Genomic DNA, 52,657 nt, shown 5'->3' on the forward strand with positions numbered 1-52,657 from the left:
CGCCGTCGTCTACCGCGGCGCAGCAGTCCTACGCGCCATCACCCTCTGGCTACCCCATTTGTCAGACACGCCCTAGCTCCCCAATCGCATCAGAGCAGTCCGTTCAGGTTGCTGCCGACGGTCCACGCCGCGGTCGCGACCAGCCCGGTGATCGCCAGGATCACCGCCACCCAGACCAGCACCATGCGCCGGTTGTGCTGGCGCGCCCACACGAATTCGCCGATCGGGATGCCCGCGAATTCGCCTGTGACGGCCTCATATTCGTAATCGTCCTCGGGTTCGTTGTTTTGCACGGGACCTTTCGACTCCGGCCAGTCCTGCGGCCCGCGGGTCATCTGGCGGGTGGGCTGACGTACCGGCGCCGGCTCGGGAGCCCGGGGTTGTTGCGCGATGGGCGGCCGCTGGCTCGCCCGGCTGTGCTGCAGCGCTGCCGAACGGTGTTGCGCGGAGTTGCGTGGCGCCGGCACCCGGAAGTCCGGCAGCGCAAGCTCGTCGGCGATGGCGTCGAGGTCGGCTCGCATCTCGATCGCGTCGGCGTAGCGGTCGGCGGGGTCGCGGGCCGTGGCCCGCTGCACGAATTCGTCGAACTGCGCGGGCACACCGTCGATGACCCCGCTGGGGTGTGGCACGTCGGTGTCCAGCCGCTGATAGGCCAGCGACAACGCCGAGTCGCCGGTGAACGGTGTGCGTCCGGTCAACAGCTCGAAGGTCATGATCCCAGCGGCGTAGACGTCGCTGCGCGGACTGGCGGTTCCGTCACGCACCTGTTCGGGCGACAGGTAGGCCGCGGTGCCCAAAATGACGCTGGCGGAAGTGATTCCGGCGGCGGCGACGGCCCGCACCAACCCGAAGTCGGCGATCTTCACCTCGCCGTCATCGGAGATCAGCACGTTCTCGGGCTTGACGTCACGATGCACCAGCCCGGCCCGGTGCGCGGCGGCCAGCCCGCCCAGCACCGGACGAAGGACCGCGGCCACGGCGTACGGCGGCATGGGTCCGCGTTCACCCAGCAGTTCGCGCAGCGTGCCGCCCTCGATGAGCTCCATCACCAGGAACGGGTGCCGGGCGTCCAAGCCCTGGTCGTAGACCGCGACCAGCCCGGGGTCCTTCAGCCGGGCGACGGTTTGGGCCTCCCGCTGGAAGCGGGTCAAAAACTGCTCGTCGCCGGCGTAGCGGGAATCCATCACCTTCACCGCGACGGGCCGGTCCAGCCGGGTGTCCAGGCCGCGGTACACCGTCGATGTGCCGCCGCTGGCGATCCTGGACTGAACCAGGTAGCGGCCGTCCAGCAAGGCGTTGTCCAACGGATCGGCCGAGCCGGTTGCGGGTCGGCGACCGTGCGGGCCGGCCCGGCCCGAGGCGGGGCCGGGCGGTTGCGCTTGGGCCACGGGGCCATCGTAGGTGCGCGGCACCGATTGGCTGGTAGAACACGGGCTCAAGGTTGCTATCTAGGCCTACACTTGCCGGGATGAGCAGTATTCCTGCCGGCGAGGATGTGCTAGAGCCCGACGAGCCGATCTATGACCTCAAGCGGGTCGCCGAATTGATGGGGGTGCCGGTCACCAAGGTGCATCAGCAACTTCGGGAGGGCCACCTGGTTGCGGTTCGCCGCGGCGAGGGTCTGGTGGTGCCGCAGGTGTTCTTCACCAAGTCCGGTGAGGTGGTCAAGAGCCTGCCGGGATTGCTGACCATCCTGCACGACGGCGGCTACCACGACACCGAAATCGTGCGCTGGTTGTTCACCCGGGACCCCTCGTTGACGGTCACCCGCGACGGCAGCCGCGATGCGCTCAACAACGCCCGTCCCGTCGACGCCCTGCATGCCCATCAGGCGCGGGAGGTCGTGCGCCGGGCGCAAGCGATGGCCTACTGAGCCCGTTCGCTCCATCTCCCGCGACGCCGGCGGCCTCGGCGTGCCGCGCGGGAGCCCGGTACAGGCTGTAGGCGGCGATCAGCGCGCAGGCCGTGGCCAGCGAAAAGTGCAGCCACGAGTACATGCCATGCGAGCCATCGGGTTTGAAGATCACCATCACCCAGGTCGACAAGCCGCCGATGACCGCGACCGCCCGGCGGGACTGCGCCAGCGGGGCCACGACCGCCAGCGGCCACGAGTAATACCAGGGCAGCGCGGCCGGCACGAACAGCACCACGATCAGCATCGACCACGCGATGCCGGTGAGCGCGGCCCGGTCGTCGCGGCGAAACCGCCACCACAACAGCGGCAGCGAGATCGCGATGATTGCGATGCCGACCAGCCGGGTGACGCGAAGGATCGGGTAGAAGCTTACCGGGAAGAACCCGCCGCCGATCGCGTGGATCAGGTTGGCGGCCGCGGTCGGCACGGTCAGCCAGTTGATGATCTTCACCGATCCGGCCAGCGCGGTCAGCCAGCCCAGGCCGACGCCGGCCACCGCGGACAAGACCGCGAACACCACCACGAAGATCAGCAGCGATGACGTCGTGGCCGCGAAAAACGCTGTCGCCGGCCGATATCCCCGTCGAGCACGCAGCTGCCGCATCCACACCCACACCAGAAAGGGCAGCGCGATGCCAGCGGTGGCTTTGACCGCGATGGCGACGGTGATCAGCGTGATGCCGGCGACGGGGCGGCCGCCGAACGTCAACGCGATGCCGGCGGCCATCAGACCCACCATCAGCATCTCGTTGTGCACGCCGCCCATCAGATGGATGAGCACCAGGGGGTTGAGCACGCAGATCCACAGCGCCGTGGCGCCATTGGCGCCCAGCTGGCGCGCGATGCGGGGGGTCGCCCAGATCAACAGCACCAGACCGGGCAGCATGCACAGGCGCAGCAACGCGGTGCCGGCCACCACGTTGTCGCCGACGACGATGGTGATGATCTTGGCCACCAGGATGAACACCGGGCCATAGGGTGCGGTGGTGATCGACCAGATGGGACTCACGTTGTCCAGCAAGCTGTTCGGGTTGGCGACCGGGCCGACGGCGTACGGGTCCAGCCCGTCGCGCAGCAGGGCTCCCTGCGCCAGATAGGAATAGGTGTCCCTGCTGAAGACGGGCACCGACACCAGCAACGGCGCCAGCCAGAACGCGGTGGTGGCCTTCATGACGAACTCGGTCGCCTCGCCGGCCAGCACCCGGCGGCCCAGGGCCAGCCACGCGAGCAGCATCAAACCAACGCCGGTCCACAACACGATCGACGACAGCACCAGGCCGTGGCCAAAACGCAACCAGGACATGTGCATCGACTCGAGCAGCGGGTCGTGTTGACGGGTGCTGCCCGCGCCCAGCCCACCGAGGGTGATCAGCACCGCGCCGAGCATGCCCAGTTTCGCCGGCCGGGAATCGCCGGCGGCGACGAAGACCTTGAGCCGCGAAACCCATTCCCCACGTGTGGGTTCGGCCGCCGATGAGTCGGCCGCCGAGGTCTCGGTTGGGGTCGTCATCGATCAGGCGGACCGGTTGGTGGCCAGCTTGGCCAACTCGGACAGGCCCGCTTTGGCCGCGGTGTTGATGGGCGCGGCCGCCAGTGTGGCCAACGCCCGCTGGGTGAGCGCGGCGATCCGTTGTTCGGCCGCGGCGAGCGCGCCGACCGACTCGATGACGTCACGCAGCCGATCCACCTGTGCGTCGGTCAGCCGCGCTCCGAGTGACGTGCGTAACAGGTTGGCCGCCAACGGGTCTGACTGCTCCGCCAACTCCACCGCCTCGGCCAGCAGCACGGTGCGCTTGCCCGAGCGCAGATCGTCCCCGGACGGCTTGCCCGTCACCGCGGGGTCACCGAAAACCCCCAGCACGTCGTCGCGCAGCTGAAAGGCCACCCCCAGGTCGGTGCCGAACTGGCTGAAGACATCGTGGACGTCGGGCCGGTCGGCGGCGGCGGCCGCACCGAGCTGCAACGGCCGGGACACGGTGTAGCAGGCGGTTTTAAAGGTGTCGACGTTCATCGCCGAGGCGATCGAGGCGGCCGCGCTGGCCTCGGCGACGATGTCGAGGTACTGCCCGCCGAGCACCTCGGTGCGAATATTGGCCCAAACTCGCCGCACCCGCCGCGCCGCCTGCGGCGTCAACTCGACACCGAACGCGATGTCGTCGGCCCAGGCCAGCGCGAGATCGCCGAGCAGGATGGCGGCCGACATGCCGAACCGCTCCGGCGAGCCCTGCCAGTGTCGCTCACGATGCAGCGCCGCGAACTGGACGTGCGTGGTGGGCCGACCGCGGCGGGTGGAGGAGTCGTCGATCACGTCGTCGTGCACCAGCGCGCACGCGTGCAACAGCTCGAGTGCGGAAAACAGCAGCAGCGCTTGCTCATCGGGCGCTTCGGTGGTCACGGCGCGCCAGCCCCAATAGGCGAAGGCGGGCCGTAGCCGCTTGCCGCCGCCCAGCACGAAGTCTTCCAGCGCGGCGATCAGACCGCTGTAATCGTCTCCGATGTATGCGGTCTCGGTGCGCCGGTCGTGCATGTACCCGCGCAATTGGTCGGTAATGGCGCCGGTCAACTCGACGGTTGCCGCCGCTGCTGTGGCTCCTAGGCTCAGCGCGGCGCCCCTTTCTGCTCGGCTGGCTGGGTGTTGCAGCCCCGACCAGTGTATTCGCCGCGCCTCCCCGGCCGCTCACCCATGACAGCGGGCGGGCGACCCAGTTGCTTCGCGTGGCTCACTAACCCGCCCCTATGCTGGCGGGTGCGCCGGGGCCCGCGAATACGCGCGGCCACAAGACGCCCCGGGCCAATCGCCGTCGGATGGAGAGAAGCCGCGTGACCCTCAACACCATTGCGCTCGAGCTGGTGCCGCCGAACGCCGACGACGGTCGCGAGCGGGCAACCGAAGAGGCGCGCAAAGTGGTGCGGAATTCGGCCGAGGCGGGCCTGGACGGCCGGATCCGGCACGTGATGATTCCGGGGATCATCGCCGAGGACGACGACCGTCCCATTCAGATGAAGCCCAAGCTCGATGTGCTCGAATTCTGGTCGATCGTCAAGCCGGAACTGCCCGGGATCAACGGCCTGTGCACGCAGGTCACCGCGTTCATGGACGAGGCGTCGCTGCGCGCGCGGCTGACCGAGCTGACCTCGACGGGCATGGAGGGCGTGGTCTTCGTCGGCGTGCCGCGCACCATGAACGACGGCGAAGGCTCCGGCGTCGCCCCCACCGACGCCCTGTCGATCTACCGCGAGCTGGTGACCAACCGCGGCGTCATCTTGATCCCCACCCGGGACGGCGAACAGGGCCGGTTCAAGTTCAAGTGCGACCAGGGCGCCACCTACGGCATGACCCAGCTGCTGTACTCCGATGCGATCGTGGGCTTCCTGAGCGAGTTCGCCAGGCAGACCGATCACCGGCCGGAGATCCTGCTGTCGTTCGGCTTCGTGCCGAAGATGGAGAGTCGGGTCGGACTGATCAACTGGCTCATCCAGGACCCGGGCAATCCCGCGGTGGCCGCCGAGCAAGAGTTCGTCAGGAAGCTGGCCGCCGGTGAACCGGCCCAGAAGCGCCGGCAGATGCTCGACCTGTACAAGCGGGTCATCGACGGGGTAGCCGAGTTGGGCTTTCCGCTGAGCATTCACCTCGAGGCGACCTACGGCAATTCAGGGCCGGCGTTCCAGACGTTCGCGGAGATGCTCGCCTACTGGTCACCGGGCCAGCAGAGCTAGCCGGCGAAGCTAGCTGGGCGGCGGCTGGTCGCGCGGAGCGGTCAATCGCGGTGACCGGTCCCGGCTGACCCAGGCCAGCAGCCCCACCACGCCGGCGGCCGCGAACGACGCGATGCACAACCACACCACCGCTCCGGTGAAGGAACGGGTGTTGGGATCGGTGTAGCGGGCCTGGGCGGTCATCGTGGTCACCACCCCGGGCTTGAGCTTCCACGACACCACGTCGGGTTCGACCCGGTCACCGTTGGTGGAGGTCACCACGCCGGGGAAGGCGACCGTCAGCTCGACGTCGGCCTCGGGATCGGTCAGCGAGGTCAGATCCGCCCGGCCCTCGAGGATCACCAGGTTGCCGTTGCGGCGCAGCGTCAGGTTGACCCCGGAGGCGTCGGAGTTCATGTTGGCCAGCTGCGGCAACTCGGCGAAGGTCAGGTCGGAGAACACCGCCTGCGAGCCGACGTAGCCGTCGCTGTCGTAGTTCGACACCGCCACCTTCTGACTGAACGGCAGGTTGTTGCTGTCCAGCTGGGGGCCGGTGTCTTTGGGGGTCTTGGGTTTCGCGGCCGCGACGATCTCGCCGGACACCAAGTCGTCGGGGGAGATGGTGAGCGAGGCCCGGACCCGCAGGCAGCCGGTGGCCAGCGGCACGACCAGCAGCAACATCGCGATGGCCGTCAGGCGGCGCCGTCGAGCTCGAAGCGCTCGGGATCCTCGGCTGCGGGGCGGGGGAGAGCTGGCTCGCACCAGGTCATCGTGCCAGATCCGTTGCGCCGTTTGAATGAGGCGGCGTTTCTCAACGTGTGCCGGTCGCGGCCGGTTCGGGGCTATAGCGGTAGTGTGCGGCCCAGGATCGCAAACGCCCGCGGGTCCCCGGCGAAGTGGTAGCCGCGGATGATGTCGGTGAAGCCCAGGCGCCGATACAGCCGCCAGGCGCGGTTGGGCTCGCCGTTGGTTTCCGGCGTCGACAGCAGCACATTCTGCTCGGCGCGGCCCGCGAGCAGCCGCCGGGCCAACGCCTCGCCCAGCCCGCGACCCTGGGCGCAAGGGTGGATGTGCAGCTCGGTCAACTCGAAGTAGCTGTTCATCAGCCGGGAGATCTCCTGCGGCGGTGAGCCGCCGCGCTGCATGCCCAATACCACCTGCTGTTGCCACCATTGCCCGGGTGCGCCGGGGTAGCCATAGGCCACCCCGAGCAACCGGGCGCCGGCCAGGGCCTCGGCCGAGGGCGGTTGCGCGCCTGCGTCTTCGGCCTCTTCGGTTTCGACGACGCCTGCCCCCTGCCACCCCCGCCGGCGGATGTGTTCCAGCCACATCGCGGCGCGCTGCTGCTCGGTGCCGCGCGGGTAGCGCATCGCATCGACGTACACCGCCAAGGCGTCATCGAGGCGGCGCTCCATGTCGCGGGGCAGCAGATCGATGAGAAATATCGCCAACTCGCGGTCTCCTCCTCATCGATTCGCGGGCGGGTGCGGTGCGCCGGCGGCTTGTGGTGCGGTGGACCGGGCCGCTATCGCCCATTATCGGACTCGCGTGCGACTGCCGGACGAGCGGTCGTGACACCGGACCGACGGACCGCCACGGTTGGCGCAAGCCGGTTGCAGCGCACCGCCGTTCCGGTCTGCGGGGGCGTCGCCAGGCGGCCGCGATAGAATCGGCGCCGAACCAGTGGTACGGGGCAGATTGACCTCGTATCATTCAATTAGTTGCCCCGGCAACGGGCATCCGCGTGCTAGCGATAGTCACGTGCCAACCAGTCGGCAAGGAGGGACGAATGCCACTCTCCGATCATGAGCAGCGGATGCTCGATCAGATCGAGAGCGCTCTCTACGCCGAGGACCCCAAATTCGCGTCAAGTGTCCGTGGCGGAGGGTTTCGCGCACCGACCGCCCGCCGTCGACTGCAGGGCGTGGCACTGTTCGTCATCGGGCTGGCGATGCTGGTGTCCGGGGTGGCGTTCAAGGCGACGATGATCGGAAACTTCCCGATCCTCAGCGTGTTCGGGTTCATCGTCATGTTTGGCGGGGTGATCTTCGCGATCACCGGCCCCCGGTTGTCCGGCAGGCCCGACCATTCCGGCCCGGCCGTCACGTCGCTGCGCCAGCGCCGCAAGGCCGGGGGCTCGTTCACCAGCCGCATGGAGGACCGGTTCCGCCGTCGCTTCGACGACTGACCGCATCCACAACACTCTCGGGGCAGCCACCGGCTGCCCCGATTCGTGTTTTAAGGGGCCGCTGACCGTCGGCCGTGCGTCGCAGATCCGCGCAACCGTCGATGCCGTTTTGCGGCTCAATCGAGCCCTAACCGCCACGCGTCGCGCAAATTGAGCCCCACCACGCCCCACTAGAGTCCCCCACAACGCCCCACTCTCCGTATTTCACCAGGTAAGCGGGCTGTGCTCCGGACCCGGGAAGACGGCCGGGCCGGCTTCCGACACACCCCGGAGGCGGCTTTGGCGGCGTCCTGACGACGGATAACGCTGAAATCGCCACGGCGACACTCCGAGAATGGGGCGTAGTGGGGGATTGTGGGGTATGGTGGCTGCAGTGTTTGGGTGACCCCATAGGGGAGGTGAGCTGGTGTTTCTCGGCACCTACACGCCCAAACTCGACGACAAGGGGCGGCTCACGCTGCCCGCCAAGTTCCGCGACGCACTGGCAGGGGGGTTGATGGTCACCAAGAGCCAAGACCACAGCCTCGCCGTCTATCCGCGGGCGGAATTCGAGCAACTGGCCCGCCGCGCGAGCAAGGCCTCGCGGAGCAACCCCGAGGCGCGGGCGTTTCTCCGCAATCTCGCCGCGGGCACCGACGAACAGCATCCCGACGCGCAGGGCCGGATCACGTTGTCGGCCGATCACCGGCGCTACGCCAACCTTTCCAAGGACTGCGTGGTGATCGGCGCGATCGACAACCTCGAGATCTGGGATGCGCAGGCTTGGCAGGACTACCAGCAGACCCACGAAGAGAACTTCTCCGCGGCCAGCGATGAAGCACTCGGCGACATCATCTGAGGCGCTTGCCCGTGCACCGTGGCCTCTGCCCGAACCGACCCTGGCGTACTTCCCCAACGCCAGGTTCGCGACTTCGGTCAGAGACCTCGGTGCAGGGGCGTCTCGCACGATCCCCGGAGGTGTTGCGGTGGTTGACGAACCGCACGATTACGGGCATGTCCCCGTCCTGCTGGAACGCTGCGTCGAACTGCTCACGCCCGCGCTGACCCGCCACCAACCCGACGGGTCGGGGGCGACCCTGGTCGATGCCACGCTCGGTGCGGGCGGGCACGCGGAACGGTTCCTCGCCGACCTGCCGGGCCTGCGGCTGATCGGATTCGACCGCGATCCCACCGCGCTCGACATCGCCCGGGCGCGGTTGGCGCGCTTCGCCGACCGGGTCACGTTGGTGCACACCCGCTACGACGATATCGCCGTTGCGCTCGACGAATCCGGTTATAGCTCAATCGAATCGGTGGACGGAATGCTGTTCGACCTCGGGGTGTCGTCCATGCAGCTCGATCGCGCCGAGCGCGGCTTCGCCTATGCCCAGGACGCGCCGCTGGACATGCGGATGGATCCCTCGTCGCCGCAGACCGCGGCCGACATCGTCAACACCTACGACGAGGCCGAGCTGGCAAGAATCTTGCACCGCTACGGCGAGGAGCGGTTCGCGCGTCGCATCGCCGCGCACATCGTGCGCCGCCGTGCCCGCGAACCTTTCCGATCGACCGCGGACCTGGTGGCCCTGCTCTACGAAGCGATCCCGGCCGCGGCCCGGCGCACCGGCGGGCACCCGGCCAAGCGCACCTTTCAGGCGCTGCGGGTCGCGGTCAACGACGAGCTGGACACGCTGCGCAATGCCCTGCCCGCCGCCCTGGACGCCTTGGCCGTCGGCGGGCGCATCGTGGTGATGGCTTACCAGTCGCTGGAGGACCGAATCGTCAAGCGGCTCTTCGCCCAGGCGGTCGCGTCGCGCAGCCCGGTGGACCTGCCCGTTGAACTTCCCGGCCACGAGCCGCGATTCCGTTCCCTGACACACGGTGCCGATCGGGCTGACGCCACCGAGATCGAACGCAATCCACGCAGTGCCGCAGTGCGATTGCGGGCGCTGCAACGAATGCAGTCACAGCAGACCGGCGGGAGAGGCGAGGCATGAGAGCAGAGCGCGAGACGTCGAAGCGGCGCGGCGGCAGCGACCGCCGGGGTGGGCGCGACGGCGCTGCCCGGCGGACCCGCCGTCCCGCGGCCGAAGCCGGATCGGCGCGGCGCACCCGAAGCGGCCGGACCTCGGCGCCGGCCCGCGAGGTCCGCGCGCCCAAGTCGGCACCGCAGACCAGCCCTGTCGCCCGGCCGGTACCACGGCCGGCCCGGCCCAAGAGCACCAGCCAGGCCAAGGCTCGTGCCAAGGCGCGTAAAGCCAAGGCGCCAAAGGTTATTCGCCCCCGCCTCACCGAGCGGCTGGCCGTCCGGCTGGCGTCGATCGACCTGCGGCCGCGGACCCTGGCCAGCAAGGTTCCCTTCGTGGTGCTGATCATCGGCGCGCTGGGCATCGGGTTGGGGCTCACGCTGTGGCTGTCCACCGACTCCGCAGAGCGCTCGTACAAGTTGAGCCACGCCCGGGAGCGCACCCGGCTGCTGCAGCAGCAGAAGGAGGCGCTGGAGCGCGACGTGCGCGAGGCGGAGTCCGCCCCGGCGCTGGCGGAGGCGGCCCGCAAGCAAGGCATGATCCCCAGCCGGGACACCGCGCACCTGGTGCAGGATCCGTCCGGGAACTGGGTGGTGGTGGGCACGCCCAAGCCGGCCGACGGCGTTCCGCCGCCCCCGCTGAACACCAAGCTGCCCGACGAAATGCCGCAGCCCCCGAAGCCGCCGGCCGCTCCTCCCGAGGTCTCGATCCGGATGGAACCGGCCCCCGGCGGCCCCGTCCCGGCCAGGTCCGGGCCCGAAGCGCTGCTGCGCACCCCCGACGGCGCGTCGACGGTGGGCGGTCAGCACCTGGCCCCGGCGGTGCCCCCGGTGCCCGGCGCGCCTGCCGCGCCCGGTGTGCCGGTCCCGGGTACGCTGCCCGGCATGCCAGGCGGACCGGCGACGGGTGCATTGCCCGGCATGCCCGCGGGCCCGGCCACCGGACGCGCACCGGGCGTGCCGCCGACCATGCCGACGCCGGGGCTGCCCATGCCGGCCGGGCCGGCGACCGCTCCAGCACCCCCCGAGGTGTCGATTCCCTTGGGCGGGTTGCCGATTCCGCCTCCTGGCCAGATGCCCGCTCCGTTGCCCGCCGAGATTCCGGTCCCGATGCAGTTGGGGCGCCCGGCGGCGCCGGTTGAACCGGTGGTCCCCGCCGCCCCGGCCAACAGCCTGCCCGGGCCCGCGGCCGCCGCGGCGCCAGGTGTCCCCAGGTGAGCCGCGGTGAATCCCCGCGGGCCCGCCGGTCGCAGTCGGCGCGCCGGACGCGTGGTCCCCGTAAGGATCTGGCGGGCAAGGGCGTCCGGCAACCCAAGCGCCGCCTGAAACGGCAGCAGGCCGACGTCGGCCGCGACGTTCGGCAGTCGAAGCGATTCCGCAAAGCCAAGCAGGCCAAGGGCGCCGGGGTTGCCCAGCGGTCGGAGACGGTGGCGTTCGGGCACTCGGCGCGGGAGCGCCGCACCCGTCAAATCGTGCAATTGACCAGCCGCGGCGGGTCCTTCGTCTTCCGGCATCGGGCGGGCAACGTGGTCATCCTGGTGCTGATGCTGGTGGCCGCCGCCCAGCTGTTCGCCTTGCAGGTGACCAACGCCCCGTCGCTGCGGGCCCAGGCCGCCGGCCAGCTCAAGGTCACCGATGTGGAAAAGGCGGTGCGCGGCAGCATCATCGACCGTCGCAAAGACCAGCTCGCCTTCACCATCGAGTCGCGCGCGCTGACGTTTCAGCCGAAACGGATTCGCAAGCAACTCGAGGAAGCCAGAGCCAAGAACTCGACGGCCTCCGATCCGCAGCAGCGATTGCGCGACATCGCCAAGGAGGTTTCCAGCCGCCTGGGCAACAAGCCGGACGCGGCGACCGTCCTGAAGAAGCTGCAAACCGACGACAATTTCGTCTACCTGGCGCGCGCCGTCGATCCCGCTGTCGCCAGCGCGATCTCGGACAAGTACCCCGAGGTCGGTTCCGAACGACAGGATCTGCGCCAGTATCCGGGTGGATCGCTGGCGGCCAACATCGTCGGGGGCATCGACTGGGACGGGCACGGCCTGCTGGGGCTGGAGGAGGCCATGGATTCGGTGCTGTCGGGGACCGACGGTGCGGTCACCTATGACCGCGGATCCGACGGCGTGGTCATCCCGGGCAGCTACCGCAACCGGCATCGCGCGGTCAACGGCTCGATGGTCCAGCTGACCCTCGACGACGACATTCAGTTCTACGTGCAGCAGCAGGTTCAGCAGGCCAAGAATGTCTCTGGCGCGCACAATGTTTCGGCCGTCGTGCTGGACGCCAAGACCGGCGAAGTGCTGGCGATGGCCAACGACAACACGTTCGACCCCTCGCAGGACATCGGGCGGCAGGCCGACAAACAGCTGGGCAACCTGGCGGTGTCCTCGCCGTTCGAGCCCGGCTCGGTGAACAAGGTGATCACGGCGTCGTCGGTCATCGAGTACGGCCTGTCCAATCCCGATGAGGTTCTGCAGGTCCCCGGCACGATCCAGATGGGCGGGGTGTCCATCCACGACGCGTGGGATCACGGCGTGATGCCCTACACCACCACCGGTGTGTTCGGAAAGTCTTCCAACGTCGGCACTTTGATGCTCGCGCAGCGGGTCGGTCCGGAGCGTTTCTACGACATGGTCCGCAAATTCGGTCTGGGCCAACGCACCAACGTGGGCCTACCGGGCGAGAGCGCCGGGCTGGTGCCGCCGATCGACCAATGGTCGGGCAGCACCTTCTCGAACCTTCCCATCGGCCAAGGCCTTTCGATGACGCTGCTGCAGATGACCGGCATGTATCAGGCGATCGCCAACGACGGGCTGCGGATACCGCCGCGAATCGTCAAGGCCACCATCGCCCCGGACGGCACGCGCACCGAGGAGCCGCGGCCGGATGGCGTGCGGGTGGTCTCGCCGCAGACGGCGCAGACCGTGCGCAACATGCTGCGCGCCGTCGTGCAAAAGGACCCGATGGGCTATCAGCAGGGCACCGGCGCCGCCGGCGCGGTGACGGGTTACCAGATGGCCGGCAAGACGGGAACCGCGCAGCAGATCAACCCGGCCTGCGGTTGCTACTTCGACAACGTCTACTGGATCACGTTCGCGGGGATGGCCACCGTCGACAACCCCCGGTACGTCATCGGCATCATGATGGACAACCCGGAGCGCAACGCCGACGGGACGCCGGGCCACTCGGCGGCCCCGCTGTTCCACAACATCGCCGGCTGGCTCATGCAGCGCGAGAACGTGCCGCTGTCGCCCGACCCCGGGCCGCCGCTGACGCTGCAGGCCACTTAGCCCTACCCCCGGGACCTCGCCGGGCCGAGCCAGACCTTGCCGTCGCCGCGCATAACCTCGTGGCCGGTTGCGGCTAGGTAGGGTGTCATGGCCGATCATGACGAACGGGAGGTGGTGAGCAGTGTCGGTGCCCGCCGGGTTGCGTCCGGACGCCGTCGCGGGCGTTCCGTTGTCGGCCCTGGCGGCGCAGGTCGAAGCGGCGCCGGCCGACGGCGGCGTGAGCCTGCCCGACGTGACCATCACCGGCGTGACGCTGCGCGCGCAGGACGTGCTGCCCGGTGACCTGTTCGCCGCACTGCCCGGCCTGACGACGCATGGGGCCCGCTATGCCGTCGAGGCGATCGAACGCGGCGCGGTCGCGGTGCTCACCGACGCCGCCGGGGCCGCCGAGATGAGCGCGGCCGGCGCCCCGCCGGTGCCGACGCTGGTGCATCCCGACCCCCGCGGCGTGCTCGGCGGCCTGGCCGCCACGGTGTACGGGAACCCGTCGCAGCGGTTGGCCGTCGTCGGCATCACCGGCACCTCCGGCAAGACCACCACCACCTACCTGGTCGAATCCGGTCTGCGCGCCGCCGGCCGCACCTGCGGGCTGATCGGCACGATCGGCATTCGCATCGACGGCGCCGACATTCCCAGCGCGCTGACCACCCCGGAGGCGCCCGCACTGCAGGCGATGCTGGCGGCCATGGCCGAACAAGGCGTCGACACCGTCGTCATGGAGGTCTCCAGCCACGCGCTCGCGCTGGGCCGGGTGGACGGAACCGGCTTCGCGGTGGGCGGTTTCACCAACCTGTCCCGCGATCACCTCGACTTCCACCCGACCATGGCGCATTACTTCGGCACCAAGGCAATGCTTTTCGACCCGAACTCGCCGCTGCGGGCGCGCCGCGTGGTGGTGTGCGTCGACGACGAGGCCGGGCGAGCCATGGCGGATCGAGCCGGCGACGCCGTCACCGTCAGCGCCGAGGGCCGGCCCGCGCATTGGCGCGCCGTCGACGTGGCCCCGCTGGGCGCCGGGGGGCAGCAGTTCACCGTCATCGACCCCACCGGCGCGCGGCACCGGGTCGGCGTCCCGTTGCCAGGCCACTACAACGTCGCCAATTGCCTTGTCGCGCTGGCCCTTTTGGACGCGGTCGGGGTGTCACCGGAGGGGGCGGCGCCGGGGCTGCGGCAGACCCGCGTGCCGGGACGCATGGAACAGGTCGACGCGGGCCAGGACTTTCTGGCGCTGGTCGACTACGCCCACAAGCCGGGCGCCCTGCGCGCAGTGCTGAGCACGCTGATGCGCCCGGGTCGCCGGGTGGCGGTGGTCTTCGGCGCCGGTGGCGAGCGCGACCCGGGCAAACGGGCGCCGATGGGCGCGACGGCCGCCGAGCTGGCCGATCTCGTCGTCGTCACCGACGACAATCCGCGCGGTGAAGACCCGTCGGCGATTCGCCGGGAGATCCTGGCCGGGGTGAACGAAAGCGGTTGCGCGACAGAGGTTGTCGAGATCGCCGACCGGCGCGCGGCGATCCGGCACGCGGTCGCCTGGGCGAGGCCCGGCGACGTGGTGCTGATCGCCGGCAAGGGCCACGAAACCGGTCAGCGCACCGGCGGGCACACCCGCCCGTTCGACGACCGGGTGGAGCTGGCCCAGGCGCTGCGCGACCTCGACGGGGCGCAGCGATGATCGACCTGACCGTCGCGCAGATCGCCGACATCGTCGGGGGCGCCCTGTCCGACATCTCGGCCCAGGACGCCGCGCACCGCCACGTCACCGGGACGGTCGAGTTCGATTCGCGCGCCGTCGGTCCCGGCGGGCTGTTCCTAGCGCTGCCGGGCGCCCGGACCGACGGACACGACCATGCCTCCGCCGCGATCGCCGCTGGTGCCGTCGCCGTCCTGGCGGCGCGACCGGTCGGGGTTCCGGCCATCGTGGTGCCCCCGCAACCACCGCCGGGGCAACACGGGCTGGCCGGGGTGCTCGAGCACGACGCCGACGGATCCGGCGCGGCGGTCCTGGCCGCGCTCGCCAGGCTGGCCCGGGCGGTGGCCGCCGAACTGGTCGCCGGCGGGCTGAGGATCGTCGGCATCACCGGATCGTCGGGAAAGACCTCGACCAAGGACCTGGTGGCCGCGGTGCTGGCGCCGCTGGGTCAGGTGGTGGCCCCGCCCGGTTCGTTCAACAACGAGCTCGGTCACCCCTGGACGGTGTTGCGCGCGACCGCCGACACCGACTACCTGGTTCTCGAGATGTCGGCCCGCCATCCCGGCAACATCGCCGCGCTGGCCGACATCGCCACACCATCGATCGGGGTGGTGCTCAACGTGGGCACCGCTCACCTGGGCGAGTTCGGCTCGCGCGAAGCCATCGCCCAAACGAAATCCGAACTGCCGCAATCCGTTCCAGCTTCGGGTGTGGTGATCCTCAATGCCGACGATCCGGCGGTGGCGGCCATGGCCGACGTGACCGCGGCCAGGGTCGTCCGGGTCAGCCGCACCGAGCGAACCAACGCGGGCCCCAGCGACCTGTGGGCCGGGCCGGTGTCGCTCGACGAGCTCGCCAGACCGCGGTTCACGCTGCACCGGCGCGACGCCTCCGGGGTGAAGCGGGTGCAGGTACAGCTCGGCGTCTACGGCGATCACCAGGTCGGCAACGCGCTGTGCGCCGCCGCGGTCGCCCTGGAATGCGGCGCCGACCTCGACCACATCGCGGCCGCGTTCGCCGGGGCGGGCCCGGTGTCGCGGCACCGGATGCAGGTCACCACCCGCCCCGACGGGGTTACCGTGATCGACGATGCCTACAACGCCAACCCCGATTCGATGCGGGCCGGGTTGCAGGCGCTGGCCTGGATCGCCCACGGCGGAGGCGAGGGCGGCAGCCCCGCCGAAAAGCGCCGGAGCTGGGCGGTGCTCGGCGAGATGGCCGAGCTCGGTGAGGACGCCGTCCTCGAGCACGATCGCATCGGCCGGCTGGCCGTGCGCTTAGATGTGTCTCGACTCGTTGTCGTGGGAAGTGGGAGGTCGATGAGCGCCATGCACCACGGAGCGGTCATGGAGGGTGCCTGGGGCGCCGCCGAAAAGGGGGCCGTCAACGTCGCCGACAGCCACGCCGCCCTGGAATTGCTGCGGGCAGAGGTGCAACCCGGCGACGTCGTGCTGGTCAAGGCATCCAACGCGGCTGGCCTGGGCGCGCTGGCCGACGCCCTGGCCCGTGACGATCGCGAGGGCGGCGAAGCCGGGCGAAGCGGGTCGTCACCGTCGGGCGCCGACGATCGCGAGGGCGGCGAAGCCGGGCGAAGCGGGTCGTCACCGTCGGGCGCCGACGATCGCGAGGGCGGCGAAGCCGGGCGAAGCGGGTCGTCACCGTCGGGCGCCGACGATCGCGAGGGCGGCGAAGCCGGGCGAAGCGGGTCGTCACCGTCGGGCGCCGACGATCGCGAGGGCGGCGAAGCCGGGCGAAGCGGGTCGTCACCGTCGGGCGCCGACGATCGCGAGGGCGGCGACGACCGCGGGGCGCGCGCATGAGGCAGATCCTGATCGCCGTCGCGGTCGCGCTGACGATATCGATCCTGTTGACCCCGGCCCTGATCCGGTTGTTCACCCGGCAGGGCTTCGGCCACCACACCCGTGAGGACGGCCCGCCGACCCACCACGCCAAGCGGGGCACGCCGTCGATGGGCGGCGTGGCCATCCTGGCCGGCATCTGGGCGGGCTACCTGGGCACTCACCTGGCCGGGCTGGCCTTCGACGGCGAGGGCATCACCGTGTCGGGCCTGCTGGTGCTGGGCCTGGCCACCGTGCTCGGCATCGTCGGATTCCTCGACGACCTGATCAAGATCCGTAGGTCGCGCAACCTGGGCCTGAACAAGACGGCCAAGACGATCGGGCAGGTCGCCGCCGCGGTGCTGTTCGGGGTGCTGGCGCTGCGGTTCCGCAACAACCATGGCCTGACACCGGCCAGCGCGGATCTGTCCTACGTGCGCGAGATCGCCACCGTCACACTGGCGCCGGGGCTCTTCGTGTTGTTCTGCGTGATCGTCGTCAGCGCGTGGTCCAACGCGGCGAACTTCACCGACGGCCTGGACGGGTTGGCCGCCGGGAGCATGGCGATGGTCACCGCCGCATACGTGCTGATCACCTTTTGGCAGTACCGCAACGCCTGCGTCACCGCGCCAGGGCTGGGCTGCTACAACGTGCGCGATCCGCTGGACCTGGCGCTGGTCGCGGCCGCCACCGCGGGCGCCTGCATCGGGTTTCTGTGGTGGAACGCCGCGCCCGCCAAAATCTTCATGGGCGACACCGGATCGCTGGCCTTGGGCGGCATCATCGCGGGCATCTCGGTCACCAGCCGCACCGAGATCCTCGCCGTCGTGCTGGGTTCGCTGTTCGTCGCCGAGGTCAGCTCGGTGGTGTTGCAGATCTTGACGTTTCGGACCACCGGACGCCGGGTGTTCCGGATGGCGCCCTTTCATCACCATTTCGAATTGGCCGGCTGGGCCGAGACCACGGTCATCATCCGTTTCTGGCTGCTCACCGCGATCGCCTGCGGCCTGGGTGTGGCCCTTTTCTACGGTGAGTGGTTGGGCGCGATCGGTGCCTGATGAGCGGCTCCGATCCAGCATCAGACCCCGTACCGGGCGCGCCGGTGCTGGTCGCGGGCGGCGGGGTAACGGGTAAGGCCGCGCTGGCGGCGCTGAGGAGATTCGGCGCGGTGCCCACGCTGTGCGACGACGACCCCGCCACGCTGCGCGGCTATGCCGATGCCGGAGTGGCGACCGCGTCCACCGCGACGGCCGCCGAGCAGATATCCCGATTCGCGCTGGTGGTCGCCAGTCCCGGCTTTTCGCCGACGGCGCCGCTGTTGGTGGCCGCCGCGGCGGCCGGGGTGCCGATCTGGGGCGACGTGGAGCTGGCCTGGCGACTCGACGCCGCTGGCCGGTACGGGCCGCCGCGGCGCTGGCTGGTGGTCACCGGGACGAACGGCAAGACGACCACGACCTCGATGCTGCACGCCATGCTGACCGCCGGCGGCCGGCGCAGCCTGCTGTGTGGCAACATCGGCGACCCGGTTCTCGACGTCCTGGACCAACCCGCCGAATTGCTGGCCGTCGAGCTGTCCAGCTTCCAATTGCATTGGGCGCCTTCGCTCAAACCCGAGGCCGGTGCGGTGCTCAACATCGCCGAGGACCACCTCGACTGGCACGGCAGCATGGCCGCCTACGCCGCCGCGAAGGCGCGGGTGCTCGACGGCCGGGTCGCGGTGGTGGGCCTGGACGACCGCCGGGCGGCGGCGCTGCTGGACACCGCCGCGGCGCCGGTGCGCGTCGGCTTCCGGCTGGGCGAACCGGCCGCGGGGGAGCTCGGCGTGCGCGACGGCCACCTGGTGGACCGCGCCTTCGCCGACGACCTGGTGCTGGCGCCGGTCGACTCCATCCCGGTGCCGGGGCCGGTCGGGGTGCTCGACGCACTGGCCGCCGCGGCGCTGGCGCGCAGCGTCGACGTGCCGGCCGAGGCGATCGCTACCGCGATCGCCTCGTTCCGGGTCGGCAGGCACCGAGCCGAGGTGGTAGCCGTCGCCGGCGGAATCACCTACGTCGACGACTCCAAGGCCACCAACCCGCACGCCGCCGAGGCTTCCGTGCTCGCTTATCCCCGGGTCGTGTGGATCGCCGGCGGCCTGCTCAAGGGCGCATCGGTCGACGCGGAGGTCGCCAGGATGGCGTCCCGGCTGGTCGGGGCCGTGCTGATCGGCCGGGATCGGCAACAGGTTGCGGAGGCGTTATCGCGACACGCGCCGGATGTCCCCGTCCTGCACGTTGTGACAGGCGAGGATGCTGGTATGGATGCGACTGCTGTGATTTCTGGGGCAGATGTGACAGAAGTGAAACAATCCGGCGGCAATGTGGGTACGGCGGTCATGAACGCGGCGGTCGCCGCGGCTCGGACCGTGGCGAAGCCTGGCGACACCGTCCTACTGGCTCCGGCGGGCGCATCGTTCGACCAATTCGTGGGTTACGCCGACCGTGGCGACGCCTTCGCGGCCGCCGTGCGCGCGGCGCTCCGGTAGGGCGGGCGTGGGTAACGCACTGACCCGGCGACTGCGTCGGGGGAAAGACACTACCGAGACGGGCACCGCCGAGCCCGGGCCAGCGGGCGACGCCGCGGAGGCCGCCCCCGTAGCAACCGACACCGACACCGCCGAGGCCGACGAGAAGGTCCACAAGCCCCAGAAGGACGAGAAGGTCCACAAGCCCCAGAAGAAGGACAAGCCCGCCAACGGCGGTACGCACGGCAGGTTCGGCGCCTGGCTGGGCCGGCCCATGACGTCGTTTCACCTGATCATCGCTGTGGCCGGGCTGCTGACGACGCTCGGGCTGATCATGGTGCTCTCGGCGTCGGGCGTGCGGTCCTACGACGCCGACGGGTCGGCCTGGGTGATCTTCGGCAAGCAGGTGCTGTGGACGGTGATCGGGCTCATCGCCTGCTACGCCTCCCTGCGGATGTCGGTGCGGTTCATCCGGCGGGTCGCATTCACCGGCTACGTCGTCACGGTCATCCTGCTGGTGTTGGTGCTCGTTCCGGGTATCGGCAACCTGGCCAACGGGTCTCGCAAGTGGTTCGTGGTCGCGGGCTTCTCGATGCAGCCGTCCGAGCTGGCCAAAATCGCCTTCGCCGTCTGGGGCGCCCACATGCTGGCCGCACGCCGCCTGGAGCGGGCAAGCTTGCGGGAATTGCTGATTCCCCTGGTGCCGGCGGCGGTGATCGCGCTGGCGCTGATCGTGGCGCAGCCCGACCTCGGGCAGACGGTGTCGCTGGGCATCATCCTGCTGGCCCTGCTGTGGTACGCGGGCCTGCCGCTGCGCGTGTTCGTCACCTCGTTGCTGGCCGTCTTCGTGGCCGGCGCGATCCTGGCCATGTCGGCCGGATACCGCTCGGAACGGGTGCGGTCCTGGATCAACCCCGAGAACGACCCCCAGGACACCGGGTATCAGGCGCGTCAGGCGAAGTTCGCGCTCGCGCACGGCGGTATCTTCGGCGACGGCCTGGGCCAGGGCGTGGCCAAGTGGAACTACCTGCCCAACGCCCACAACGACTTCATCTTCGCGATCATCGGTGAGGAGCTCGGCTTCATCGGGGCCTTCGCGCTGCTGGTGCTGTTCGGGCTGTTCGCCTACACCGGGATGAGGATCGCCCGCCGCTCGGCCGACCCATTCCTGCGGCTGCTCACCGCCACCACGACCATGTGGGTGCTGGGCCAGGCGTTCATCAACATCGGCTACGTCATCGGCATCCTGCCGGTGACCGGTATCCAGCTGCCACTCATTTCCGCCGGTGGAACATCCACCGCGGCAACACTTTTCATGATCGGCATCATGGCCAACGCGGCTCGTCATGAACCGGAGGCGGTGGCCGCCCTGCGAGCCGGCCGCGACGACAAGGTGAACCGGATCCTGCGGCTGCCGCTGCCCGAGCCCTACTCGCCGACGCGCCTGGAGGCGTTCCGGGACCGCAAGCGCGCTCGCCCGAAGGCCGCCGACGCGCCACGCAAGGGCGCCGGCGCGCCCGGCCGCAAGCCCGCTCGCAAGGCCCCCCACACGGCTTCCCATAAGGCAGATGGGTCGCAGCGGCCCGCGCTGCCGCGAACGGCCGCACGGCCGGCTCGCCAGACTGGGGGTACCGCTCGATCACGGGCGAGGCATCATGGATCTGGCCAGCGCCGCGTCAGCGGGGCGGCCGGCCAGCGTCAGCCACGACGCGCACGAGCACTGGAAGGCCAGCGTTACGGGTGAACGACACGGTCAACAAGCCGACCGGCGGGCGGGGGGCAAACCCCTTGCCCGCCGGTGCCGCGTTGCCCTCTTTTAAGCCGGTTAAGGCCCCGTCGGTCGTGCTGGCCGGTGGGGGAACGGCCGGTCACGTCGAACCGGCGATGGCAGTCGCCGACGCGCTCAGCGCTCTGGATCCGCAGGCCCGCATCACCGCGTTGGGCACCGCGCGCGGGCTGGAGACCAGGCTGGTGCCCGCGCGCGGCTATGACCTCGAGCTGATCACGCCGGTGCCGTTGCCGCGCAAGCCCAGCGGCGACCTGGCCCGGCTGCCCTCGCGGGTGTGGCGGGCGGTCCGCGAGACCCGCGCCGTGCTCAGGGCGGTCGACGCCGACGTCGTGGTCGGCTTCGGGGGATATGTGGCGCTGCCGGCCTATCTGGCCGCCCGCGGGGTATCGCCGGGCAAACCCCGGGTCCCGGTGTTGATCCATGAGGCCAATGCCAGCGCCGGGCTGGCCAACCGGGTCGGCGCCCGCAGCGCCGAGCGGGTGCTTTCCGCGGTGGCCGATTGCGGCCTGCCGCGCGCCGAGGTGGTCGGGGTGCCGGTGCGCGAGGCCATCACCTCGCTGGACCGCGCGGCGCTGCGCGCCGGGGCGCGCAGGCACTTCGGCTTCGCCGACGATGCCCGGGTGTTGCTGGTGTTCGGCGGCTCGCAGGGCGCGGCCTCGCTGAACCGGGCCGTCTCCGGGGCGGCCGCCGAGCTCGCCGCCGCCGGCGTGGCCGTTCTGCATGCGCACGGCCCCAAGAACACGCTGGAGTTGCGCCAACCCAACCCGGGCGACCCGCCGTACGTGGCGGTGCCCTACCTCGACCGGATGGATTTGGCCTACTCGGCCGCCGACCTGGTGATCTGCCGGTCCGGCGCCATGACCGTCGCCGAGGTGTCGGCGGTGGGCCTGCCCGCCATCTACGTGCCCCTGCCGATCGGCAACGGCGAGCAGCGGCTCAACGCGTTGCCCGTGGTCAACGCCGGTGGCGGCATGATCGTCGCCGACGCCGACCTGACGCCCGAGCTGGTGGCCCGGGAGGTCGCGGGGCTCTTGGGCGACCCGCCGCGGCTGGCGGCCATGACCACCGCCGCCGCGCTGGTGGGGCACCCCGACGCGGCGCGGCGGGTGGCCCAGGCGGCGCTGGACATCGCCCGGAAGGCGCAGCTCGCCCGCGCGAGCGGCCGCCGGGCCGGGAGGACCCGGTGAACACCCCACAGCTGCCGCCCGAGCTGCAGCGCGTGCACATGGTGGGCATCGGCGGAGCCGGCATGTCGGGCATCGCCCGCATCCTGCTCGACCGCGGTGGGCTGGTGTCCGGGTCGGATGCCAAGGAGTCGCGCGGCATCCATGCGCTGCGTGCGCGCGGCGCGCAGATCAACATCGGTCACGACGCCTCCGCGCTGGACCTGTTGCCCGGGGGCGCCACCGCGGTCATCACCACCCACGCCGCCATCCCGAAGACCAACCCCGAGCTCGTCGAGGCCCGCCGGCGCGGCATTCCGGTGATCCTGCGGCCCGCCGTGCTGGCCAAGCTGATGGACGGCCGCACCACGCTGATGGTCACCGGCACGCACGGCAAGACGACCACGACGTCGATGCTGATCGTGGCGCTGCAGCACTGCGGACGCGACCCGTCCTTCGCGGTCGGCGGCGAGATGGGTGAGGCCGGCACCAACGCCCACCACGGCAGCGGCGACTGCTTCGTCGCCGAGGCCGACGAGAGCGATGGCTCGCTACTCGAATACACGCCCAACGTCGCCGTGGTCACCAACATCGAGACCGATCACCTAGATTTCTACGGCAGCGCCGACGCCTATGTCGCCGTGTTCGACGCCTTCGTGGAGCGGCTGGCGCCCGGCGGGGCGCTGGTGGTGTGCGTCGACGATCCGGGGGCCGACGCGCTGGCCAGGCGCACGGCCGAACTGGGCATCCGGGTGCTGCGGTACGGATCCGCGCCGCACGACGGGTCGCCGCGGCCCGGCGACGAGCTGGCCGCGACGTTGCTCTCGTGGCAGCAGCAGGGCACCGAGGCCGTCGCGCAGATCCGGCTGGCCACCGAGCTGGACCCGGAGCAGCGCCCGCGGGTGATGCGGTTGTCGGTGCCCGGGCGTCACATGGCGCTCAACGCGATGGGCGCGCTACTGGCGGCGCTCGAGATCGGCGCCCCGGCCGAGCCCGTGTTGGACGGCCTGGCCGGCTTCGAGGGTGTGCGCCGCCGGTTCGAACTGGTGGGCAGCGCGGCCTCGGTGCGGGTGTTCGACGACTATGCCCACCATCCGACCGAGATCGTTGCCACCCTGGCGGCGGTGCGCACCCTGCTCGAGCAGAGCGGTGACGGCCGCAGCATCGCGGTGTTCCAACCCCATCTGTATTCGCGGACAAAGGCTTTCGCCGAGGAGTTCGGGCAGGCGCTGGACGCGGCGGACCAGGTTTTCGTTCTGGATGTCTATGGCGCGCGCGAGCAACCGCTGGCCGGCGTCAGCGGGGCCAGCGTCGCCGAGCACGTCAGCGTGCCGGTGCACTACCTGCCGAATTTCTCCGCGGCCGCCGAGCAGGTGGCCGCGGTGGCCGCGCCCGGCGACGTCATCGTCACCATGGGAGCCGGCGACGTGACCCTGCTGGGGCCCGAGATCGTGACGGCGCTGCGGGTGCGGGCCAACCGCGGCGCTCCCGGGGCGTTGCGATGACGGAGCCGGACGACCCGGTTCCGACCGACGCGGCCGGCGAACGGGCCGCCGGTCAGCGCTGCGACGCCGACGGCACCGCGGTCACCGAACCGCTCGTCACCCAGGCCCGCGCGCAGCGGCCGGCGGCCGATGCGGGCGGCGGCCCCGAGCCCGGTCAGGGGGCCGATCCGACCGAGGTCGAGGGACCGCGCCGGCGCGCCCGTCGGGAGCGGGCCGAACGCCGCGCCGCGCAGGCCCGCGCCATGGCCATCGAAGAGGCGCGCCGCGAGGCGAAGCGACGGGCCAGCGGACGGCTGGTCGCCGAGCCCAAACCCGTTGCGCGCGGCGTCGTTCGGGGCCTGAAGATGCTGCTGGCGACCATCCTGCTGGTGATTGTCGGCATCGGGCTCGCCCTAATCCTCTATTTCACGCCGGCGATGTCGGCCCGCAACGTCGTCGTCGTCGGCACCGGCGTGGTCACCCGGGAAGAGGTCCTGGATGCGGCGCAGGTGCGGCCCGGAACGCCGCTGCTGCAGATCAACACCAGCCAGGTGGCCGACCGGGTGGCGGCGATCCGGCGGGTGGCCAGCGCGCGGGTGCAACGCCAGTATCCATCGGCGCTGCGGATCACCATCGTGGAGCGAGTTCCGGTGGCGGTCAAGGACTTTGCCGATGGCCCTCACCTCTTCGACCGGGACGGCGTGGACTTTGCGACTGGCCCGCCGCCCCCGGCCCTGCCGTACCTCGATGTCGCCAACCCGGGGCCGAACGACCCGGCCACCAAGGCCGCCCTGCAGGTGCTGACCGCGCTGCGGCCCGAGGTCGAGGGGCAGGTCGGCCGGATCGCGGCGCCGTCGGTGGCCTCGATCACCCTGACGCTCGGCGACGGCCGGGTGGTGATCTGGGGGACCACCGATCGCACCGACGAGAAGGCCGAGAAGCTGGCCGCGCTGTTGACCCAGCCCGGCAAGACCTACGACGTGTCCAGCCCGGACCTGCCGACGGTCAAGTAAGCGATCTTCGTCACGTCGTCCGCCGCCATCCGCCGTCGAGCAGCGCTCACGGCGCCCCGACGCGGGAAAAATGCCCAAAATTTGCGGTGCGCGTGTCGGCGCGCCTGCGGGGCTAGGGCGCGCCCTACCCATACCGTTCTGGTTGCGCGTTACTACTTGACATAACTCTAACTCTATGGTTGAGGTTGAGGGTTTGCCAGGACAGGGACCGCCACGTCCGGAGGAGCCCACCGCCGGGAGAGCTGAGCCAAGCCCATCAGGGAGGAAGACGAATGATGACCCCCCCGCATAACTACCTGGCCGTCATCAAGGTCGTGGGTATCGGTGGCGGCGGCGTCAACGCCGTCAACCGGATGATCGAACAAGGCCTCAAGGGCGTGGAGTTCATCGCGATCAACACCGACGCGCAGGCGCTGTTGATGAGCGATGCCGACGTCAAACTCGACGTCGGGCGCGAGTCCACGCGTGGCCTGGGTGCCGGGGCGGACCCGGAGGTCGGTCGCAAGGCCGCCGAGGACGCCAAGGATGAGATCGAGGAGCTGCTGCGCGGCGCGGACATGGTCTTCGTCACCGCCGGGGAGGGTGGCGGGACCGGCACCGGCGGCGCCCCCGTCGTCGCCAGCATCGCGCGCAAACTGGGCGCGTTGACCGTCGGCGTGGTCACCCGGCCGTTCTCGTTCGAGGGCAAGCGGCGCGGCAACCAGGCCGAGAGCGGCATCGCGGCGCTGCGCGAAAGCTGCGACACCCTGATCGTGATCCCCAACGACCGGCTGCTGCAGATGGGTGACGCCGCGGTATCGCTGATGGACGCCTTCCGCAGCGCCGACGAGGTGCTGCTCAACGGTGTGCAGGGCATCACCGACCTGATCACCACGCCGGGCCTGATCAACGTCGACTTCGCCGACGTCAAGGGCATCATGTCCGGCGCCGGCACGGCCCTGATGGGTATCGGATCCGCACGCGGGGAGGGCCGCTCGCTCAAGGCCGCCGAGATCGCCATCAATTCACCGCTGCTGGAAGCCTCGATGGAGGGCGCCCATGGCGTGCTGATGTCCATCGCCGGCGGCAGCGACCTGGGTCTGTTCGAGATCAACGAGGCGGCCTCGCTGGTGCAGGACGCCGCCCACCAGGACGCCAACATCATCTTCGGCACCGTGATCGACGACTCGCTGGGCGACGAGGTGCGCGTGACCGTCATCGCCGCGGGCTTCGACGCCGCCGGTGCCGGCCGCAAACCCGTCATCGGTGGCAGCGCCGACAAGGAAGAAAAGGGCGGTGCCCACCGGATCGAGTCGGCGAAGGCGGGCAAGCTCACCTCGACGCTGTTCGAACCGGTCGACGCGGTCAGCGTGCCGGTGCACACCAACGGCTCGACCTTGAATATCGGCGGCGACGAAGACGACGTCGACGTGCCGCCCTTCATGCGCCGCTGATTTTGATCGCGAGCGTGCGTGTTTGTACACGACACACCGACCATATGCGTACATCCGTGCACCCTCGGCGCAAGCGGCGCCATGCGGATACTGGTCCCGTGAGCGTTCGCATTCGGCGGGTGACCACCAGCCGCGCGGGTGGTGTCTCTAAGCCGCCCTTCGACACCTTCAACCTGGGCGACCACGTCGGCGACGACCCCGCGGCCGTTGCCGACAACCGGGCCCGGCTAGCCGCCGCCATCGGCCTGCGCGGCGGTCGCGTGGTGTGGATGAATCAGGTCCACGGGGATCGGGTCGAGGTGGTCGACGGGGCGCGCGACACCGCGGTCGATGACACCGACGCATTGGTGACTCGCACGGCGCGACTCGCGCTGGCGGTGGTGACCGCCGACTGCGTTCCGGTGTTGCTGGCCGACGCGCGTGCCGGGGTAGCCGCGGCGGTGCACGCCGGCCGGGTTGGTGCCCAGCGCGGGGTGGTGGCCCGCACGGTGGAGGCGATGTCAAAACTCGGCGCGCGGCCCGAAGACATTTCGGCCCTGTTGGGCCCGGCGGTCAGCGGCCGCAATTACGAAGTGCCCGCGGCGATGGCCGACGAGGTCGAGGCGGCGTTGCCGGGCAGTCGGACCACCACCGCGGCCGGCACGCCCGGACTGGATCTACGTGCCGGAATCGCCTGCCAGCTCAGGGGTCTGGGCGTGACGGCAATCGACATCGATCCACGCTGCACCGTGGAAGACCCGGCTTTGTTCAGCCATCGCCGGGACGCGCTGACCGGACGGCTGGCCTCACTGGTCTGGATGGAGTGACTGCGATGGCGGCCCCGGACAGTCGAAGCGACCGCGATTCCGAGTTGACCCACGCACTGGCGTCGTTGCGCTCGCGCCTTGCCGCGGCGGCAGAAGCGGCGGGCCGCAATGTCGGCGAAATCGAAGTTCTGCCGGTGACCAAATACTTTCCAGCAACCGATGTCGTGACTTTGTCCCGATTGGGTTGTCGCGCCGTTGGCGAATCGCGGGACCAGGAAGCGACGGCCAAAGTGGCCGAAGTCACCCGACTGCTGGCGGCGTCCGCCAGGGCGGATGTGGGAAATCCGCGCTGGCACATGGTCGGTCATATCCAGCGGAATAAGGCTCGGTCGGTGGCGCGCTGGGCGCACACCGCCCACTCGGTCGACAGCGCGCCCCTGGTGACCGCGCTCGACAAGGGGGTGGCCGCGGCGCTTTCCGACGGCCGTCGCACCGAACCGATGCGGATCTACGTCCAGGTCAGCCTCGACGGCGACGAGTCCCGCGGCGGCGTCGACATAGCCCGACCGGGAGCCGTCGATCAGGTGTGCGACCAGGTCGAGCAGTGCAAGAACCTGGACCTGGTCGGGCTGATGGGGATTCCGCCGCTGGACTCCGACCCCGAAGAAGCCTTTGACCGGCTCCGATCCGAGCATCGGCGGGTTCTCGAATCTCACCGCAACGCTGTCGGGCTGTCCGCCGGCATGTCGAACGACTTCGAAATCGCCGTCAAACACGGTTCGACATGTGTGCGTGTCGGTACCGCGCTATTGGGCCCTCGGCGGTTACCGTCACCGTAAGTAGTCACTGCAGTCACAGCTTTATCACTAACACCAGTACTCCCAGGGGCTAGAAGGGTCAACGCAATGAGCACACTGCACAAAGTCAAGGCCTATTTCGGAATGGCCCCAATGGACGACTACGAGGACGAGTATTACGACGACCACGCGCCGTCCCGCGGTTTCCCACGCCCGCGATTCGACGACGGATACGGGCGTTACGAGCAAGACGACTACGACGATCCCCGCCACGAGCCCGCCGACTACCCGCCGCCCGCCGGCTATCGCGGCGGCTACGGAGACGAGCCGCGCTACGGTACCGTCCACCCCCGTGAATTCGACCGCGCCGAGCGGGGCGGCGGCCCGCGCTTCGGGTCGTGGTTGCGCAACTCCACCCGCGGCGCGCTGGCGATGGACCCGCGCCGGATGGCGATGATGTTCGAAGAGGGCCACCCGCTGTCGAAGATCACCACGCTGCGGCCCAAGGACTACAGCGAGGCCCGCACCATCGGCGAGCGTTTCCGCGACGGCACCCCGGTGATCATGGACCTGGTGTCGATGGACAACGCCGACGCCAAGCGGCTCGTCGACTTCGCGGCCGGCCTGGCCTTCGCCCTGCGCGGCTCGTTCGACAAGGTCGCGACGAAGGTGTTCCTGCTGTCGCCCGCCGACGTCGACGTGTCCCCGGAGGAGCGCCGCCGGATCGCCGAAACCGGTTTCTACGCTTACCAATAGGCGCGTCCGCGCCCCATTTGCGGCGGTGATGCGGCCACCCGGGGGCCGCAGTGGCCACGTGAGATGAGGGCTCTTACTCGGAGTCGGTAGGCTGGCAGGCGCCGCGCTGGTCCGCGGCGCTTGGCATCTCTTGGCTTCTCACGGGTAAGGTCGGGGCACTTCAGTTGGTGTTGTTCTTTCAGATCCTCGGGTTTGCGCTGTTCATCTTCTGGCTGCTGCTCATCGCTCGGGTCGTCGTCGAGTTCATCCGCTCGTTCAGCCGGGACTGGCATCCCACCGGCATCACCGTCGTGGTGCTGGAGATCATCCTGTCGATCACCGATCCGCCGGTGAAATTGCTTCGCCGGCTCATCCCGCAACTCACCATCGGCGCGGTCCGCTTCGACCTGTCGATCATGGTGCTGTTGCTCGTCGCGTTCATCGGCATGCAGTTGGCCTTCGGCGCCGCGGCGTAAGCCACGGGGGCCCGCCGGGGGCCGGCCCGTCGGCGTGAACCAATCCGCTTCGGAGACAGTTCGGACACGTTTTAGCGTCGGTTTGGGTTCCGCGATTTAAAAATTCTAAGGGTTCGGATTTTATTGCCCTCAATGTTTGAAATTGGCTCTTATTTATTGGGCTAATCAGCAACGGTCGCGCCTGGTGTGACAGGATGGACGGCAGTTGCACTACGGCTACCACTGCGTTCTACACTTTCCAGAACGTTCGAGAAGGAACTTGAGGGGACGAAACAATGCCGCTTACACCAGCCGACGTCCACAATGTGGCGTTCAGTAAGCCACCTATCGGCAAGCGGGGCTACAACGAAGACGAGGTGGATGCCTTCCTCGATCTAGTGGAAGCCGAGCTGACGCGGCTCATCGAAGAGAACAGCGATCTGCGCCAACGAATCGAAGAGCTGGACCACGAGCTGGCCTCCGGTGGTGGCTCGGCCGCTCCGGCTGCCGCCGCCCCCACCCAGGCCATTCCCGTACGCGAGCCCGTCCCTGAACCGGAACCGGTCAAGCCGGCGCCGGCCGCAGCCTCGGCCGCCGCGGCCAACAACGAGGAACAGGCCATGAAGGCCGCTCGGGTGCTGACGCTCGCGCAGGACACCGCCGACCGCCTGACCACGACGGCCAAGACCGAGTCGGAAAAGATGCTGGCCGACGCCCGGGCCAACGCCGACCAGATCCTCAGCGAGGCGCGCAACACCGCCGAGACCACCGTCGCCGAGGCCCGCCAGCGCGCCGACGCGATGCTCGCGGATGCGCAGACCCGTTCGGAAGCCCAGTTGCGGCAGGCCCAAGAGAAGGCCGACGCCCTGCAGGCCGACGCCGAGCGCAAGCATTCCGAGATCATGGGCACCATCAACCAGCAGCGCACCGTCCTGGAAGGCCGTCTCGAGCAGCTGCGTACGTTCGAACGGGAATACCGGACCCGGCTCAAGACCTACCTGGAGTCCCAGCTGGAAGAGCTCGGGCAGCGCGGTTCCGCGGCACCGGTCGACTCCAGCGCCGACGCGGGCAGCTTCGACCAGTTCAACCGGGGCAACAACTAGCCGTTCGAGCGTGCCGTCGCTCGCCGAGCTTCGGGGTTGGCACACTAGGTCATGAACGCGGTCCCGCTCGTCGCTTGGAGGATGACTGATGCTCATCATTGCGCTGGTATTGGCCCTGATCGGGCTCGTCGCGTTGGTGTTCGCGGTCGTCACCAGCAACGAGCTGGTGGCCTGGGTCTGCATCGGCGCCAGCGTGGTGGGCGTGGTGCTGTTGATCCTCGACGCGCTGCGGGAACGCCAACGGCGTGAGCTGGGCGGCGACGAAGCCCAGGACGCCGACGAGAGCCAGGTCGATGAGGAAGGCTATGTCGACTATCCCGAGGCCGACTACCCCGAGGAAGTCCCGGGCGAAGGCGAACCGGCGGCGACGGGGGATACCGCGAAGACCGAGGAGTCCAGGGTCCCGGCCGACGACCACGGCGACGAGCGCGCCAAGTAATTCTTTGCTTCGACGATCGGCGCTCAGCCGGCCGGCGTGCCCAGGAGCTCGCGCACCTCGTCGTCGCTGATCTGGTGAAAGTCGTCGTAGACCTGCCCGACCGCTTCGAATCCGGGTGGCATGGTCAGGCACACCACGTCGTCGGCCTCGCACGCGAGTTCGCGGCAGGTCGACTCCGGTCCCACCGGGACGGCGACCACGATCGATTTCGGGCCGACCGCCCGGATGGCGCGCACGGCGGCGAGCATGCTTGCGCCCGTTGCGATTCCGTCGTCGACCAGGACGACGATCCTGTCGCGCAGGTCGGCCGCCGGGCGACCACCGCGGTAGGCGTGCTCGCGCCGCAGCAGCTCGGCCGTCTCGCTGTCGATCACCTGGCGCACCTGCTCGTCGGTGATGTGCAGGCTGGCCACCACCTCGTCGTTCATCACCACGCCACCACCGCTGGCCAAGGCGCCCATCGCCAGCTCCGACCATTGCGGCACCCCGAGCTTGCGGACCAGAAAGACGTCGAGCGGAGCGCGCAGGGCCGCGGCGATCTCCCAGGCCACCGGCACGCCGCCCCGCGCCAGCCCGAAGACCAGCACATCATCCCGTCCGCGGTAGGCCGCCAGCTCCCGCCCCAGCGCCCGTCCCGCTTCGCGTCGGTCGACGAACGTCTTGTGCGATGTCCGCCGGATAAAGCCACTCGATCGGTTCATGCGTTCACACTCCCGGCTACTGGGCCTACATCCAGGCTACGTGCGGTGGCAATGGGGAGGATGCGCGAGATGGGACCGCCGCCGACGCGGCATAAGTAGGTACGGGTGTGATCGCGGCTTCGCCGCTCAACACGCTCCATCGGCTCGGAAGTGAATGCGAGCATCCACTTCGGTCGCCTCAGTCGCGTGTCCGAGGGGGGACTTGAACCCCCACGCCCATTAGTAGGGCACTAGCACCTCAAGCTAGCGCGTCTGCCATTCCGCCACTCGGACAAGGCCAACCAGCATGGGTTGGCAGCTAAGGCTATCGGATCGGCCGCCGCGAACCCAATCCAGCTCCTCGAGACGTGTCGATGATCGGCGTCGAGCCGTCCGGCCTGGACAATGGTAGGAAAGGTGGTTGTGACCATTCAGAGCGGGGCGACCGAGGTACCAACCAACCCGAGCGACGACGTGGTCGAAGTTGTCAGCACGTTGATCCGGTTCGACACCACCAACACCGGCGAACCGGAGACGACCAAGGGGGAGGCCGACTGCGCGCAGTGGGTCGCCGAGCAGCTCGCCGAAGTCGGCTATGCGCCGCACTACGTCGAATCCGGCGCTCCGGGCCGCGGTAACGTGTTCGCTCGGCTGCCGGGCGCGGACACCTCGCGTGGCGCGCTGCTGATTCACGGGCATCTGGACGTGGTCCCGGCCGAACCGACCGAATGGAGCGTGCACCCGTTCTCCGGCGCGGTCAAAGACGGCTTCGTCTGGGGTCGCGGCGCGGTCGACATGAAGGACATGGTCGGCATGATGATCGTGGTGGCCCGCCACCTGAAGCGGGCGGGCATCGTGCCGCCGCGCGACCTGGTCTTCGCGTTCATCGCCGACGAAGAACACGGCGGAACCTTTGGCGCGCAGTGGCTGGTCGACAATCGCCCGGAGCTCTTCACGGGCATCACCGAGGCGATCGGTGAGGTGGGCGGGTTCTCGCTGACGGTGCCGCGCCGGGACGGCGGCGAACGTCGGCTCTACCTGATCGAGACGGCCGAGAAGGGGCTGTCCTGGATGAGACTGACCGCCCGCGGCCCGGCCGGACACGGGTCGATGGTGCACGACCAGAACGCCGTCACCGCCGTTTCCGAGGCCGTCGCCCGCCTGGGCCGCCACGAGTTCCCGTTCGTGCTGACCGACGCCGTCGCGCAGTTTCTCGCCGCGGTCGGCGAGGAGACCGGACTCACCTTCGACACCGAATCGGGGGACCTGCCCGGAGCGATCGACAAGCTGGGGCCGATGGCCCGCATGCTCAAGGCCGTGTTGCACGACACCGCGAACCCCACCATGCTCAAGGCGGGGTATAAGGCCAACGTCGTCCCGGCCATCGCCGAGGCCGTGGTGGACTGCAGGATTCTGCCGGGCCGCAGGGAGGCGTTCGAGGCCGAAGTCGGCGAGCTGCTCGGGCCGGACGTGACGCGCGAGTGGATCAAGGATTTCTCGTCCTATGAGACCAGCTTCGACGGCGACCTCGTCGACGCCATGAACGCCGCCGTGCTGACGTACGATCCGGACGCCCGCACCGTGCCGTATATGCTTTCCGGCGGCACCGATGCAAAATCGTTTGCGCGCTTGGGTATTCGTTGTTTCGGCTTCAGCCCGCTGCGGTTGCCGCCGGACCTGGATTTCACCGCGTTGTTCCATGGCGTCGATGAGCGGGTACCCATCGATGCGCTGCGGTTCGGCACCGACGTGCTGGCCCACTTCCTGACCCACTGCTAGATGACAGACGCAAGCCGATCACACGAGAGGACCGCCATGAGCACTGCTCCTGACCCGTACGCATCGCTGCCCAAGCTGCCGACCTTCACGCTGACCTCGCAATCCGTCAGCGACGGCCAGCCGTTGGCCAAGCCGCAAGTCAGCGGAATCATGGGCGCGGGCGGCGAAGACGTCAGCCCCCAGCTGAGCTGGTCGGGCTTCCCGGAGGAGACCCGCAGCTTCGCCGTCACCGTCTATGACCCCGACGCCCCGACGGCCTCCGGATTCTGGCACTGGGCGGTGGCCAACCTGCCGGCCGACGTCACCGAGCTGCCCGCGGGCGCCGGCGATGGCAGCAACCTGCCCGGCGATGCGCTGACGCTGGTGAACGACGCCGGGCAGCGCCGCTACATCGGGGCCGCGCCGCCGGCGGGCCATGGCCCACACCGCTACTACATCGCCGTGCACGCCGTGGACACCGAGAAGCTGGATCTGCCCGAGGACGCCAGCCCGGCCTTCCTCGGGTTCAACCTGTTCCAGCACGCCATCGCGCGGGCGGTCATCCACGCCACCTACGAACAGAAGTAGGGCTCTCGGCGGTTTCACCGGCGTCCGGTGGCCGGGGCGAGGTGCGCCATCCCGCGAAGAACCCACGGTGCCCGCGCCGCGATCAGCTCCACGGCGCGGTCCGAGCGGCGCATCGCGGTCCGACGGCCGGGAGTGGGCGTCGACACCAGTTGCGCCTCAGGCGATCCCGCCCGCGGTCCGTGGCGATCGACCGCCAGTAATTGCCAACGGCCGGGCACGCCACGCAACTCGACGCTGCCGCGGTCCTCGAAGCCTGTGCCCGACCCGACGACCAGGTCGCACACGGTGCGGGACACGAGAATGTCGCCCGCCCCGGCGTGCCCGAGGATCCGCGCCGCGATGTGTACCGCGATTCCGCCGATGTCGTTGTCCAGTAGTTCGCATTCTCCGGTGTGAATGCCGATGCGGATCTGGACGCCCAGGATCTCGGCGTCACCGCGCAACGCCTCGGCGCAGCGGATCGCCTGCGTCGGGCCGTCGAAGGTGGTAAGGTGTCCGTCGCCGGTGCTCTTGACCACCGTGCCGCCGAACCGTTGGGTGAGTTCGGCGGTGATCTCACCGAAGCGGTGCAACACCGCGCGCCACCGCTCATCGCCCGCCGCCGCGGCATGTTGAGTCGAGGCGACCATGTCGGTGAACAACACGGTGCGCAGGGCGCGATGTGACTGTGCGGGTGCGGCATGGCTGCCGGTGAGGAACTCCTCGATCCCGGCCAGGATTTTGTCGGGGTCGGTCAAGAAGGGTGCGTGATCCACACCCTCGACCTCGAGGTACCGTGCGCCGGCGATGTGGTCGGCGACATAGCGGCCGAACTGCACCGGAACCGCGGGGTCCGCGCGGGCATGGATGACCAAAGTCGGCGCGCTGATCGTGGGCAGGATCGGGCGCACGTCAGTGAGAAAGGCCGCTTCGAACGACGCCCGCGCCATTCCCGGGCTCGCGCTCATGCGCTCCAACATTGCGAGCTGGCGTATCGACCGGACCGACGGCGCGCTGATGCTGGCCGCCGCACCGCTGCCCCACCGCGAGCGCACGGCACGGCCGCCTTCCAGCCAGCGGGCGAGCTGTTCAACCGATGGCGTGTAGTCCTCACCCAACTCGGAAAGGTAGCGCGCCCGCAGCTCGGCCGGGTCACGATCCATGTCATCCCACCCGCACGGGTGAAACGAGTATGTGGCGCAAAGGATCAGCGCCCGCACTCGCTCCGGCCGGGCTGCCGCGAACATCATGGACGCCGGTCCACCGTCGCTCAGACCGGAGATGACGGCGCGTCCGAAGCCGACGGCGTCCATGACGGCCTCGATCTCGGCCACCCGATCATCCAGCGTCCGCACTTTCGGCACCGGGTCTGAGAGCCCGATCCCGGCCTTGTCGAACACAAGGACGCGACAGAACGTGGCCAGCTGCTCCATGAACGCTTTGAATTGGGGCAGGGTCCAAGCCAGCTCGATGTGGCTGACGAACGGCCCGACGACGACGAGCTCGACGGGCCCGTCGCCGAAGACCTGATACGCCAGGCTGAGATCGCCACACGCTGCGTATGACGTTTCCGGCACTGGTTGAGCGTACTGCCGATCTCACCGCCCGGCGGGGCGCCGGCCGCTGTCGGCCAAATCGACTCCCCGCACTGATCGCCCAGGCATCATCAACTGTCACGGCGGGACTCTCGAGGCAAGGGGTACGGCGTAGCTCAATCAGGCAGTCCCGGCGCATGCGCTGCTGAGCCGACGGCATCGCTGAGTGAGGCGAAGCCGCCGTCATGCAGCCGCCGCGCAATGCCGTCGTGAATCTGCTTGGCCCACAAGCCCCCTCCGTAGATGAAGCCGGTATAGCCCTGCAACAGCGATGCGCCCGCGGTAATCCGCTCCCAGGCGTCGTCCGCTGTTTCGATGCCCCCGACACCGATCAGCACCAGCCGATCGCCGACCCGGCGGTAAAGCCGGCGCAGCACCTCGACCGAACGGCGAGCCACCGGCGGCCCGGAGATGCCTCCGGGACCCAGCTCGTCGACCCGCGGCGTCCGCAGACCTTGCCGCGACACCGTGGTGTTGGTGGCGACGATGCCGGCCAGACCCAATTCGACTGCCAACTCCGCGATCTCGTCCACGTCGGAATCGGAGAGGTCCGGCGCGATCTTCACCAGCACCGGTGTGGACGTCTCGGCGAGCACCGCCGACAGGATGGGCCGCAGCGACTCGACCGCCTGCAGATCCCGCAGCCCGGGGGTGTTCGGCGAGCTGACGTTGACCACCAGATATGACGCCAGCGGGCCGACCAGCCGGGCGTTCGCCCGGTAATCGTCGACGGCCTCGTCGGCGGGCGTCGCCTTGGTCTTGCCGATGTTCACCCCGATCGGCACCTCGGGCCGGTGCCGCGCAAGCCGCAACGCCAGCGCGCCCGCACCGAGATTGTTGAAGCCCATTCGGTTCAGCAGGGCCCGGTCGGCCGGCAACCGGAACATGCGGGGTGCCGGATTGCCCGGTTGCGGGTTGGCGGTGACCGTCCCCACCTCTGCATGCCCGAACCCCAGCGCACCCCAGGTGAGCAGCCCCAGGCCGTCCTTATCGAAGCCGGCCGCCAGCCCGAGTGGCCCCGGAAAACGCACTCCGAACACCGTGCTGGCCAGCGCCGGATCCGTCGGGGCCAGCCATCGGTTCAGCAACCGACGCGTCCAGGCGACCGCGGTGACGCCACGCAGCAAGGCGAACACCAGGGTGTGAATCCGCTCGGGCGGAATCATGAAAAACAGCTGTCGCAGCAGGCCGTACATCCGGTGTCCGCCCTCGCGTGGCCGGGCGGCAGTCACAGTTCCGGCTGGTCGGGCCGTCGCCCCTCGGAGGCGGCGCCCTCCATGCGAGACTTCTTGCGGCGCAACAACACTCGTCTGCTGCCGTCGTTGTAAAGCCGCACCCGGGTCAACTCCCAGCCGCGGTATTCGGCCTCGATGGACAGTCGGGTGGACGCGCTGACCCGGGTCACTTCCGGCGGCAAACGCAGCGGCGCCCATTCGTAGTCGTCAGACATCTCGGTGTCCCAGCCCGCGGGCAGCCGGCTCCGCCGCGCCGCGGTCAACGCGTGCCCGCCGCGTGCTCGATGACCTGAACCCCGGCACCGGAACCCGACACCACGTACAGGGTGCCTGACGCTTCGTCGAAGGCCAGCGAGTTCGGTTGCTGCACGGTCGGGTAACGCACCTTTTCGACGGGAATTCCGGTGGACAGATCGTAACCAATGACCATATTGGAAACGGTCTGCGACACCCAGGCTAACGCGCGGGAGCCGGCCAGGCCGTACGGCGCCGCCGGAACCGGGTAGGCCTGGCGCAGGATCAGCGGATCCACGCCGTAGACCAGCAGCTGGCCACCGCGGGTGTCGGCGACCAGCACCCGGCCCGCCGGATCGGCGGACATGGTGGTGGCGCCCCGGCCCGCGCGCAGCGCCTGCTGGGCATGACCGTCGGCGCCCAGCGTCGTCACCGACGTCTGTCCACGGTCCAGCACCACCGTCGTATCACCTTGTGCGGCAAGAGCATCGACGCGGGCAAAGATCTTGCTGCGGTTGGCCACGGTCGCGCTGGTGACGGTGGCCGGTGCCTGGGAGGCAAGGGTGTAGACGGCGCCGTCGGCGCTGCCCAGCACCAGCTTGCCGTCGGCGCGCCGGGCCACCGCGGTGAACTCGGTTTGGGCCGCGTCGGCGACGGCCACCTGGGTAACGCGGCCCGTGGACAGTTCGACGGCGAAGTAGCCGCCCCGGGCCGCCAGGTAGGCGGTTCCGCGGCCGTCATCGGCCAGCGCGGTCGCGGGTCCGGGCAACTCGACCACGCGGGGCGTGACCTGCGCATTACCGAAGACGGTGATGCTGGCGGGCGCGGTCGGGTCGGCGCCCGGCGTCAGGACCGCCAGCTGATGCGTGCCGGCGTCGAAGACCGCCGCGGCGGCGTGACCGGCCAGCGGCCGCACCGCGCCGGTCGGCCGCTGCGAAGCGGGCGGTGACACGGCGGCGCGTGCCGGTTCGATGGTGCGCGGAGCGCCACCGAGCGGATTGGATGAACATCCGGCCGTCACCCACAGCAAAATCGCGAGAGTCGTCAAACCGCCCCGAGCCGCCCGTTTCCGGCGCGGCGGTGGTGGCAGCAATTCATTTCCCTCGTGGTGTGGCGGCGGGATCCAACCGGGATCCAAGCGGAACACCGATTCTAGGGAACGCTTTCGCATCCACTAACGCCGTGCCGCCTGCATCCCGCCCTACCGGCGAGGTATGGTCAGCTCATGGCCGTCACCGCTGACCGTCATATGACGCAGAACGAGTTTGCTGTCGAGGACATGTCAACAGGCATCTCCGCTAGCGGATACGGACAAGTCGGTGATGGGCGAAGCTTTTCGTTCCACATCGAAAACCGATCCCTGGTCGTCGAGGTTTACCGGCCGCGCTTGGCGGGGCCCGTCCCGCAGGCCGAAGAGGTGGTCGCCAGGGCGGTCCGCGACGTGGTCGACATCGACCTGACCGACGAGCGCAGCCTGAGCGCTGCGGTGCGCGACTCCATCACGCACGCGTTGCCCGTTTCGCGCTAGTCATCTCCGGTCACCGACCCGCCCAGCGGGTACCGTCGTGGTCGACATGACCGTCATCCTGTTGCGGCACGGCCGCTCGACTTCCAACACGGCGGGCGTTCTCGCCGGTCGCTCGGAGGGCGTCGACCTCGATGACAAGGGCCGCGAGCAGGCGGACGGCCTGATCGATCGGATCGGCGATTTGCCGATCCAGGCGCTGATCAGTTCGCCGTTGTTGCGCTGCCAACGCACCCTGGAACCGTTGGCCGACGCGTTGTGCCTGACGCCGCTCGTCGACGATCGGCTTGCCGAGGTGGATTACGGCGAATGGACGGGCCGCAAGATCGGCGACCTGGTCGGCGAGCCGCTGTGGAAGGTCGTGCAGGCGCATCCCAGCGCGGCGGTGTTCCCCGGCGGCGAGGGGTTGGCGCAGGTGCAGGCACGGGCGGTGGCCGCCGTGCGCGAGCACGACCGCCGCCTGGCCGCCGAGGCCGGGGGAGAGGGTGGCGGCGATGTGCTGTGGGTCGCTTGCACTCACGGCGACGTCATCAAGGCCGTCATCGCCGACGCGTACGGGATCCACCTGGACGGCTTCCAGCGCGTCACCGCCGACCCGGCGTCAGTGAGTGTGATCCGCTACACCGAACTGCGCCCGTTTGTGTTGCACGTCAACCACACCGGTGCGCGGCTGTCCGCGTCCTTGCGCGCCGGGCCCCCCGCGAAGGCGGAGGCGAAGCCGGACGCCGGCCCCACATCCAACGGAGAGGCGCAGCAAGCGGCCGCGGGAGTGCCGTCCAGCGACGCGGTGGTCGGCGGTTCCACGGATTAATTCGGCGGCCGGCTCGATCGGATCGCACGGCGACCGCAACTGCCGGTATTTTGGAAGTGCCATGGCCCGCGCAATTCATGTCTTCCGCACGCCCGACCGCTTCGTGGCCGGGACAGTCGGCCAGCCCGGAAATCGCACGTTCTACATCCAAGCTGTGCACGACGCCCGAGTGGTGTCGGTGATTTTGGAGAAACAGCAGGTGGCGGTGCTTTCCGAGCGCATCGGCGCGCTGCTGCTCGAGGTGAACCGCAGGTTCGGCACGCCCGTTCCGCCGGAGCCCGCCGAGATCGAGGACCTCGACCCGCTGGTAACCCCCGTTGACGCCGAGTTCCGGGTCGGAACCATGGGCCTGGGCTGGGATTCGGAGGCCCAGACAGTGGTGGTCGAGCTGCTGGCGGTCACCGACGCCGAGTTCGACGCCTCGGTGGTGCTCGATGACACCGAGGAGGGTCCCGATGCGGTCCGGGTGTTCTTGACCCCGGAGTCGGCGCGCCAGTTCGCCACCCGCTCCAATCGCGTCATCTCCGCGGGACGCCCGCCGTGTCCGCTGTGCGACGAACCACTGGACCCGGAGGGCCATATTTGCGCGCGCGCCAACGGATATCGCCGCAGTGCGCTGCTCGGGCCTGACGATGACCCCGAGGTCTGACGACCGTGAGGTGTTGCGCGACGGCGAGCTGACGGTCATCGGACGGATCCGCTCAGCCAGCAACGGCACCTTCCTGTGCGAATCGACGCTGGGCGAGTCCAGCGTGCACTGCGTCTACAAGCCGGTCGCCGGGGAGGCGCCGCTGTGGGATTTTCCCGATGGGACACTGGCCGGCCGCGAACGGGCCGCGTACCTGGTGTCGGCGAAGCTGGGCTGGAACATCGTGCCCTACACCATCATTCGGCATGGGCCGGCGGGTCCCGGCATGCTGCAGCAATGGGTGCAGCAACCGGGCGACGCGGTGGGCACCGAGCCGCGTCCGGGCCCGGACCTGGTTGACCTGTTTCCCGCCGGCACCAAGCAACCCGGCTACCTGCCCGTGCTGCGCGCCCTCGACTACGCCGGCGACGAGGTCGTCCTGATGCACGCCGACGACATTCGCTTGTGGCGGATGGCGGTGTTCGACGTGCTGGTCAACAACGCCGACCGCAAGGGCGGCCACGTGCTGCGCGACCTCGACGGCCACATCTTCGGGGTCGACCACGGCGTGTGCCTGCACGTCGAGGACAAACTGCGCACGGTGCTGTGGGGATGGGCCGGCAAGCCGATCGACGATCACACCCTGAAAGCCGTGGCCGGACTGGCGGACGCGCTCGACGACCAGTTCGGCGACGAGCTGGCCGAGCAGATCACCCGGGCGGAGGTCTCAGCGCTGCGCAAGCGTGCACATGCGCTGCTGGACCGCCCGGTCATGCCCGGACCCAACCGGCATCGCCCCATTCCGTGGCCTGCCTTTTAGCGGGTCGTCGCCATCGGGGTTAGCGATGATCGCAAGCGCGGCGCCGCCGGGCGCGGCGGGTCGTCGCCATCGGGGTTAGCGATGATCGCAAGCGCGGCGCCGCCGGGCGCGGCGGGTCGTCGCCATCGGTGAAGCACATCGAACGCCGTCGGCGATACTGAACCGGTGAGCAACCGCGCGGACGATCTGGCAGACCTGACAGACGCCGCCCTGGCCGCCGATCTCGCCGCCGAAGCCGGGGAGTTGCTGCTGACTGTCCGCGACGAAGTCGGCTTCGGGTACCCGTGGGCGCTGGGCGACGCCGGCGACAGCCTGGCGAACGCCTTGATCCTGCGGAGACTGCACGCGGAGCGGCCTGACGACGCGGTGCTCAGCGAGGAGGCCTACGACGACCTGTCCCGCCTCAACCACGACCGCGTGTGGATCATCGACCCGCTGGACGGCACCCGGGAGTTCTCCACGCCGGGCCGCGACGACTGGGCAGTGCACGTCGCGCTCTGGCAGCGCCCCAGTAACGGCCAGCGCGAAATCACCGACGCGGCGGTGTCGTTGCCGGCCCGCGGCAATATCGTCTACCGCAGCGACACCGTGACCGCCGACGCCGCCCGCGTCGGCGTCAGCGACACCATCCGCATCGCCGTTAGCGCCACCCGGCCCCCCGCCGTCCTGCACCGGATGCGGCAAACGCTGCCCATTCAGCCCGTCGCGATCGGTTCGGCCGGTGCGAAGGCGATGGCCATCATCGACGGGCATGTCGACGCCTATCTGCACGCGGGCGGCCAGTGGGAGTGGGATTCGGCGGCCCCGGCCGGGGTGGTGATGGCCGCCGGCATGCACGCGTCGCGGCTGGACGGATCGCCGATGCGCTACAACCAACTCGACCCGTATCTGCCCGACTTCGTGATGTGTCGCGCCGAACTGGCGCCCATATTGCTGCGCGCCATCCGCGGCGCGTAGCGCGAGCCTCAGCGGCCGAGCCGGCGCCGCCAGTCTTTCGCCGAGAGCATCCGCACCATGTTTTCGACGAAAGTGCCCTTCCTGCGGCTGTAGGGGTACCAGAGCAGCTCCTTTTTCATCGCGACCCGGTCCGCGACGATGGCTTTCTGGCGGCAGCATTTGCGGATGCCGTCGGCTCCACCGGAGCGGGAACCGATTCCCGATTCCTTCCATCCCACCATCGGGAGCCCGAACTGCAGCAGGCTGGTGATGACGTTGTTGACGTTGACGCTGCCCGTATTCATCTGCCGCGCAACGGACATCGCCTTGTCTTTGTCCCGTGTCCATACGCTGCCGGACAGGCCCAGGTTGGAGTCGTTGGCACGCTCAATGGCCTCGGTGACGTCGCGCACCTTCATGACCGGCAGCGTTGGGCCGAAGGTCTCTTCTCGCATGCAATCCATGTCGTGGTTCACGTCGACCAGCACGGTCGGCTCGTAGAACAGGCCGCCGTCACTCGCGTCGCCCGCTTTCCCGCCGACAAGCACTTTGGCGCCCTTGTTCACGGCGTCGTCGACATGGCGGGACACGATCGCGAGTTGCTGCGCGGTGGTCATCGACCCGACCTCGCAGGAGTAGTCGTGTCCGGAGTCCATGCCGTTGCGTAACGCAGATGTCTTGGCTACCAACTTGTTCACGAATTCGTCGTAGACCGGCTCCTCGACGTAGACGCGCTCCACCGAGATGCACACCTGCCCGGTGTAGACGAATCCGCCCCACACCGCGCCGTCGACGGCGCGGTCGATGTCGGCGTCGGCGCACACGATCATGGCGTCCTTGCCGCCGAGTTCCAGGCTGCAGGGGATCAGCCGCTCGGCCGCCGCGACGGCGATACGACGTCCGGTGTTCACCGAGCCGGTGAACATCACATAGTCGACCGTATTGACCAGTGCCGCACCGGTTTCGCCGTAACCGAACACGACGTCCAGCACGTCGGGCGCGCCGATCTCCTTCCAGCCCTCGACCGCTACCCGCCACGCCAGGGGTGTGAACTCCGAGGGCTTGGACAACACGGCGCAGCCGGCCATCAGCGCCGCCGGAATGTCCAGCAGCGGCACCGACAGCGGCCCGTTCCAGGGCGTGATGACCCCGATGAGTGGATAGGGCTGGTAGACCAGCGTCAGCTTCTTGCCCGCGTTGGCGGCGCCGTACGGGCGCACCGTCTGATCGGCGAGAAACTCGGCGGCGTTGTCGATCCAATAGTTGATGATCTGCAGCGCGGCGATCTCCACGCGGGTGTCGCCCCAGGACTTGCCCGTTTCCAGCTGCAGCGGGGTCAACAGCTCGTCGCGGTGGTCCAGCATCCAGTCACGCCACTTGCCCAGCCACCGCGCCCGGCCGTCGATGGTCATTTGCTGCCATAGCGGCTGGGACCGGCGAAGCCGGCCGGCCGCGGCCTCGACCTCGGCGGCGGTCGAGATGGGGACGCTGCCCACGAACTGTCCCGTCGCCGGGCATTTGACCACGACTTCTTGCTGTGCGGCCGCGCCCGCGGTGTCCGGTCTGTCGGTTGTGTTGGTCGACATCGCAACCACCTCGCTCGGCGACGTTGAGGAGATTTGCTCGATACCGGATTCAGCAAACCACAAATCGCGCGGCGGCGATATAGCTTCGGGCGCGCGGCGTGCCGGGTGACTCAGACCCGCATCGTCAGCGCGCCTAGTGTTCACCGGCCAGCGACTCAGTTGATCAGCCTCCCTAACCACAACACCTGACGGTCGAAGGCACGCTGATCGACTCCCATTAGGCTGATTGCCATGCAGTCGTGGTCTTCCCCAAAGGTCCCCGTGTTGCCGGGACGCGGCCCGGAACTTCGGCTGTATGACACGTCGGATCGGCAGGTCCGTCCCGTGGCGGCCGGATCGACCGCCACGATGTATGTCTGCGGCATCACCCCGTACGACGCGACCCACCTGGGTCACGCGGCGACCTATTTGGCGTTCGATCTGATCTACCGGCAGTGGCTGGACCTCGGCCACGACGTCCACTACGTGCAGAATGTCACCGACGTCGACGATCCGCTGCTGGAGCGCGCCGAGCGCGACGGCATCGACTGGCGCGACCTGGCCGCGCGTGAGGTGTCACTGTTCCGCGAAGACATGGCGGCGCTGCGCATCCTGGCCCCCCACGAGTATGTCGGGGCAACCGAGGCCATCGCCGAGGTCGTCGAACTCGTCGAGAAGATGCTGGCGTCGGGTGCGGCCTACGTCGTCGACGGGGACTACCCGGACATCTACTACCGCGCCGACGCCACGACGCAGTTCGGCTACGAATCCGGGTATGAGCGCGACACCATGCTGCGACTGTTCGCCGAGCGCGGCGGCGACCCGCAACGGCCCGGCAAAACGGACGAGCTCGACGCACTGCTGTGGCGGGCGGCGCGGCCCGGGGAGCCCAGCTGGCCCTCGCCGTTCGGCCCCGGCCGCCCGGGCTGGCACGTCGAATGCGCGGCGATCGCGCTCAGCCGCATCGGCAGCGGCTTGGACATCCAGGGCGGGGGGAGCGACCTGATCTTTCCGCATCACGAATTCACCGCCGCGCACGCCGAATGTGTCCGCGGCGAGCGGAGATTCGCGCGCCACTACGTACACGCCGGGATGATCGGTTGGGACGGGCACAAGATGTCCAAAAGTCGCGGCAATTTGGTCTTGGTCTCTGCGCTGCGCGCGCAAGGTGTCGAGCCGGCGACCATCCGGCTCGGGTTGCTCGCCGGACACTATCGCGGGGACCGGTATTGGAGCGACCAGGTGCTCGACGAGGCCATCGCGCGGCTGCGCCGCTGGCGCAGCGCTACTGGGCTGCCGGCCGGCCCGGACACGACCGACGTGATCGCGAGGGTGCGCCAATACCTTGCCGATGACCTCAACACCCCCAAAGCACTTGCCGCTTTTGATGGTTGGGCCACCGACGCGCTGGAATACGGGGGCCACGACGCCGGGGCGCCCAGCCAGGTGGCGACGGCGATCGATGCGCTGTTGGGGGTGGCCGTCTAGCCGACGTCTCGGTATGACTTGGTCAGGCCGGTAAAGGGTGACGGCCATCCACAGGAATTCGAATCCGTGCACCCGCGTGCGGAACTGCACGGTGTCGCTCCAGCCGAGCTGGTCGCTCACCGCCAGCACCAGTGCCTCCTGGCAGGCTGCGGCCGTCAGGACAACGGCGAGTATTCCGGCGGTGGCCAGCAGCCACTCGCGAGTGTCGGTACCCTTAGCAGCTCCGAGCCGAACACCCACAGCAACCGCCCCACCAGAATGACGATGATGGTCAGGTACAGGCCCAACGCCAACACCGCACCCCAGCCGCCGGAGACCTCTAACGTTTGACCCGCGACGCGAGCACGGCTGTCCGCGGCCGGGAAGGCCGCGGACAGGACGATGGCGGCCAAGCGGTAATAGCGGTGACTGCGGCGCGTTTCCTCCGGTGAGATCCGGTTCCACAGCATGGTGAAACCGATGAACTCACCGCACGCCAAAATCATTGCTACGCAGGATAATTGCTGGGCCGTTGCCACGCCCATGAGGGCATCTTCAGACAACGCCGCTTCCAATCGGCGCTCCCGCAGCAGCTGCGCCAGCAGCAGCCAGGCCATCACGTTGTTGAAGTGGGTCTGGTACAGGTTGGCTCTGCACCACCGAAACCGCGCCGCAAGAAGCATCGCCATGATCGCGATCACGGGCCACGCGACGACACCCGGGATGCAGGACGTCATTGACGACGAAAGAAGGCGCTGCGCATCATGGTCAGTGCCACGATCGATCAGGTATGACGGTGGCACGCCGAAGAAATCGGCGATCGCTCTCAGGTGGGCGACAGTGGGGTTCGTCTTTATGCCGCTTCTGAGTTGCCAAAGGTAAGCCGGGCTGATCGAGACGCCGGTTTTATCGGTGATCGCGCCGCGGCCGCGGCGTTGGACATCGGAGGCGTGCCCGCCTTGCGCATGAGCTCGAACAGCTTGTTCAGGCGGGCCGCCAGCTCGCCGTCGTCGGGTTCTTTGGTCGGGACGTTGTCGGCTAGCAATGCAATCTCGTTCCACCTGATCTCTCGCGGCGTGTGCTCATGTCAGGGGCCCGCCGTCCTCGGCTGCCCCAAATCGATACTCGCCCATACTTTTTAGTGTGGTGGGGCCTCGATGTGTGTGCATTGGTCAAGTGCTTCGACTCGCTATGCGCGGACGGAGGAACGCTCAGTTTTACATTTGCAGCAGCGTGCGGTTCAATTCCTCGCGTGTACTGTCGTGCACGGTTCGCCGAAGCTGCCTTTTCTTCTGATTGGGGCGGCGGACCTGCCGGGAGCGGCGCCTGCGGGCCCGGCTTTGCTGGTGAACGACGAGGGGCGCCCGCCAGAGTGCCGGGTCCGCCTTGGGGCGGGGAGCCTCGAGAGTTCCATGCCTACTGATGCCGGGCGGGCGCGCCGTCCGGATCGGCGAAGCGATGCGATGCGAAAGTCGCCAGCCTGGCGACAAGCCTTTCGCAAATGCAGCAAACTCGACTACCGCTCCCCGGCGGCCATGAGCCGTTGTCTACGTCGCGTCGTAAAAGACCCACCTGTTCGCAATGGCGCCGCTAAGATGTGAACTCTCGGAAGTGCCGGCACCGGCTGGCGGTGTTAGCCGACATGGCAATCCGGAGCCAAAAGTTTGGTTTTCGTGTCGCTTCCGCCGTCAGCCCCTGGCGAGCCGTGCGTTGAATAAATGTTTGCTAGGAACCCCCTGCGGTTCCGTGGTGCGAATCTATGGAACAGCTGTATAAGCAGGACATTAATTTACGCAAGTGTCGAAGCCGGCCGCGTCGTAACAATTTGCTGCCAGGTGCAACCAGGGGTATATTTCGCGATTATTACTGGACTGCGGAAGGGATGAGTCCGGTGCACATCACGAGCGGGCCCGCCCGGCCGTCAGTAGACGGCCAGTCGCGTCGACCGCTGCGCCGTGATAATCGCCGGCCACAAGAGCGTCGTGTGGCCGTTACCGCATGGGCCGGTCGCCGGCCCATCTGGAATTTGGAACGCTATCCACTGGCTATCTGCCTGGCGGTGCGAGACGTCCGGGCGCCGGTGTCCGCTCGATAACATCTAGGGTTTTAAGTGTCGGGGCAAGCCGGGTCGATGTGGCCCATTGTGGGTCGAGATGTGGAGTTGCGGCGATCCCTCGCGGCTTTGAGCGGCGGGGAATTCAACGGGGTGGCGCTGGTCGGTGACAGCGGAGTGGGCAAGTCGACGTTGGCGCGCATGCTGGCGAAGACGGTCGAATCTGCAGGCAGGACAGTGCGATTCGCGCTCGGCACCAAAACGGGCTACGCGGTGCCGCTGGGCGCGTTTTCTCGCTCGGTCAGCCTTGGGGTAACCCACGAACCGGCAATCATGCTGGCCGCTGCGCACAACACGTTGAGCCAAGAGAAAAACCTGGTGATGGTGGTCGACGACGCGCAGCTGCTCGATCCGTTGTCGGCCACCTTGGTCAACCAGTTGGCGGCCGGGCGCAGCGCACGGTTGATCGTGACCATCCGGTCGGGCGAGCCGGTCTCGGATGCGGTGACCGCGTTGCTGAAAGAACGCATATTGCTGACCGTGCACGTCGATCCGTTCACCCGCGAGCAGACCGCCCAATTGGCCGGCGCGGTTCTAGGTGGTCCGGTCGATTTTCGATTGGTGGACGAGTTGTTCGAGCGCAGCGCGGGAAATCCGTTGCTGCTGCGCGGTTTTCTGGCCGCCGGGCACGAAAGCGGGGCGCTGGTTCAGACGGAGCAAGGCTGGCAACTGCGGGGGCCGTTGCGTGCCGACCGCGAGCTGCACGATGCGCTGGAGTTTCAGCTGCAATCGCTGAGCGCAGCGGAGCTGGAGGTGGTCGAGATCCTGGCCACCGCCGAGCGGCTGAAGTGGGAGGTGCTTCGGGACGTCTGCGATGCGGAGGCGGTGGCAAGTCTGGAGCGCCGGGGTCTGATCCAGTTGGTCGCCGACGGATCCCACACCCTGGCGCAACTGAATCACCCGATGCTCGGTGAAGCGGCGACCCGGCACGCCGGGATGGTGCGCTCGCGGCAGATCAACGGCAAATTGGCCCGGGCTCTTCAAAAGCACGAGCGGGCCGGGAGCCGGCTGAGGTTGCCTGGCCTAGACGGCCGAATCCGGATGGCGCAGTTCATGATGCGCAGCGACCTGGAGCCCGACCTCGACGTGGTCACCGAGGCCGCCGTGGACGCGTTGGCGACATCGAACGTGGTGCTGGGCGAGGAGCTGGCGAGGTTTGCGGTCGATCGCGGTGGTGGTGTGCCGGCCGCTTTGGTGCTTGCCGAGGCGGTGAGTTGGCAGGGCCGCGGCGAGGAGGCCGATTCTGTGCTGGTCGACGCGGAACCCGACGACGGCGACGAATGGCTGATAGCCCGGTGGGGCTGCTTGCGCGCCGCCAACCTGTACTGGGGCTGCGCAGACGTCGAAGCCGCCACGCGGGCACTCGATGACGTGAAAAAACGCGTGGCGGCCGACGCGGGTATGCAGCTGATTGACGCGCTGGAGGTGTCCATGGGCTACTTCCGAGGCGACGTCGAGACGACCGTCGCGCTCGGGCCTGCCCTGTGCGAGTCCGATTTACTGCCGATTGCGACGGTGTGGGCTGCCTTCCCCAGCTGCGCTGCCCTGGCGGCAGTCGGGCGGTTTTCGGACGTAAGCCGCCTGGCCGATGTCGGGCTGCGGGCGGCCGCAACGTGCGGACTAGGGCCGCATCAGTTCAACATCGGGATGACCGAGGTCATGGCCGCGACCGCAGCAGGCAACGATCGCTTGGCCGAGCGCACCTACAAGCGTTACGCGGCGATGGCCACCGGTCTTCCTGAAGCGGAGGCGATGGTGGACGCGATGCTGGGGCTCGCGCACGTCGCACGCGGCGAGCTCGCGTCGGCGTGCGCCGCGTTCGTCAAGTCCGGAACGCTGTTCGCTCAGGGTTTTCCGTCGCCGTGGTTGGTTTTGGTTGCGGCCCGCCATGCCCAGGCCGAGGGGGCCCGGGGGGACAACGCCGCGGCCGCGGCGGCGCTGCGGCGTGCGGAGAAAGCCTACGGACCGCATGTTCGGGTGTTCTTGCCCGAACTCGAACTCGCCCGGGCCTGGGAGCGGGTGTCCGCCGGCGACACGACGGCCGGGCAGACGCACGCGCGGCGCGCGGCGCAAAATGCGCGAGTGGCCGGGATGCACGCGGTCGAACTGCAGGCGCGCCATGCCGCGGTGCGCTTCGGCGATCGTTCGCAGGCCACGCGGCTGGAGCAGCTCGCTCGCACGCTGAACAGCGCGTTGGCCGAGGCGGTCGCAGACCATGCCCGCGGCTTGGCGCGGCACGACGGCGATCTGCTCGATGCCGCGGCACATCAGTTTGCCGACCTCGGCGCGTTGGCCTTCGCCGCCGACGCATCGGCCCAGGCTGCCGCCGAACACGCCCGCCGCGGCGACCGCGCCAAGAAATTCGACTCGTCCACCCGCGCGCACGCGCTGGCGAGCCAATGCGGTTTGCGCACCCCGTCGATCGACGCGTCGGCCCGCCCACTTCCGTTCAGCAGCCGTGAACGCCAGATCGTCATGCTGGTAGCCGCGGGTTTGTCCAACCGGCAGATCGCCGACCGGCTCGTTATCTCGGTGCGCACGGTGGAGGGACACCTGTACCGGATTTTCACCAAGCTGGGCATCAAAAGTCGCGACCAACTCATCGCTCTTACCCGCACGGAGCCGTCCGCGCGAGGCGAGTTGTTACTCCGTGAAGACGAGTCTCTGAATATCGGGAGCCACGACCACCCTCGCCCCGCCTGACTCTTCATAGATAAGCTATGAAGTCCGCCCGGCTGCCACTCTATCTCTTCGCACGCACCACTCGACTTACTTGTGGATTCCGATGGCGCCTGCTCGAGGGGCCATACGCTCCCGCTCATGAGAGGCACTCGGAAAAGCACAGTCGCGACCGTTGGCCACGATGTCGACCCATCCGGATCCGCGGTGACGGCTTTGCCGCGGGAGCCGCTCGCAGTCGGGGGTCGACTCGCATCGGGTTACTTGGGTAGGACCTCGGCGCCGCTTGACGCGTTCAGGCTTTATTTGGCGGCAGCGTGTTCGGCCTTCATGTAATGGCAACGTGCTCGGGCCGTCTTGTCGGGCAGACGAGAACGGCACTGGCTCGCGATAGTCGACGGGCGCACCAACATTGGTCGCCTTTGTCGGCGGCGTCGGTGGGAGTGAGAAAATTTTGACGCATCGGGTAATTGAATCGGCGTGGCCCATCGTCGGCCGCGATGCCGAGTTTCGGCGGTCACTGGCGGCGCTCAGCAACGGGGACTTCAACGGGGTGGCGTTGATCGGTGACAGCGGAGTGGGCAAGTCGACGTTGGCGCGCATGCTGGCGAAGACGGTTGAGGCGGCAGGCCGCACCGTTCGTTTCGCGTTGGGCACGCAAACCGGTTGCGCTCTGCCGCTGGGCGCGTTTTCTCGCGTGGTGAGTCTCGGGGTGGGACACGAACCGGCGATCATGCTGGCCGCTGCGCACAACACTTTGGGCCAGGACAAGAACCTGGTGGTGGTGGTCGACGACGCGCAGCTGCTCGATCCGTTGTCGGCCACCTTGGTCAACCAGTTGGCGGCCAGCCGCAGCGCACGGTTGATCGTGACCATCCGGTCGGGCGAGCCGGTCTCGGATGCGGTGACCGCGTTGCTGAAAGAACGCATATTGCTGACCGTGCACGTCGATCCGTTCACCCGCGAGCAGACCGCCCAATTGGCGGGCGCAGTGTTGGGGGGGCCGGTCGAGTCCGGATTGGTTGACGAGTTGTACGAGCGCAGTGCAGGAAATCTGTTGTTACTGCGGGGTTTTCTGTCCGCGGGGCGGGAGAGTGGGGCGCTGGTTCACACGGAGGAGGGCTGGCAACTGCGGGGGCCGTTGCGTGCCGACCGCGAGCTGCACGATGCATTGGAGTTTCGGCTGCAATCGCTGAGTCCAGCGGAGCTGGAGGTGGTGGAGATTTTGGCCATTGCCGAGTTGCTGGAGTTGGAGATCCTGCGTGAACTCTGCGATGCCGACGCAATGGCAAACCTGGAGCGTCGCGGTCTGATCCAGCTGGTTGCCGACGGATCCCACACCCTGGCGCAACTGAATCACCCGATGCTCGGTGAAGCGGCGACCCGCCGCGCCGGGATGGTGCGCTCGCGGCAAATCAACGGTCTCTTGGCGAAAACTCTTCGAAGGCACCTGCGGACAGCGGGGCGGCGCTCGCAACTGCCCGACCTGCGCGGCCGGATCCAGTTGGCCCAGTTCATGATGCGCAGCGACCTGGAGCCCGACCTGGGTGTGGCCACCACGGCGGCCGCCGACGCTTTGGCGCTCTCGAATGTGGTGCTGGGCGAGGAGCTGGCGAGGTTCGCGGTCGATCGCGGTGGTGGTCTGGCGGCATCTTTGGTGCTTGCCGAGGCGGTGAGTTGGCAGGGGCGCGGCGAGGAGGCCGAAGCGATCCTCCTGGACGCCGACCTCGAGGAGGCCGATGAGTGGTTGATCGCGCGGTGGGGGTGCCTACGCGCCGCCAACTTGGCGTGGGGATGCGGTGACGTGGAAACCGCGGGGCGCGTACTGAGCGACGTGAAACAGCGTGTTTCGTCCGAGGGCGGCCTACAGCTGATCGAGGCCTTCGAGGTTTCCATCGGGTTCTTCTGCGGCGACATTGCGACGACGATCGAACTCGGGCCGCGACTGTGCGAGCCCGACGCCATACCAATGGCGACCGTGTGGGCGTCCGTCGCGACATGCGGTGCCTTGATGGCCGCCGGACGGTTTTCAGAAGTCGGGCGCATAGCCGAGGCGGGCCTGCGCGCGGCCGCGCTCTCCAAAGCGGGATCGCAACGGTTCGCGATCGGGGTGACCGAGGTTATGGTCGCGACTGCTTCCGGTGACTATCCCGCGGCCGAGCGGATCTACAAGCGGTATGCCGCAATGGCGATCGGCATCCCAGCGGCCGAGGCCATGGTTGAAGCCATGCTCGGACTCGTCCAGGTCGCCCGCGGTGAGCTGCCGACAGCCTGCGCTACCCTCGACCGCTCGATCTCCGAACTGTCCCAAGGTTTTCCGTCACCCTGGTTGCTGGTGGTGGCCGCCTTACATGCGCAGGCAGAGGGTGCGCGGGGGGACGGTGCGGCGGCCGCGGCGGCGTTGCGTCGAGCGGAAAAGGTTTACGGGCCGCATGTTGCGGTGTTCTTGCCCGAACTCGAGCTTGCCCGGGCGTGGGAGCGAGCGGCTGCCGGCGACCCGGCGGCCGCCCATACGCACGCGCTGCAAGCAGCGGAAATCGCGCGAGCGGCCGGGATGCACATGGCGGAGATCCGGGCGCGTCATGCCGCTGTGCGCTTCGGCGATCGTTCGCAGGCCACACGCGTGGCGGAGCTTGTCGGGACGTTGAACACTCCGTCGGCGCGGGCGGTCGCCGACCATGCCCGTGGTCTGGCGCAACACGACGGCGACCTGCTCGATGCCGCGGCTCACCGGTTCGCTGACCTCGGCGGCTTGGCTTTTGCCGCGGACGCGTCGGCTCAGGCCGCAGGCGAGCACGCCCGCGCGGGCGATCGTCGCAAGGAGGTCGAGTCGTCGACCTGGGCGCACGCTTTGGCCAGCCAGTGCGCTCTGCGCACCCCCGCACTCGAGGCCGCGGCGCGTCCCCTTCCATTCAGCGGCCGTGAGCGACAGATCGTGCTGCTGGTCGCGGCGGGGCTGTCCAACCGCGAAATCGCCGACCGGCTGGTCATTTCGGTACGCACGGTGGAGGGACACCTGTACCGCCTCTTCACCAAGCTAGGCATCAACAACCGCGACCAACTCATCCATCTCATCAACCGAGATGCGTCGTGAAGCAACAGGTGGTCGGGGGTATTGGTCGGGGCCACCGGTAGCGGGCTGTTCAACCGGCCTGTGGTCCGCCTACGCCTGTGATAGCCGCACCAACTGAAAACCGAAAACCACTCCTGCACAGTGGAATAGCAGGTAGGTCCGTGCCGCGCGACCAGCTACGAAGCCACGATTCGCCCAGGACACAAGACGACGACATCGGCACGTCATGACGGACGTTCCGCAGTGCCGCATGCTCATCGAAGACAAGCATCCAGATCTCGGCGAACCTCGGTGTCCGTTTCGGGCGGGCGCATGTCGGCCCGTAACGGACGAAGCCGATTGTGCCAGTGAAAAATAATGGGGCACACCATATTTCGAGATTGTCCGCTAATTTCGGCTACGCAATTTCGTGTCGCTGCGGAGCCAACACTCTGTCGGCTTGCGCCTACCACTCTATGTCGGGGTCGCAACTACGCTACTGACTTAATAAGCCTGACAACCGGATTGAAAGCCACGACGCTCTGGGTCATGCACTTCGTCGAGACCGCTTGCGGGCGCCCGGTCAGCAATAGCTAGTGCACTCAACTGTTCGGCTCATGCCATAGCAACACTTGGAGGTTCGGTGAGTACTAACCCGTTCGACGATGACAAAGGCAGCTTTTTTGTCCTGATCAACGACGAAGAGCAGC

At 68.7% G+C, this 52,657-nt stretch carries 42 protein-coding genes, 1 tRNA gene and 3 pseudogenes; 33 read left to right on the forward strand and 13 right to left on the reverse strand.

All coding sequences use genetic code 11. From position 1 onward, the window contains the following. Positions 1-89: 89 nt before the first annotated feature. The gene (locus BST14_RS13890) at positions 90-1,304 is read right to left on the reverse strand and encodes a protein kinase domain-containing protein (protein WP_083064974.1); all 1,215 of its coding nucleotides are present in this window, start codon (positions 1,302-1,304) and stop codon (positions 90-92) included. 164 nt (positions 1,305-1,468) lie between these two features. Here BST14_RS13890 and BST14_RS13895 point away from each other — a divergent pair, with 164 nt between their 5' ends. Then, on the forward strand, positions 1,469-1,873 hold the full coding sequence (locus BST14_RS13895) for an Rv2175c family DNA-binding protein (protein WP_083064946.1): 405 nt from the start codon (positions 1,469-1,471) through the stop codon (positions 1,871-1,873). Here BST14_RS13895 and BST14_RS13900 read toward each other — a convergent pair. Beyond that, positions 1,791-3,425, reverse strand: a complete 1,635-nt coding sequence (locus BST14_RS13900) for an alpha-(1->6)-mannopyranosyltransferase A (protein ID WP_083064947.1) — start codon at positions 3,423-3,425, stop codon at positions 1,791-1,793. The genes BST14_RS13895 and BST14_RS13900 overlap by 83 nt on opposite strands. Positions 3,426-3,428: 3 nt before the next feature. After that, complete coding sequence (gene idsA2, locus BST14_RS13905; RefSeq protein WP_083064948.1) at positions 3,429-4,478, reverse strand: bifunctional (2E,6E)-farnesyl/geranyl diphosphate synthase; 1,050 nt, start codon at positions 4,476-4,478, stop codon at positions 3,429-3,431. A gap of 257 nt (positions 4,479-4,735) precedes the next feature. On the opposite strand from idsA2, the gene BST14_RS13910 reads away from it, so the two are divergent. Further along, on the forward strand, positions 4,736-5,632 hold the full coding sequence (locus tag BST14_RS13910) for a mycobacterial-type methylenetetrahydrofolate reductase (protein WP_083064949.1): 897 nt from the start codon (positions 4,736-4,738) through the stop codon (positions 5,630-5,632). 9 nt (positions 5,633-5,641) lie between these two features. Here BST14_RS13910 and lppM read toward each other — a convergent pair whose 3' ends face one another. Then, positions 5,642-6,292 carry a lipoprotein LppM gene (gene lppM, locus BST14_RS13915; protein WP_066873414.1) on the reverse strand — a complete coding sequence of 217 codons (651 nt, stop codon included), beginning with the start codon at positions 6,290-6,292 and terminating at the stop codon, positions 5,642-5,644. 161 nt (positions 6,293-6,453) lie between these two features. Next, positions 6,454-7,062 carry a GNAT family N-acetyltransferase gene (locus tag BST14_RS13920; protein ID WP_083064950.1) on the reverse strand — a complete coding sequence of 203 codons (609 nt, stop codon included), beginning with the start codon at positions 7,060-7,062 and terminating at the stop codon, positions 6,454-6,456. A 338-nt stretch (positions 7,063-7,400) separates the two neighbouring features. Between BST14_RS13920 and BST14_RS13925 the strand changes: the two genes are divergently transcribed. From BST14_RS13925 to BST14_RS14030, 20 genes and pseudogenes are all read left to right on the forward strand, one after another. Further along, positions 7,401-7,799 carry an SCO2097 family morphological protein gene (locus BST14_RS13925; RefSeq protein WP_083064951.1) on the forward strand — a complete coding sequence of 133 codons (399 nt, stop codon included), beginning with the start codon at positions 7,401-7,403 and terminating at the stop codon, positions 7,797-7,799. 406 nt (positions 7,800-8,205) lie between these two features. Continuing rightward, on the forward strand, positions 8,206-8,637 hold the full coding sequence (gene mraZ / locus BST14_RS13930; protein ID WP_067352892.1) for a division/cell wall cluster transcriptional repressor MraZ: 432 nt from the start codon (positions 8,206-8,208) through the stop codon (positions 8,635-8,637). Continuing rightward, positions 8,612-9,775, forward strand: a complete 1,164-nt coding sequence (gene rsmH, locus BST14_RS13935) for a 16S rRNA (cytosine(1402)-N(4))-methyltransferase RsmH (protein ID WP_142279401.1) — start codon at positions 8,612-8,614, stop codon at positions 9,773-9,775. The genes mraZ and rsmH overlap by 26 nt, the downstream gene beginning before the upstream one ends. Next, on the forward strand, positions 9,772-11,022 hold the full coding sequence (ftsL, locus tag BST14_RS13940; RefSeq protein ID WP_083064953.1) for a cell division protein FtsL: 1,251 nt from the start codon (positions 9,772-9,774) through the stop codon (positions 11,020-11,022). Before rsmH ends, ftsL begins: the two co-directional genes overlap by 4 nt. Continuing rightward, the gene (locus BST14_RS13945) at positions 11,019-13,094 is read left to right on the forward strand and encodes a peptidoglycan D,D-transpeptidase FtsI family protein (protein ID WP_142279402.1); all 2,076 of its coding nucleotides are present in this window, start codon (positions 11,019-11,021) and stop codon (positions 13,092-13,094) included. Before ftsL ends, BST14_RS13945 begins: the two co-directional genes overlap by 4 nt. A 121-nt stretch (positions 13,095-13,215) precedes the next feature. Then, positions 13,216-14,766 carry a UDP-N-acetylmuramoyl-L-alanyl-D-glutamate--2,6-diaminopimelate ligase gene (locus tag BST14_RS13950; protein ID WP_083064954.1) on the forward strand — a complete coding sequence of 517 codons (1,551 nt, stop codon included), beginning with the start codon at positions 13,216-13,218 and terminating at the stop codon, positions 14,764-14,766. Continuing rightward, positions 14,763-16,307 (forward strand): annotated as a pseudogene (locus tag BST14_RS13955) (UDP-N-acetylmuramoyl-tripeptide--D-alanyl-D-alanine ligase); the annotation flags it as partial. The gene BST14_RS13950 and the pseudogene BST14_RS13955, both read left to right, overlap by 4 nt. A 293-nt stretch (positions 16,308-16,600) precedes the next feature. After that, complete coding sequence (gene mraY / locus BST14_RS13970) at positions 16,601-17,680, forward strand: phospho-N-acetylmuramoyl-pentapeptide-transferase (protein ID WP_083064955.1); 1,080 nt, start codon at positions 16,601-16,603, stop codon at positions 17,678-17,680. Then, positions 17,680-19,146 (forward strand): UDP-N-acetylmuramoyl-L-alanine--D-glutamate ligase, encoded by a 1,467-nt coding sequence (gene murD / locus BST14_RS13975; protein ID WP_083064956.1) that lies wholly within the window; start codon positions 17,680-17,682, stop codon positions 19,144-19,146. The genes mraY and murD overlap by 1 nt, the downstream gene beginning before the upstream one ends. A gap of 7 nt (positions 19,147-19,153) precedes the next feature. Beyond that, the gene (ftsW, locus tag BST14_RS13980) at positions 19,154-20,869 is read left to right on the forward strand and encodes a putative lipid II flippase FtsW (RefSeq protein ID WP_083064977.1); all 1,716 of its coding nucleotides are present in this window, start codon (positions 19,154-19,156) and stop codon (positions 20,867-20,869) included. Continuing rightward, positions 20,866-22,101, forward strand: coding sequence for an undecaprenyldiphospho-muramoylpentapeptide beta-N-acetylglucosaminyltransferase (gene murG, locus BST14_RS13985; protein WP_083064957.1), 1,236 nt, complete (start codon positions 20,866-20,868; stop codon positions 22,099-22,101). The genes ftsW and murG overlap by 4 nt, the downstream gene beginning before the upstream one ends. After that, positions 22,098-23,582 carry a UDP-N-acetylmuramate--L-alanine ligase gene (gene murC / locus BST14_RS13990; protein ID WP_083064958.1) on the forward strand — a complete coding sequence of 495 codons (1,485 nt, stop codon included), beginning with the start codon at positions 22,098-22,100 and terminating at the stop codon, positions 23,580-23,582. The genes murG and murC overlap by 4 nt, the downstream gene beginning before the upstream one ends. Continuing rightward, on the forward strand, positions 23,579-24,574 hold the full coding sequence (locus BST14_RS13995) for a cell division protein FtsQ/DivIB (RefSeq protein WP_083064959.1): 996 nt from the start codon (positions 23,579-23,581) through the stop codon (positions 24,572-24,574). The genes murC and BST14_RS13995 overlap by 4 nt, the downstream gene beginning before the upstream one ends. Before the next feature lie 275 nt (positions 24,575-24,849). Continuing rightward, positions 24,850-26,007: a cell division protein FtsZ gene (gene ftsZ / locus BST14_RS14000; RefSeq protein ID WP_083064978.1), complete on the forward strand. Its 1,158-nt coding sequence runs from the start codon at positions 24,850-24,852 to the stop codon at positions 26,005-26,007. A 98-nt stretch (positions 26,008-26,105) separates the two neighbouring features. Then, on the forward strand, positions 26,106-26,813 hold the full coding sequence (pgeF, locus tag BST14_RS14005; protein ID WP_083064960.1) for a peptidoglycan editing factor PgeF: 708 nt from the start codon (positions 26,106-26,108) through the stop codon (positions 26,811-26,813). Between the two features lie 5 nt (positions 26,814-26,818). Beyond that, positions 26,819-27,592 carry a YggS family pyridoxal phosphate-dependent enzyme gene (locus BST14_RS14010; RefSeq protein ID WP_083064961.1) on the forward strand — a complete coding sequence of 258 codons (774 nt, stop codon included), beginning with the start codon at positions 26,819-26,821 and terminating at the stop codon, positions 27,590-27,592. A 66-nt stretch (positions 27,593-27,658) separates the two neighbouring features. Further along, the gene (locus BST14_RS14015) at positions 27,659-28,306 is read left to right on the forward strand and encodes a cell division protein SepF (RefSeq protein WP_083064962.1); all 648 of its coding nucleotides are present in this window, start codon (positions 27,659-27,661) and stop codon (positions 28,304-28,306) included. A gap of 164 nt (positions 28,307-28,470) precedes the next feature. Continuing rightward, positions 28,471-28,761 carry a YggT family protein gene (locus BST14_RS14020; protein ID WP_007770770.1) on the forward strand — a complete coding sequence of 97 codons (291 nt, stop codon included), beginning with the start codon at positions 28,471-28,473 and terminating at the stop codon, positions 28,759-28,761. A gap of 275 nt (positions 28,762-29,036) precedes the next feature. Next, a complete protein-coding gene (wag31, locus tag BST14_RS14025) occupies positions 29,037-29,843 on the forward strand; it encodes a DivIVA-like cell division protein Wag31 (protein ID WP_083064963.1) in 807 nt (268 codons plus the stop codon). Between the two features lie 88 nt (positions 29,844-29,931). Beyond that, positions 29,932-30,282 (forward strand): phage holin family protein, encoded by a 351-nt coding sequence (locus BST14_RS14030; protein WP_083064964.1) that lies wholly within the window; start codon positions 29,932-29,934, stop codon positions 30,280-30,282. 23 nt (positions 30,283-30,305) lie between these two features. Here the strand turns inward: BST14_RS14030 and BST14_RS14035 are convergent. Both BST14_RS14035 and BST14_RS14040 read right to left on the reverse strand, forming a co-directional pair. Beyond that, positions 30,306-30,983: pseudogene (locus BST14_RS14035) on the reverse strand (phosphoribosyltransferase); the annotation flags it as partial. Between the two features lie 187 nt (positions 30,984-31,170). After that, a tRNA-Leu gene (locus tag BST14_RS14040) sits at positions 31,171-31,256 on the reverse strand. Between the two features lie 111 nt (positions 31,257-31,367). Here BST14_RS14040 and BST14_RS14045 point away from each other — a divergent pair. Both BST14_RS14045 and BST14_RS14050 read left to right on the forward strand, forming a co-directional pair. Then, positions 31,368-32,741: a M20/M25/M40 family metallo-hydrolase gene (locus tag BST14_RS14045; RefSeq protein WP_438502161.1), complete on the forward strand. Its 1,374-nt coding sequence runs from the start codon at positions 31,368-31,370 to the stop codon at positions 32,739-32,741. A gap of 36 nt (positions 32,742-32,777) precedes the next feature. Continuing rightward, positions 32,778-33,308 (forward strand): YbhB/YbcL family Raf kinase inhibitor-like protein, encoded by a 531-nt coding sequence (locus tag BST14_RS14050; RefSeq protein WP_083064966.1) that lies wholly within the window; start codon positions 32,778-32,780, stop codon positions 33,306-33,308. A gap of 14 nt (positions 33,309-33,322) precedes the next feature. Here the strand turns inward: BST14_RS14050 and BST14_RS14055 are convergent, their stop codons facing one another. The 4 genes from BST14_RS14055 to BST14_RS14070 all read right to left on the reverse strand — a co-directional run bounded on the left by BST14_RS14055 (position 33,323) and on the right by BST14_RS14070 (position 37,399). Continuing rightward, positions 33,323-34,864, reverse strand: a complete 1,542-nt coding sequence (locus tag BST14_RS14055; RefSeq protein WP_083064967.1) for an adenylate/guanylate cyclase domain-containing protein — start codon at positions 34,862-34,864, stop codon at positions 33,323-33,325. A gap of 134 nt (positions 34,865-34,998) precedes the next feature. Beyond that, complete coding sequence (locus BST14_RS14060; RefSeq protein WP_083064968.1) at positions 34,999-36,078, reverse strand: quinone-dependent dihydroorotate dehydrogenase; 1,080 nt, start codon at positions 36,076-36,078, stop codon at positions 34,999-35,001. A gap of 32 nt (positions 36,079-36,110) precedes the next feature. Further along, a complete protein-coding gene (locus tag BST14_RS14065; protein ID WP_083064969.1) occupies positions 36,111-36,380 on the reverse strand; it encodes a DUF5703 family protein in 270 nt (89 codons plus the stop codon). Then, on the reverse strand, positions 36,377-37,399 hold the full coding sequence (locus BST14_RS14070) for a YncE family protein (RefSeq protein ID WP_083064980.1): 1,023 nt from the start codon (positions 37,397-37,399) through the stop codon (positions 36,377-36,379). Before BST14_RS14070 ends, BST14_RS14065 begins: the two co-directional genes overlap by 4 nt. A gap of 177 nt (positions 37,400-37,576) precedes the next feature. On the opposite strand from BST14_RS14070, the gene BST14_RS14075 reads away from it, so the two are divergent. The 5 genes from BST14_RS14075 (at position 37,577) to BST14_RS14095 (ending at position 41,092) form a co-directional block, all read left to right on the forward strand. Continuing rightward, positions 37,577-37,879, forward strand: coding sequence for a hypothetical protein (locus tag BST14_RS14075; RefSeq protein WP_083064970.1), 303 nt, complete (start codon positions 37,577-37,579; stop codon positions 37,877-37,879). Between the two features lie 46 nt (positions 37,880-37,925). After that, the gene (locus BST14_RS14080) at positions 37,926-38,687 is read left to right on the forward strand and encodes a histidine phosphatase family protein (protein WP_083064981.1); all 762 of its coding nucleotides are present in this window, start codon (positions 37,926-37,928) and stop codon (positions 38,685-38,687) included. 61 nt (positions 38,688-38,748) lie between these two features. Beyond that, positions 38,749-39,336, forward strand: a complete 588-nt coding sequence (locus tag BST14_RS14085) for a DUF3090 domain-containing protein (protein WP_007770786.1) — start codon at positions 38,749-38,751, stop codon at positions 39,334-39,336. Continuing rightward, complete coding sequence (locus BST14_RS14090; RefSeq protein ID WP_083064971.1) at positions 39,320-40,135, forward strand: SCO1664 family protein; 816 nt, start codon at positions 39,320-39,322, stop codon at positions 40,133-40,135. Before BST14_RS14085 ends, BST14_RS14090 begins: the two co-directional genes overlap by 17 nt. 165 nt (positions 40,136-40,300) lie before the next feature. Next, positions 40,301-41,092, forward strand: coding sequence for a 3'(2'),5'-bisphosphate nucleotidase CysQ (locus tag BST14_RS14095; protein ID WP_083064972.1), 792 nt, complete (start codon positions 40,301-40,303; stop codon positions 41,090-41,092). A gap of 8 nt (positions 41,093-41,100) precedes the next feature. Here the strand turns inward: BST14_RS14095 and BST14_RS14100 are convergent, their stop codons facing one another. Next, on the reverse strand, positions 41,101-42,657 hold the full coding sequence (locus tag BST14_RS14100) for an aldehyde dehydrogenase family protein (protein ID WP_083064982.1): 1,557 nt from the start codon (positions 42,655-42,657) through the stop codon (positions 41,101-41,103). 231 nt (positions 42,658-42,888) lie between these two features. On the opposite strand from BST14_RS14100, the gene mshC reads away from it, so the two are divergent. Beyond that, positions 42,889-44,124, forward strand: a complete 1,236-nt coding sequence (gene mshC / locus BST14_RS14105) for a cysteine--1-D-myo-inosityl 2-amino-2-deoxy-alpha-D-glucopyranoside ligase (RefSeq protein ID WP_083064973.1) — start codon at positions 42,889-42,891, stop codon at positions 44,122-44,124. A gap of 155 nt (positions 44,125-44,279) precedes the next feature. Here mshC and BST14_RS30985 read toward each other — a convergent pair whose 3' ends face one another. Next, the gene (locus BST14_RS30985) at positions 44,280-45,164 is read right to left on the reverse strand and encodes a helix-turn-helix domain-containing protein (protein WP_245845400.1); all 885 of its coding nucleotides are present in this window, start codon (positions 45,162-45,164) and stop codon (positions 44,280-44,282) included. A gap of 1,070 nt (positions 45,165-46,234) precedes the next feature. Between BST14_RS30985 and BST14_RS14115 the strand changes: the two genes are divergently transcribed. The 3 genes and pseudogenes from BST14_RS14115 to BST14_RS29545 form a co-directional block, all read left to right on the forward strand. Further along, positions 46,235-48,919 (forward strand): helix-turn-helix transcriptional regulator, encoded by a 2,685-nt coding sequence (locus BST14_RS14115; RefSeq protein ID WP_142279404.1) that lies wholly within the window; start codon positions 46,235-46,237, stop codon positions 48,917-48,919. 430 nt (positions 48,920-49,349) lie between these two features. Then, positions 49,350-51,989 (forward strand): helix-turn-helix transcriptional regulator, encoded by a 2,640-nt coding sequence (locus BST14_RS14120; protein WP_211280723.1) that lies wholly within the window; start codon positions 49,350-49,352, stop codon positions 51,987-51,989. Positions 51,990-52,590: 601 nt separating this feature from the next. Further along, a pseudogene (locus tag BST14_RS29545) lies at positions 52,591-52,657 on the forward strand (MbtH family NRPS accessory protein); the annotation flags it as partial.

Origin of the sequence: Mycobacterium arosiense ATCC BAA-1401 = DSM 45069 (assembly GCF_002086125.1) — a bacterium.
Taxonomy (GTDB): Bacteria; Actinomycetota; Actinomycetes; order Mycobacteriales; family Mycobacteriaceae; genus Mycobacterium; species Mycobacterium arosiense.

Bases quoted from the DNA above. Each gene is read 5' to 3' on its own strand.
- wag31 (WP_083064963.1), top strand. From the start codon at position 29,037: ATGCCGCTTACACCAGCCGACGTCCACAATGTGGCGTTCAGTAAGCCA.
- BST14_RS14100 (WP_083064982.1), bottom strand. From the start codon at position 42,657: ATGTCGACCAACACAACCGACAGACCGGACACCGCGGGCGCGGCCGCA.
- BST14_RS14080 (WP_083064981.1), top strand. From the start codon at position 37,926: ATGACCGTCATCCTGTTGCGGCACGGCCGCTCGACTTCCAACACGGCG.
- BST14_RS14045 (WP_438502161.1), top strand. From the start codon at position 31,368: ATGGTAGGAAAGGTGGTTGTGACCATTCAGAGCGGGGCGACCGAGGTA.
- BST14_RS14075 (WP_083064970.1), top strand. From the start codon at position 37,577: ATGGCCGTCACCGCTGACCGTCATATGACGCAGAACGAGTTTGCTGTC.
- BST14_RS14030 (WP_083064964.1), top strand. From the start codon at position 29,932: ATGCTCATCATTGCGCTGGTATTGGCCCTGATCGGGCTCGTCGCGTTG.
- BST14_RS14090 (WP_083064971.1), top strand. From the start codon at position 39,320: ATGACCCCGAGGTCTGACGACCGTGAGGTGTTGCGCGACGGCGAGCTG.
- BST14_RS13895 (WP_083064946.1), top strand. From the start codon at position 1,469: ATGAGCAGTATTCCTGCCGGCGAGGATGTGCTAGAGCCCGACGAGCCG.
- BST14_RS14015 (WP_083064962.1), top strand. From the start codon at position 27,659: ATGAGCACACTGCACAAAGTCAAGGCCTATTTCGGAATGGCCCCAATG.
- BST14_RS13900 (WP_083064947.1), bottom strand. From the start codon at position 3,425: ATGACGACCCCAACCGAGACCTCGGCGGCCGACTCATCGGCGGCCGAA.
- murD (WP_083064956.1), top strand. From the start codon at position 17,680: ATGAGCGGCTCCGATCCAGCATCAGACCCCGTACCGGGCGCGCCGGTG.
- BST14_RS14115 (WP_142279404.1), top strand. From the start codon at position 46,235: ATGTGGCCCATTGTGGGTCGAGATGTGGAGTTGCGGCGATCCCTCGCG.
- BST14_RS14060 (WP_083064968.1), bottom strand. From the start codon at position 36,078: ATGTACGGCCTGCTGCGACAGCTGTTTTTCATGATTCCGCCCGAGCGG.
- ftsL (WP_083064953.1), top strand. From the start codon at position 9,772: ATGAGAGCAGAGCGCGAGACGTCGAAGCGGCGCGGCGGCAGCGACCGC.
- BST14_RS13995 (WP_083064959.1), top strand. From the start codon at position 23,579: ATGACGGAGCCGGACGACCCGGTTCCGACCGACGCGGCCGGCGAACGG.
- rsmH (WP_142279401.1), top strand. From the start codon at position 8,612: ATGAAGCACTCGGCGACATCATCTGAGGCGCTTGCCCGTGCACCGTGG.
- BST14_RS13925 (WP_083064951.1), top strand. From the start codon at position 7,401: ATGCCACTCTCCGATCATGAGCAGCGGATGCTCGATCAGATCGAGAGC.
- ftsZ (WP_083064978.1), top strand. From the start codon at position 24,850: ATGACCCCCCCGCATAACTACCTGGCCGTCATCAAGGTCGTGGGTATC.
- lppM (WP_066873414.1), bottom strand. From the start codon at position 6,292: ATGTTGCTGCTGGTCGTGCCGCTGGCCACCGGCTGCCTGCGGGTCCGG.
- BST14_RS14010 (WP_083064961.1), top strand. From the start codon at position 26,819: ATGGCGGCCCCGGACAGTCGAAGCGACCGCGATTCCGAGTTGACCCAC.
- mraY (WP_083064955.1), top strand. From the start codon at position 16,601: ATGAGGCAGATCCTGATCGCCGTCGCGGTCGCGCTGACGATATCGATC.
- BST14_RS14050 (WP_083064966.1), top strand. From the start codon at position 32,778: ATGAGCACTGCTCCTGACCCGTACGCATCGCTGCCCAAGCTGCCGACC.
- mshC (WP_083064973.1), top strand. From the start codon at position 42,889: ATGCAGTCGTGGTCTTCCCCAAAGGTCCCCGTGTTGCCGGGACGCGGC.
- BST14_RS14085 (WP_007770786.1), top strand. From the start codon at position 38,749: ATGGCCCGCGCAATTCATGTCTTCCGCACGCCCGACCGCTTCGTGGCC.